Source organism: Acidobacteriota bacterium, assembly GCA_018268895.1.
GTDB lineage: Bacteria > Acidobacteriota > Terriglobia > Terriglobales > Acidobacteriaceae > Edaphobacter.
Genome location: JAFDVP010000012.1, coordinates 173,015 through 230,685 on the forward strand (window position 1 = coordinate 173,015; position 57,671 = coordinate 230,685).

41 protein-coding genes and 1 tRNA gene (2 of these 42 running past the window's edge) are annotated in these 57,671 nt (G+C 59.9%); 14 read left to right on the plus strand and 28 right to left on the minus strand.

Annotated elements, in window-relative coordinates:
- Together JSS95_14320 and JSS95_14325 are read left to right on the plus strand one after the other, a co-directional pair.
- Positions 1-398, plus strand: partial view of an adenine phosphoribosyltransferase gene (locus JSS95_14320; protein ID MBS1800986.1) — the 3' portion only. It extends 148 nt beyond the left edge of the window; 398 of the gene's 546 nt are visible here — the last part of the coding sequence; its start codon lies off the left edge, out of view; the stop codon is at positions 396-398.
- A 135-nt stretch (positions 399-533) separates the two neighbouring features.
- Positions 534-1,574 (plus strand): NAD(P)-dependent alcohol dehydrogenase, encoded by a 1,041-nt coding sequence (locus JSS95_14325; GenBank protein ID MBS1800987.1) that lies wholly within the window; start codon positions 534-536, stop codon positions 1,572-1,574.
- Between the two features lie 251 nt (positions 1,575-1,825).
- On the opposite strand, the gene JSS95_14330 is transcribed toward JSS95_14325, so the two are convergent.
- From JSS95_14330 to JSS95_14365, 8 genes are all read right to left on the minus strand, one after another.
- Positions 1,826-2,089: a hypothetical protein gene (locus JSS95_14330; protein ID MBS1800988.1), complete on the minus strand. Its 264-nt coding sequence runs from the start codon at positions 2,087-2,089 to the stop codon at positions 1,826-1,828.
- Between the two features lie 15 nt (positions 2,090-2,104).
- Positions 2,105-3,310 carry a lactonase family protein gene (locus JSS95_14335; protein MBS1800989.1) on the minus strand — a complete coding sequence of 402 codons (1,206 nt, stop codon included), beginning with the start codon at positions 3,308-3,310 and terminating at the stop codon, positions 2,105-2,107.
- 6 nt (positions 3,311-3,316) lie between these two features.
- Positions 3,317-3,748, minus strand: coding sequence for a hypothetical protein (locus tag JSS95_14340; GenBank protein MBS1800990.1), 432 nt, complete (start codon positions 3,746-3,748; stop codon positions 3,317-3,319).
- Between the two features lie 108 nt (positions 3,749-3,856).
- Positions 3,857-5,341, minus strand: coding sequence for a PAS domain-containing protein (locus JSS95_14345; protein ID MBS1800991.1), 1,485 nt, complete (start codon positions 5,339-5,341; stop codon positions 3,857-3,859).
- 28 nt (positions 5,342-5,369) lie between these two features.
- Positions 5,370-6,737 carry a phosphoglucosamine mutase gene (gene glmM / locus JSS95_14350; protein ID MBS1800992.1) on the minus strand — a complete coding sequence of 456 codons (1,368 nt, stop codon included), beginning with the start codon at positions 6,735-6,737 and terminating at the stop codon, positions 5,370-5,372.
- The gene (xseA, locus tag JSS95_14355; protein ID MBS1800993.1) at positions 6,734-8,305 is read right to left on the minus strand and encodes an exodeoxyribonuclease VII large subunit; all 1,572 of its coding nucleotides are present in this window, start codon (positions 8,303-8,305) and stop codon (positions 6,734-6,736) included. The genes glmM and xseA overlap by 4 nt, the downstream gene beginning before the upstream one ends.
- Before the next feature lie 125 nt (positions 8,306-8,430).
- Entirely contained in the window at positions 8,431-8,655 is a 225-nt protein-coding gene (locus JSS95_14360; GenBank protein MBS1800994.1) for a DUF2905 domain-containing protein, read from the minus strand.
- Between the two features lie 175 nt (positions 8,656-8,830).
- Entirely contained in the window at positions 8,831-9,568 is a 738-nt protein-coding gene (locus JSS95_14365; protein ID MBS1800995.1) for a tetratricopeptide repeat protein, read from the minus strand.
- 287 nt (positions 9,569-9,855) lie between these two features.
- On the opposite strand from JSS95_14365, the gene JSS95_14370 reads away from it, so the two are divergent.
- Positions 9,856-11,124: a GGDEF domain-containing protein gene (locus JSS95_14370; GenBank protein ID MBS1800996.1), complete on the plus strand. Its 1,269-nt coding sequence runs from the start codon at positions 9,856-9,858 to the stop codon at positions 11,122-11,124.
- Here the strand turns inward: JSS95_14370 and polA are convergent.
- The 6 genes from polA to JSS95_14400 form a co-directional block, all read right to left on the minus strand.
- A complete protein-coding gene (gene polA / locus JSS95_14375; GenBank protein ID MBS1800997.1) occupies positions 11,117-14,116 on the minus strand; it encodes a DNA polymerase I in 3,000 nt (999 codons plus the stop codon). The genes JSS95_14370 and polA overlap by 8 nt on opposite strands.
- A 192-nt stretch (positions 14,117-14,308) precedes the next feature.
- A complete protein-coding gene (gene queA / locus JSS95_14380) occupies positions 14,309-15,415 on the minus strand; it encodes a tRNA preQ1(34) S-adenosylmethionine ribosyltransferase-isomerase QueA (GenBank protein MBS1800998.1) in 1,107 nt (368 codons plus the stop codon).
- 219 nt (positions 15,416-15,634) lie between these two features.
- On the minus strand, positions 15,635-16,201 hold the full coding sequence (locus JSS95_14385; protein ID MBS1800999.1) for a lysophospholipid acyltransferase family protein: 567 nt from the start codon (positions 16,199-16,201) through the stop codon (positions 15,635-15,637).
- A 198-nt stretch (positions 16,202-16,399) separates the two neighbouring features.
- Positions 16,400-17,644: an ABC transporter permease gene (locus tag JSS95_14390; protein ID MBS1801000.1), complete on the minus strand. Its 1,245-nt coding sequence runs from the start codon at positions 17,642-17,644 to the stop codon at positions 16,400-16,402.
- Entirely contained in the window at positions 17,637-18,545 is a 909-nt protein-coding gene (locus tag JSS95_14395) for an ATP-binding cassette domain-containing protein (GenBank protein MBS1801001.1), read from the minus strand. Before JSS95_14395 ends, JSS95_14390 begins: the two co-directional genes overlap by 8 nt.
- 47 nt (positions 18,546-18,592) lie before the next feature.
- On the minus strand, positions 18,593-19,822 hold the full coding sequence (locus JSS95_14400; GenBank protein MBS1801002.1) for an MFS transporter: 1,230 nt from the start codon (positions 19,820-19,822) through the stop codon (positions 18,593-18,595).
- Positions 19,823-20,022: 200 nt separating this feature from the next.
- On the opposite strand from JSS95_14400, the gene recG reads away from it, so the two are divergent.
- Positions 20,023-22,467 (plus strand): ATP-dependent DNA helicase RecG, encoded by a 2,445-nt coding sequence (gene recG / locus JSS95_14405; protein ID MBS1801003.1) that lies wholly within the window; start codon positions 20,023-20,025, stop codon positions 22,465-22,467.
- Positions 22,468-22,515: 48 nt separating this feature from the next.
- Here the strand turns inward: recG and JSS95_14410 are convergent, their stop codons facing one another.
- Together JSS95_14410 and JSS95_14415 are read right to left on the minus strand one after the other, a co-directional pair.
- Positions 22,516-22,944, minus strand: coding sequence for a response regulator (locus tag JSS95_14410; GenBank protein ID MBS1801004.1), 429 nt, complete (start codon positions 22,942-22,944; stop codon positions 22,516-22,518).
- Between the two features lie 646 nt (positions 22,945-23,590).
- Positions 23,591-24,538, minus strand: a complete 948-nt coding sequence (locus JSS95_14415; GenBank protein MBS1801005.1) for a PhzF family phenazine biosynthesis protein — start codon at positions 24,536-24,538, stop codon at positions 23,591-23,593.
- A 285-nt stretch (positions 24,539-24,823) separates the two neighbouring features.
- On the opposite strand from JSS95_14415, the gene JSS95_14420 reads away from it, so the two are divergent.
- Both JSS95_14420 and JSS95_14425 read left to right on the plus strand, forming a co-directional pair.
- A complete protein-coding gene (locus tag JSS95_14420; GenBank protein MBS1801006.1) occupies positions 24,824-25,480 on the plus strand; it encodes a peroxiredoxin in 657 nt (218 codons plus the stop codon).
- 45 nt (positions 25,481-25,525) lie between these two features.
- Positions 25,526-25,601 (plus strand) — tRNA-Cys (locus JSS95_14425).
- A 75-nt stretch (positions 25,602-25,676) separates the two neighbouring features.
- Here the strand turns inward: JSS95_14425 and JSS95_14430 are convergent.
- The 3 genes from JSS95_14430 to JSS95_14440 are packed head-to-tail and all read right to left on the minus strand — an operon-like array spanning position 25,677 to position 31,410.
- Positions 25,677-28,847, minus strand: a complete 3,171-nt coding sequence (locus JSS95_14430; protein ID MBS1801007.1) for an efflux RND transporter permease subunit — start codon at positions 28,845-28,847, stop codon at positions 25,677-25,679.
- A gap of 29 nt (positions 28,848-28,876) precedes the next feature.
- Complete coding sequence (locus JSS95_14435) at positions 28,877-30,097, minus strand: efflux RND transporter periplasmic adaptor subunit (GenBank protein MBS1801008.1); 1,221 nt, start codon at positions 30,095-30,097, stop codon at positions 28,877-28,879.
- Positions 30,098-30,111: 14 nt separating this feature from the next.
- Positions 30,112-31,410: a TolC family protein gene (locus JSS95_14440; protein MBS1801009.1), complete on the minus strand. Its 1,299-nt coding sequence runs from the start codon at positions 31,408-31,410 to the stop codon at positions 30,112-30,114.
- A gap of 146 nt (positions 31,411-31,556) precedes the next feature.
- Here JSS95_14440 and JSS95_14445 point away from each other — a divergent pair, with 146 nt between their 5' ends.
- Complete coding sequence (locus JSS95_14445) at positions 31,557-32,252, plus strand: response regulator transcription factor (protein MBS1801010.1); 696 nt, start codon at positions 31,557-31,559, stop codon at positions 32,250-32,252.
- A 1-nt stretch (position 32,253) separates the two neighbouring features.
- On the plus strand, positions 32,254-33,702 hold the full coding sequence (locus JSS95_14450; protein MBS1801011.1) for a HAMP domain-containing protein: 1,449 nt from the start codon (positions 32,254-32,256) through the stop codon (positions 33,700-33,702).
- A gap of 8 nt (positions 33,703-33,710) precedes the next feature.
- Here JSS95_14450 and JSS95_14455 read toward each other — a convergent pair whose 3' ends face one another.
- The 7 genes from JSS95_14455 to JSS95_14485 form a co-directional block, all read right to left on the minus strand.
- Entirely contained in the window at positions 33,711-35,126 is a 1,416-nt protein-coding gene (locus tag JSS95_14455; GenBank protein MBS1801012.1) for a carbohydrate kinase, read from the minus strand.
- Positions 35,127-35,149: 23 nt separating this feature from the next.
- Positions 35,150-37,348 carry a bifunctional rhamnulose-1-phosphate aldolase/short-chain dehydrogenase gene (locus tag JSS95_14460; GenBank protein ID MBS1801013.1) on the minus strand — a complete coding sequence of 733 codons (2,199 nt, stop codon included), beginning with the start codon at positions 37,346-37,348 and terminating at the stop codon, positions 35,150-35,152.
- Positions 37,349-37,466: 118 nt separating this feature from the next.
- Positions 37,467-38,555: a substrate-binding domain-containing protein gene (locus tag JSS95_14465; protein ID MBS1801014.1), complete on the minus strand. Its 1,089-nt coding sequence runs from the start codon at positions 38,553-38,555 to the stop codon at positions 37,467-37,469.
- 29 nt (positions 38,556-38,584) lie between these two features.
- Complete coding sequence (locus tag JSS95_14470) at positions 38,585-39,775, minus strand: sugar isomerase (protein MBS1801015.1); 1,191 nt, start codon at positions 39,773-39,775, stop codon at positions 38,585-38,587.
- Positions 39,776-39,851: 76 nt separating this feature from the next.
- Positions 39,852-40,496 (minus strand): LUD domain-containing protein, encoded by a 645-nt coding sequence (locus JSS95_14475; GenBank protein ID MBS1801016.1) that lies wholly within the window; start codon positions 40,494-40,496, stop codon positions 39,852-39,854.
- A complete protein-coding gene (locus tag JSS95_14480; GenBank protein MBS1801017.1) occupies positions 40,493-41,962 on the minus strand; it encodes an iron-sulfur cluster-binding protein in 1,470 nt (489 codons plus the stop codon). Before JSS95_14480 ends, JSS95_14475 begins: the two co-directional genes overlap by 4 nt.
- On the minus strand, positions 41,959-42,744 hold the full coding sequence (locus tag JSS95_14485; GenBank protein MBS1801018.1) for a (Fe-S)-binding protein: 786 nt from the start codon (positions 42,742-42,744) through the stop codon (positions 41,959-41,961). Before JSS95_14485 ends, JSS95_14480 begins: the two co-directional genes overlap by 4 nt.
- 94 nt (positions 42,745-42,838) lie before the next feature.
- On the opposite strand from JSS95_14485, the gene JSS95_14490 reads away from it, so the two are divergent.
- From JSS95_14490 to JSS95_14500, 3 genes are all read left to right on the plus strand, one after another.
- Positions 42,839-44,023, plus strand: a complete 1,185-nt coding sequence (locus JSS95_14490) for an L-rhamnose/proton symporter RhaT (protein ID MBS1801019.1) — start codon at positions 42,839-42,841, stop codon at positions 44,021-44,023.
- 79 nt (positions 44,024-44,102) lie between these two features.
- Positions 44,103-46,214, plus strand: a complete 2,112-nt coding sequence (locus JSS95_14495; protein MBS1801020.1) for a S9 family peptidase — start codon at positions 44,103-44,105, stop codon at positions 46,212-46,214.
- On the plus strand, positions 46,211-47,746 hold the full coding sequence (locus JSS95_14500) for an amidohydrolase family protein (GenBank protein ID MBS1801021.1): 1,536 nt from the start codon (positions 46,211-46,213) through the stop codon (positions 47,744-47,746). The genes JSS95_14495 and JSS95_14500 overlap by 4 nt, the downstream gene beginning before the upstream one ends.
- A gap of 7 nt (positions 47,747-47,753) precedes the next feature.
- Here the strand turns inward: JSS95_14500 and JSS95_14505 are convergent, their stop codons facing one another.
- The gene (locus tag JSS95_14505; GenBank protein ID MBS1801022.1) at positions 47,754-49,382 is read right to left on the minus strand and encodes an amidase; all 1,629 of its coding nucleotides are present in this window, start codon (positions 49,380-49,382) and stop codon (positions 47,754-47,756) included.
- Positions 49,383-49,889: 507 nt separating this feature from the next.
- On the opposite strand from JSS95_14505, the gene JSS95_14510 reads away from it, so the two are divergent.
- The 3 genes from JSS95_14510 to JSS95_14520 all read left to right on the plus strand — a co-directional run bounded on the left by JSS95_14510 (position 49,890) and on the right by JSS95_14520 (position 54,011).
- Positions 49,890-50,885: a LacI family DNA-binding transcriptional regulator gene (locus tag JSS95_14510; GenBank protein ID MBS1801023.1), complete on the plus strand. Its 996-nt coding sequence runs from the start codon at positions 49,890-49,892 to the stop codon at positions 50,883-50,885.
- A 121-nt stretch (positions 50,886-51,006) separates the two neighbouring features.
- Positions 51,007-52,647 carry a glycosyl hydrolase family 39 gene (locus JSS95_14515; GenBank protein ID MBS1801024.1) on the plus strand — a complete coding sequence of 547 codons (1,641 nt, stop codon included), beginning with the start codon at positions 51,007-51,009 and terminating at the stop codon, positions 52,645-52,647.
- Positions 52,648-52,691: 44 nt separating this feature from the next.
- Positions 52,692-54,011, plus strand: coding sequence for a hypothetical protein (locus JSS95_14520; protein MBS1801025.1), 1,320 nt, complete (start codon positions 52,692-52,694; stop codon positions 54,009-54,011).
- Positions 54,012-54,026: 15 nt separating this feature from the next.
- On the opposite strand, the gene JSS95_14525 is transcribed toward JSS95_14520, so the two are convergent.
- Positions 54,027-57,671 carry the 3' portion of a glycosyl transferase gene (locus tag JSS95_14525; protein MBS1801026.1) on the minus strand. 741 nt of this gene lie beyond the right edge of the window, so the window shows 3,645 of its 4,386 coding nt (coding positions 742-4,386); its start codon lies off the right edge, out of view — the gene reads right to left on this strand; the stop codon is at positions 54,027-54,029.

A 57,671-nucleotide genomic window follows, 5' to 3' on the forward strand; every position in this document is an offset into this window, starting at 1 on the left:
CCGCCTACTACATCGGCAAGGAGATCGACCTGGTGCTCGGCATCGAGGCGCGCGGCTTTATCTTCGGACCCGCGCTGGCCTATCGCCTCAATGCGGGCTTCGTTCCTGTTCGTAAGCCGAAGAAGCTTCCCGCCAAGACGGCGAAGGTCAGCTACGACCTCGAGTATGGCACGGACTCGCTTGAGATCCATCTCGACGCGATCAAGCCGGGCCAGCGCGTGGTGATCGTCGACGACCTGCTGGCGACCGGCGGCACGATGCAGGCCACGGTGCAGCTTGTGCGCCAGATGGGCGGCGAGATCGCGGGCATCGGCTTCGCCATCGAGCTGGACTTCCTCAAGGGACGCCAGAAGTTCCCCGAGTACGACGTGCTGAGCCTGCTGCACTACGACGAATAACGAGCGAAAGACGCGATCCGCAAGACTGAAGCGAGAGATGATCTCTCGCTTCACTTTTTTTGCGCGTGCGGGTTCTGTGTCTTTCGGGCGCAGGACGCATCCAATCAGTATCCCTACAGGAGATGGAGAACTTCGATGATTGCTACCAAAGGTTATGCTGCGCAGTCGGCGACCACGCCGGTTGCTCCCTTCAACTATGAGCACCGCGAGCCGGGCGAGAACGACGTTCTGATCGACATTCAGTTTTGCGGCATCTGCCACTCCGACATTCACCAGGCGCGCAACGAGTGGGGCAACGCGCTCTATCCGATGGTGCCGGGGCACGAGGTCGTCGGCACGGTTTCGCGCGTGGGCGCGAAGGTGAAGAAGTTCAAGGTTGGCGATATCGCCGCGATCGGCTGCATGGTCGACTCGTGTCGCAAGTGCAACTCGTGCAAGGACGGCGAAGAGCAGTACTGCGAGCGCGGACAGACCGTTTATACCTACAACTCAAAGGGCAAGGACGGCAAGTTAACCTGGGGTGGCTACGGCAACCACATCGTGTGCGACGAGGCGTTTGTGCTGTCGGTGCCGAAGAACCTCGACCCAGCCGCGTCCGCGCCGCTGCTGTGCGCGGGCATCACGACCTACTCGCCGCTGAAGCACTGGAACGCTGGCCCGGGGAAAAAAGTCGGCATCGTCGGACTGGGCGGGCTTGGCCACATGGGGCTGAAGTTCTCGCATGCCTTCGGTGCGCACACGGTCCTGTTCACGACATCCGCCTCGAAGATTGACGACGCCAAGAAGCTAGGCGCTGATGAGGTGATTCTTACGAAGGAGAAGGATTGGGCCGCCAAGCATGCAGGAAGCTTCGACTTCATCCTCGACTGCGTCTCCGCCGACCACGACCTGAACACCTACCTCTCGCTGCTGAAGCGCAACGGCACGCTCTGCCTGGTGGGCGCTCCGGAGAAGCCTGCGGCGGTTAGCGCCTTCTCGGTGCTCGGACGGAAGCAGCTCTCAGGTTCGATGATCGGGGGCATCCGCGAGACACAGGAGATGCTGGACTTCTGCGGCAAACACAACATCGTCTCGGACATCGAGATGACCAGCTACGACAAGGTGAACGAGGCCTGGGAGCGCGTCATCAAGGGCGATGTGAAGTACAGGTTCGTGCTGGACACGAAGACGCTTTAAGTGCGGATGCAGGCGATCAGGGGTGAGCGATCACCCCTCGCGCCGTCATGAGCGAGTTCCCCTGGCGTCGTCATTCTGAGCGAAGCGAAGAATCTCAGTAGTCCGCCATTTCGAACGACGACAGCGGTTTCATATTCGTGGAGCGCTTTTCCAAGCGAGGATTCGTGCAGCCACGAGCAAAATACAGGGATTCTTCGCTGCGTTCAGAATGACGGCAGAAAATGAAGCTGCTGAGGGAACGCTTGCGGACCTCATGCGGCCTCGGAGATGCGTAGCTGCTCTCCGGGGCCGAGGTAGCTTTTGCGCTGGAACCAGTCCTGCATGGCATCCTGGAGCCGGTTGAGTGGCACGCGGTTGCCTGCTTCGAGCATGCCGTCGGCGATGGGAAGCGTGTCGTCGAAGATGGCGTCGTTGGTGAAGTTGCGCATGCTGAAGCTGTCGAGCCACTTGATGGGGCACGCGTGCGCGACGCCCTGGGCGTCGATGCGTTCGATTTGCAGCTTGCGGGCGAACATGGCGTGATCCGAGCTTCAGGCGAAGAGCAGGTACATGGGCGAGTCGACCGCGACGGTTTGCGTTGGGCCGGTAAGTTTGCCAGTGCCCTGGTCGCGGCGAAAGACGGTTACGGAAGCCGAGTCCTGATTGCCGCAGAGCACCCACTGGAAGGTGGGGTCGAAGGTAAAGTGTCGAGGAGTCCTGCCTCCCGAGGAGATGCGCTGCACCTCCTTGAGCGCGCCGTCGTCGCCGATGGCAAAGACAACGAGCGTGTCTTCGCCGCGGTTGCTGGCGTAGAGGAAGTTACCGTCGGGCGAGATCATCACCTCGGAGGCGGTGTTCTTCGCGGCCAGAAAACCGGGAGCGAGCGTGCTGACCGTTGTGCTGGCGTTGACGAGCAGTCCCTTCGGGCTTGAGCCTCCGTGAGTCGTCGTCCAGAGGAAGCGGTCGAGCGTGGAGTCGAGCTCATTGATCAGATAGATCCAGCGGCCGTTGGGGTGAAAGGCGATATGGCGCGGGCCTGAGCCGGCGCGCGTACTGGTGAGCAGAGGAGTCGACGGTGTGAGTTTTGCCGTGGAGGGATCGATGCTGTAGACCGAGAGAGCGTCGTTGCCGAGGTCGTTGACGATGAGGAATCGGTCGTCGGGCGAGATGAAGACCGAGTGCGGGTGGGGCTGATCCTGCCGAACCGGGACCGGGCCTTTGTGACCGAATTTTGGCTCGCGGTAGTTGAAGGTATCGACGGGGTTTGAGAGCGTCCCGTCGGGCTTGATGCTGTAGGAGGCGATGGTCGCCCCCCAGTAGTTTGCGACAAAGGCGGCCTTGCCGGTCGAGTCAACCGAGATGTAACAGGGCCCGGCTCCGGCGGAGGAGACCTTCGCCTTCTGCGTGAGCGCGCCGGTTCTGCCGTCGAGCTGGAAGGCAGTCACGGTTGCGTCGGGACTTTTGACGGCGTTGACGGCATAGAGCATACGGCGGCCTTCTCGCATCGGCGTCACCGCGAGGAAGGATGGCCGCGGCGTCTCGGCTGCGAGAGTAGGTGTGCTGAGCTTGCCGGTGGCTGGGTCGAAGCTCCCCTGATAGATGCCTTTGCCGGCTCCGCTCGACGTGTCGGCACCGATATAAAGGCGGACGGGAGCGGGCGGCGCCGGCTTCTTCTTCCGGAACGGTGAGACGAGATCCTGGGCCGAAGCCGCGTATGCGGGCAGAAGAAGAAGAAGAAACCGGCGGCGAGTCGTCATGACTGATTAGATCGACTCGCCCGGTAGATGGATTCCCATTTCGTCTTCAGGTCGGATGTTTTCGTTGATGACGGGCAGGCTGGGCAGGTTCATCGTGCTACCAGCCTCCCGCACGACGGCGTCGGCGTGGGCAAGAACCTCGTCGACGGTCATGGTGTACATCTCGCGGCCGTTGTCGTAGCCGGACTCGACGGCATGTTTGAGGTAGCGCCCCGCGATCTGCGCAGCGAGATAGTCGGTGATGACCTTGCCGGTGCGGTGCTTCATCTCCACCCATGCCAGGTTCGGCAGGGCGATCCAGACGGTGCGCCCGTTGACGGTGAAGCGGATGTCGGTGGCGTCGGCGTGGCGTGTGGCGATGGCAACGACGGTCCCCTTCCAGGAGCAGCGGAGCTGCTCGCCGGTCCAGCGGTCGGTCACTAGGAAGTCTTCGTACATACGTAAATTTTAGCGCAGAGGGGGATGGCATTACCTCTCTCCCTGCTTTCGCACAACAATCTTCGCTATCAACCCTTGGCGGCACGAGCAAAATGCGCCGAGGGGAGTTCAGGGCGCAGCCGGGGAAACCTCCGATGGCGGCGGGGCTTCCGTTTGCTGAAAGAGGCTGGCCGCCACGGGGAACTCGAGCCGAAAGCGCGTGCTGATGTTCTGGTCGAGGTTACCGCTCTCGACGGAGATGCTTCCACCGTTCTTCTCGACAAGTTCTTTGGTCACCCAGAGCCCGATGCCGGTACCGACGTCAGCCTTGGTGCTGAAGAAGGCGTCGAAGATGCGGGTCTGATCGGCGGTTTCGATGCCCGTGCCGTTGTCTTCGACGAGAACAACGGCGCGATTTTCGCGATAGCCGGTATGCAGGCGCAGCAGGGGTTTGTCGCCGCGGAAGGCATCGATGGCGTTGGCGATGAGGTTGATGAGGACCTGCCGCAGCTCGTGCGGCGCGATCTCGATCTCGACGCCCGGGGTGTAAAAACGCTCGACGGCGATGTTCAGCAGGTCGCAGCGGCGCTGATAGATGCTGAGCACGGCATCGAGCACCTCGGCCACCTTGACAGGGGCGCGAACGCTGGCCGAACGCGCGAAGGTAAGGGTGAGGCGCGTGATATTGGCCAGACGCGCAATCTCCTCTTCGGCGAGGGTGACATAGGAGCGCGTGGCGTCGCTGAGAGTCTCATCGGAGTCGATGAGATAGAGGAGGTTGGTGACGGACTCCAGCGGATTGTTGACCTCATGGGCGACGGTAGAGGCGAGGCGGCCCATGGCTGCGAGCTTTTCCGAGCGGATGAGCGCGGTCTCGACAACCTTGCGGCGGGTAACGTCGAAGGTTGCTCCACGCCAGAGATGGTGCGAGCCGGGAACCTTGCTGCCGCGCGCTTCAAGCCAATGAATGTCGCCGTTGGGCCACAGGACGCGATATTCGGCGCGCAGAGGCTGCCCGGTGTTGACGGCGGTTTCGATGGATTCGCGGAAGCGCTCGCGGTCTTCGGGAAGGATAAAGTCCAGAGGCAGGGCTTTGTTGTCGAGATCGACGAAGGGCCGGCCGAAGACGCGGGTGGAACCGGGGTCCCAGAAGGTCTCCATGGTATCGGCATTGAAGAGCCATGTGCCGAGATCGCTGCCCTGCTGTGCGAGGGTGAGGGCCTCAGTGCGTTCCTGAAGCGATTCGAGCGTGGCGCGCAGTTTGTTCTCGGCGGAGCGCTGTTTCCAACTGAGGAAGGTGAGAAAGAAGGCGCCCGCAAGAAGAGTTGCCGTGCGCTCGATCTGTCCGATGCTGAAGTTGAACTGCTGGCGCAGAGGATTGAACGGCAGGCTGTAGGCAGCAACCGAGGTCAGGATGGAGACCAGCGCCGGACCCGGGCCGGCGAGCGCGCCGAGGCCAGCGATGACGCTGAAGTTCAGGGCGAAGGGGATGCTGTGCAACTCAGGCGTGCGCACGGTGATCCATGCCGAGAGAAGAGGAAACACCACGGCGCAGGCGTACCAGACCATCTGGTACTTCGCTGAGCGCTCTGCGGTGGCATTCTTGCGGGCCAACCCTTTCTCTCCTTTTCGATAAGGGTAATTAGACGCCAAGCTCTGCGCGAATGGCGTTGGCGATGGTGTCGGCGTGGCGGCGCATCAGGGGTTCGGACTCGGCTTCGATCATGACACGGGCGAGCGCTTCTGTGCCGGAGTAGCGGATGACGACGCGGCCGGAGTCGGCCAGCTCCCTTTCTGCAGCAGCGATGGCAGATGCCACTGTGGGAATGGTGTCGAGAGGCTTCTTCTCGCGCACCTTGACGTTGACGATGACCTGGGGAAAGACCTTGAGGTCGGCGACGAGTTCGGAGAGCGGCTTGCCGCTGCGATGAACGACGTCGAGCAGCAGCAGTGCGGTGAGGAGGCCATCGCCGGTGGTGGAGCGGCCTGAGAAGATGATGTGGCCGGACTGCTCCCCGCCAAGCGCGGCGTTCGTCGCGAGCATTTGTTCGAGCACATATTTGTCGCCGACGGCGGCACGGAGCATCTGAATGCCCGAGCGCTTGAGTGCGGCCTCGAGCCCCATGTTCGACATGGTGGTGGCGACGACGGTGGAGTTGGTGAGCAGGCCGCGAGACTGAAGATCGCGCGCGGCAAGCAGGAGTACGGCGTCTCCGTTGACGACGTTGCCGTACTCGTCGGCGAAGAGCGCGCGGTCGGCGTCGCCGTCGAAGGTGATTCCCATGGCAGCGTTGTGGTGACGGACGGCGGCGGCGACGATCTCGGCGTGAAGCGCGCCGCAGTGTTCGTTGATATTGCGGCCGTCGGGCGAGGCGTGGGTGATGATGACCTCGCCGCCGCCGATCTGCGCGAACAGTTCAGGTGCGACGGCGGAGGCAGCACCGTTGGCGCAGTCGATGACGATACGGCGATTGTCGAGAGAGAGGTTGGGAACAGCGGCGATAAGGAAGCGGATGTAGTCCGCGCGGTCGGAGTCGTTGACCTTTGGAGGGTTGTGCGAAACCCAGGTCTCAGAATCGAGACCTGGGGCACCCGGCGTTTCCAAGTGCTTGAAGATTTCGGCTTCGATGGCGAGCTCGGTGGCGTCGGGAAGCTTGTAGCCATCGGGGCCGAAGACTTTGATGCCATTGTCCTGCCAGGGATTGTGCGAGGCGGAGATGACGATACCTGCGGAAAAGCTGTGGGTGTGGGTGAGGTGTGCGATGGCCGGCGTCGTGATGACGCCGGCGCTCTCGACGGCTGCACCTCCGTCGGCCAGCCCGGCGGTGAGAGTGGCTGCGATCGAGGGACCGGACTCGCGCGTGTCCATACCGACGAGGACGCGCGGCGAGGGCGACTGGGAGGCGAGCGAGCGCGCGAGGGCGCGGCCGATGGCGTAGACCGTGGGAGGATCGAGCGGGTACTGGCCTGCGACGGAGCGGATGCCGTCGGTTCCGAAGAGCTTCTTCATTTGCTGCTTTTCTCCGTTGCAACTTGCGTTGCGTCTTCTTTGATGCGTGTGACCTGTGCTGAGAGCGATCCGGTAGCGAGTCGCGCGCGGATGGTCTGTCCGGGTGCGGTATCGTTGGCGGAGCGAAGGAGTGTGCCGTCGGCATTCCCGCCCTCTATATAGACGAGAGCGTAGCCTCGTGCAAGGACACTGAGAGGTGAAAGGGCCGCGAGACGTGTCGTGGCGGACTGCACGCGGATGTGGTGGGTAGCGAGGACGCCGGCGGCGGAGTGATGGAGACGCTCGGTGTTGCGTTCGAGGCAGCGACGGGTGGATGCGAGCTTGAGAGAGATGTCCTGTTGGCGGAGACACTCGGTGAGAGCGCGGAGGCGCTCGGAGTTGGCGCGCAGGCGGCGGGTAGCGGCGCGGTCGAGGCGGAGCGTGAGTTCGTCGATGCGCTGCGCGCGGCGGTCTATGCCTGCGGAGACGCTGGCGAGAACGGCTGGAGCAGAGAGGCGGGCGTAACGCTGGCGGGCCTCAAGAAGATGCAGACGGATGGCGCGGCGGACGCGAAGGTCGAGCAGGGCGACGCGCTCTTCGATGCGGTGCTGGGCAGAGGTGATGATCTCGGCTGCGGCGGAGGGGGTGGGTGCTCTGTGGTCGGCTACAAAGTCGGAGATGGTGAAGTCGGTCTCGTGCCCGATGGCGGAGACGATGGGGATCTTTGATGCGGCGATGATGCGGGCGAGAGCTTCGTCGTTGAAGGAGGCGAGGTCTTCAAGCGAACCTCCGCCGCGGGCGATAAGAATGAGGTCGGCGTGCTGCGGGTGCGCGTTGAACCAGCGGATGGCGCGAGCGACGGATCCAGGACTTGTCGGTCCCTGCATGACTGCGGGGTGGACGAGCAGATTGAGGGGAGCGTGGCGGCGACGAACGACCGTGGCGATGTCGCGGATGACTGCCCCGGTGGGCGAAGTGATAACGCCGACGCAGCGCGGGAAGGCGGGCAGTGGGCGTTTGCGTGCGGCGTCGAAAAGGCCCTCGGCGAGCAGACGCGCCTTGAGCTGCTCGAAGGCGAGCTGGATGGAGCCTGCGCCGCGAGGCTCAAGAGTCTCGGCGATGAGCTGGAGCTGGCCCCGGGATTCATAGACGGAGACGCGGCCCCGTGCGAGGACAGCGAGGCCGTCAGCCGGGCGGAAGCGGAGGAGCTGGGCCTGGCGGCGGAAGAGGACGACGGGGAGCTGCGCGGAGGCGTCCTTGAGGGTGAAGTAGATGTGGCCGGAGGGGGCGGGGCGGCAGTTGGAGATCTCGCCCTCGACCCAGATGTCGGTGTGGGTGGTCTCGACCTGCTGGCGGATGCTGCCGACGAGCGAGGCGACGGTCCAGATGCGGCGCTCAGCTTTTTGGGGGGCTGGCGAAGATGAGGGCTTCTGAGGAGGCGCGGGCGGATCGTTCGCTGTGTCGTTCGCTGTAAAGAGGAGACCACTCTGAAACCCGGAGGGTTCCGGTTGCGGCTTTATGGAGCGGGATCTTCCCCGGGCGGCCCTGAGGCTGGCCAGCGTTGGCGGGTTGTGCTCCGGGGAGGACATACAGAGGTTGAGTCTAGCAGGGTGGGGAGTCTGGCGGCCCTGTCAGGATATTGCGCGGCACAGAGGAAAAGCAGATTCCTCGCTTCGCTCGGAATGACAAGGAAAATTTCGAAGAACGATGTGGATTAGCGGCGGAAGTGGTTGATAAGCCAGAGGAGGAGGCTGAGGACAACGCTAAGCAGGATGGAGGTGGCCAGGGGAAAGGAGAAGCTCCAGCCGCGGCCTCGCCAGTTGAAGTCTCCAGGCAGGCGGCCGAGGGGAATGTTGAGGCGATGGAGCCCCACGAGGACGATGCCGATAACCACGAGCAGAAGGCCAAGCGAGATGAGGATACGGCCGAGGTCGGACATGTGGCTCTTCCTTTTGCTGGTTGTTGCGGAGGTTCCGTAGCGCCACAGGAAGAATGCAGGTCCTTCGGCTCGCTACGCTCGCTCAGGATGACAATTCATCCGAAATCCACTTAAAACAAAACACCTGCGGGACTGGCCCGCAGGTGTTGGCTGATTTCCGTTCCGCACGCGCTTGTTACTGCGCGAGTGCGGCGCCACCGGCGGGGGTGGGGCTTAGCTTCTGTGCGGCGATCATGCCTGCGGGGCCCTTGGCATCCTTGTCCTTGAGGGTGGCGTAGACCTTCTTGGCCTCTTCAGGCTTGCCCTCGGCCTCGTAGAGATCGGCCAACTGAAGCTGGGCGGTTCCGGCGGGAACCGAGGTGCTGGGGTGCGCGGTAAGGTCGTTATAGACCTCGATGGCCTGGGCGTCGCGGCCGGTCTGGCGGTAGAGCTGGGCGAGCCCGAGCTTGGCAAGCGATGCGAGGTCGCTGTTCCAGCCGGAGGCGACCTGCTTGAGTGTGCTCTCGGCGGAGGCGTTCTGGCCCGATTCGACGAAGGTCAGCCCGGCGAAGTAGCGGGAGAGGCGACCCGAGGAGGTCATGCCGTACTGGTCGGCGACCTGGACAAACTGCTTGCTGGCCTCCTTGGCGCGATCTGCGGCGGAGGGGAACGTTTTGACGCCGGGAGGGACCTGCTGACCGGGTGAGACGACCGGGGTCTGGTAGGTCTGCATGGCGTTGCCAAAGGCAATATCGGCCTGCTCGCTGCGATGCTTGTAGGTAATGCCGCCTACGATGGCGATGAGGAGGGCAATCGCCGCGACAGATCCCCAGATGATGAGGGAACGGCGGTTCTGGTCGGCCCATTCGAGGCCATGCTGGGCGGTGTCGATGAACTGATCGTGCTTGAGGGCTTGACGGGTTTGCTGGTCCACGGGTCGGATCGTCCTTCTTTTAGGGCTTCGTGCTCAAGGCACGAACGTTACGCGTGCAGATCGCACAGACTCTTTAAGTCTATCAGCGGATGGGCGCTGGGCGAGCAGATAAGGGATTTTTCCAGAGGTTGCGGGACAACTGGTCCCGGAAAAATACAGTTCGCGGATCATTTAACGGGCTTGATGTCGCAAAAAAGTGCAAAATACTTAAGTAATTCTTTTGGACACGGAACCTCTGATTTCTTCAACAGAACTACCGATATCAACTTGAAGAGCACGAATCGGCCATGTTGACGAGACTGCCTGCAAATATCGATGCCGTAAACCGCCAGATCCATCGATTCTCGGGTCTGCGCTTTCAATGGCCGGTATTTCCCTCTGCCCTGGAGAGCCGGTTCGAGCGGGACACGGCGGGTCGCCGGTCCAGGCGGCTGTGGCTTGAGGGCCTGATCGCCATCGCACTGTTCGACCTCTTCCTGATCGCCGACTACTTCAGCTCGCCACAGGACTTTCGCCGCGCCTTTGTCCTTCGCCTTCTGATCATCACGCCAATCTGCCTGATCGTGAACGCGAGCATGTTGCAGAAGCCGGACACGGCAGTACGGGAGACGAGCATTGCGTTTGCGTCGTGCCTTGCCGGAGCGACGCAGCTTTACCTGGAAGCGAACAAGAGCGCGACAGCTTCTGCCTATGTGCAGATGGCTGTCCTGGCGGTCCTGCTGTTCACCAATATCGTCATGCGGCTGCGGTTTCCGTATGCCCTGGCTTCGTCGGCAGCAATGCTTGCTGCGGACTGGGTGTTCCTGAGAGTGGACCGCATGCTGACGGGCCGCGAAGAGGTGCTGGGGATAGCACTGGCGATCGCAACGACGGCGATTACGCTGGTAGCCAACTACAGCGCTGGCCGGGAAGAGCGGCTGAACTATCTTCTGAACCTGCGCGATGAGTTGATGGTGGAGGACCTGAACCGGCTGAATGCGCAACTACTGCGGAGATCGGAGAGCGATGCGCTGACGGGACTGGCGAACCGGCACTCGTTCGACACGCAGTATGCCGAGCTATGGAAGCGGGCGCTGACGTCGGGAACCGGCCTGTCGGTGATTGTTGTGGATGTCGACAACTTCAAGATGCTGAATGACCGCTATGGCCATCTGTATGGCGACGAGGTGCTGCGGAGAATTGGGTCATTGCTGCAACAGGCGCTGCGCGCCAAGGACGATTTTGCCGCCCGGTTCGGAGGCGAGGAGTTTGTGATCCTGTTGCCGGGCACACACCAGCCGGCAGCGGCGCAGGTGGCCGAGCGTATATGCAAGATGGTGGAGCTTGCTGGCTTTCCGGCGCTGGATTCTTCTCACAAGCCTTATGATTCCAACACCGTGGCAACGGTAAGCTGCGGCGTCGCAACCGCGTATCCCACGTTGCGCGACCGCGCCGAAGACCTGCTCGAGGCCGCGGACAAGGCGATGTATCAGGCGAAGGCGAATGGACGCAACTGCGTCGCATGCGCGCGGTATGGAGCCGCTATCGCTGACAGGGCCAGAGTAGCTGCTATTTGATATCTCGCCAGTTCTGACCGACGCCTACCTCGGCGACGATGGGGACGGAGAACTCGGCGACGTTTTCCATCTCATGCTTGACGAGGGCTTCGACCTCCGCGGCTTCCTCGGGAACGACATCGAAGAGAAGCTCGTCGTGGACCTGGAGGGTCATGCGGGAGCGCAGTCCGCGCTTCGCAATCTCCTCGTCGATGCGGATCATGGCGATCTTGATGAGATCGGCGGCCGTGCCCTGGAGCGGCGTGTTGACAGCAGTGCGTTCGGCGAAGCCGCGCATGTTGGGATTGCGCGACTGGATGTCGGGAATGGGGCGGACGCGACCGAAGGATGTGCTGACGGCCTGATTGCGGCGCACGGTGGCGAGGGTCTCCTCGATGAAGCGTTGTACTCCCTTATAGCGATCGAAGTAGGTTTCGATGTACTGCTTTGCGGTCTTCTGATCGATGCCGAGCTGCGCGGCGAGGCCGAAGGGCGAGATGCCGTAGACGATGCCGAAGTTGACGGCCTTGGCGCGGTTGCGCGTCTCCTTGTCCATGGTGGCAGCGTCGACGCCGAAGACCTCGGCGGCGGTCAGCGTGTGGATGTCCTTGCCGGTGCGGTAGGCGTCGACCAGCAGCGGGTCCTGGGAGAAGTGGGCCATCAGGCGCAGCTCAATCTGCGAGTAGTCGGCCGACATGAGGACATTGCCGGGCGCTGCGATGAAGGCGGCACGAATCTCGCGGCCCACGGCGGTGCGGATGGGGATGTTCTGCAGGTTGGGGTTGATGGAGGAGAGCCGGCCGGTGGCGGCGCCGACCTGGTTGAAGGTCGTATGGATGCGGCCCTCTGCATCAGCCAGCGAGGGCAACGTGTCGAGGTAGGTGCCCTTGAGCTTCTGCAACTGACGGTACTCGATGACGAGTGCGGCGATGGGGTGCGACTCCGCGAGCTCTTCGAGCACGTCCTGCGCGGTGGAGACGACTTTGCCTTTGCCGTACTTCATGGGCTTGGGGAGGAGCATCTTGTTGAAGAGGACGTCGCCGAGCTGCTTGGGGGAGTTGATGTTGAAGCGGTGGCCGGAGTCGGTGTAGATCTTTTCAGAGAGGTTGTCGATCTCGACGGCGAGGCGGGTGGACATCTCGCGGAGGAACGCAGGGTCGATGCGGACGCCGGTCTGCTCCATACGAAGGAGGACGGAGACGAGGGGGAGATCGATGGTGTTGTAGACGTGCTGGAGCGGAGAGATTGGCGGCGCTCCACCCGGTTTCTTACTGTTCTCTGTTCCCTGTTCCCTGTTCCCTGCCTGATCAGCGAAGAGCATATCTGTGGTGACGGCTCCGCCTAGTGCAGGATCGTCGGCGGGGATGTTGTGGTCGGTGGGGGCGTAGTCGGCGATCTGCTTGCCCAGAGTTGCGGAGAGGCGCACGATGGCAGCGGCAGCCTCAGGGAGTCGCTTCGGGTCGGCGGGGTTGTCCTTTGTGCTGTGGTAGACGAGGGTGCGGCTGGTCGAGCGCGCGGCGATGTCGGGCAGCGTGTGCGAGCCGTGCGTCGGGTTGATGAGGTAGCTCAGCAGCATGACGTCGTTGCGTACTCCTTCGAGCTTCAGGTTGTGCGCCTGAAGAACGCGGAGGATGGCTTTGAGGTCGTGGACGTCTTTGGGGAGGGTGGGGTCGGCCAGGGCATCTTTGATGCCTGGCGTGTCGAGTGAGACTTCGATGGCGAAGTGGTTGTTTGCGGCGAGACCTAGTTGGTTTTGAGATTTTTCATCCCACCCTTCACTGCGTGAAGGATGGGGCACCCGATCATTTGTGACTGCACTAAAGAGAGATAAGTTCTCGGAGGCGGGTGGCTCGGGCTCCTCTTCGCTTAGTTCGGCGGCGGTTTCTTCGGCAATGGCCTGGGCGTCTTCGGAGATTGCGATGGCGAGGCCGTTTGGCTTGCCGGTTGCCGAGTTGATGGCGCGCGCCTCTTCGAGGAGCTGCTTGATCTGCTCGGCTGACGGCTTTGTTTCGTAGGTGATGACGGTAGTGTCGGCGGCGGGCGCGAGCTCCTTGAGCAGCGTCGTGAACTCGAGTTCGCTGAAGAGGGCGCGGCAGGCGTCGGCGTCGGCGGGCTGCGTGCGCATGGCGTCGAGCGAGTACTCGATGGGGACCTGGGTGTGGATGGTGACGAGCTCCTTTGAGAGCAGGATGTTGTCGCGGTTGTTGGCCAGCGACTCGCGGTAGGTCTTGCGCTTGATGGCGTCGGGCGTGGCCGTGGCCGCGTCGATGGCGGCCTCGACGGTGCCGAACTGCTGGATGAGCTCGACCGAGCCTTTGTCGCCGATGCCCGGGGCACCGGGGATGTTGTCGACGGAGTCGCCGCGGAGGGCCATGACGTCGATCACTCGTTCAGGCGGAACGCCGAGCGTTGCCTCGACGCCAGCGGGGTCGAGGATGAGGTTGTCTTTCGTCGGGTTGAGGATGGAGACGTCGTTGGTGACGAGCTGCATCATGTCCTTGTCGGAGGAGACGACGTAGACGTGGTGTCCCAATGCTGCGAGCTTGTGCGAGAGAGTCCCTATGACATCGTCGGCTTCGAAGCCTTCGTAATAGAGGATGGGGATGCGGAAGGCCTCGAGGGCGCGGCGGATATAAGGCTGCTGCTGGATGAGGTCGGGCGGGGTCTCGGTGCGATTGGCTTTGTAGCCGCCGTATTCGATAGTCTCGAACTGCTGGGTTTTGATGTTGAATTTTTTGACGTCCTTCATCTGCGCGGCCATCTCGTTGCGATGGACGGGGGCACCGACGTCGTAGACGGCAGCGAGGTACTCGGGCTGGAAGTCCTTGCGCAGCTTGTTGATCATGTTGACGAAGACATACGTCGCCGCGGTAGGAATGCCGGTGCGCGTGGACATGGGCCGCTGCCGCGCCATGGCGTGATACGCGCGAAAGATGAAGGCCATCGAGTCGAGAAGATAGATGGGGGGCTTGGTGGACTTGGTCTCGGTGGGCTTGGTGGGCGTCTTTGCCATGGCCTTTTGATGGTAGCGCGTTGAGGGAGGATTGGAATTATGCGCGCATCCTGCAAACCCACATCTGGCGATAAGACCGCCAGATGTGGGGCGCCTGATTTGTGGCTCAAAAGGGAAGATGCAGGTCCTTCGACTACGCGCATTGCGCTCCGCTCAGGATGACAAACCTGGTGGAGCCAGCTTGTATGTCATTTAGAGGATGAGCATACAGTCGCCGTAGGAGAAGAAGCGGTAGCGCTCGCGGACGGCGTGGGCGTAGGCGCCGAGCACCTCTTCCCTTCCCGCGAAGGCCGAGACGAGCATGAGCAGCGTGGATTGCGGCAGGTGAAAGTTGGTGAGCAGGCCCGATACGACGCGGAACCCGTAGCCGGGGCTGATGAAGATGCTCGTCTCGCCGGAGTGTGGTTGGAGCCGGATGCCCGCGTGTGGCTCGAAGCCATCCTTTTCGGCGACGGTAGCGCAGTGCTCGAGTGTGCGCGTTGTGGTGGTTCCGGCGGCGATGATGCGGCGCTTTTCACGGAGTGCGGCGTTGATGGCGTCGGCGGTGGCGGCGGGCAGCGTGTAGTGCTCTGCGTGGAGATGGATGTCTTCGACGTTCTCGGCACGCACGGGCTGGAAGGTTCCGAGGCCGACGTGGAGGGTGATGGTTTCGATCTGGATGCCGCGATGGCGGAGTTGATCCAATACTTCGGGCGTGAAGTGGAGGCCCGCGGTGGGAGCGGCGGCGGAGCCTGGCTCGTGCGAGAACACGGTCTGGTAGCGGTCGCGATCTTCGACGGTATCGCCGCGGTGGATATAGGGCGGCAGCGGCATGTGGCCAATCCGGTCGAGAATGGCGCGGAAGTTCTCCGTGGGTTTGAAGCGGAGGGTGCGTTCGCCAAAGCCGGCAGCGGCGATGACCTCGGCTTCGAGTAGCGGCGTATAGTCGTCCGGCGCGCTGAAGTGGAGGTGTTCGCCGGGCTGGACCTTGCGGCCGGGGCGGACGAGCGCGGTCCACTCGTCGGGGCCGAGCTGCTGGGTGAGAAGAACTTCAATGCGTCCGGTGGGATCGGGCGAGTTGGCCTGGGTGTGCGGGCCGCGTGCGCGCGTTGCATACAGACGGGCGGGGATGACGCGGCTGTCGTTGAGGATGAGCAGGTCGCCGGGTTGGAGACGCTGCGGGAGGTTGCGGAAGAAGTCGTCGCGGTACTCGCCGGCGGTGCGGTCGACGAGAAGCATGCGGCTGGAGCCGCGGACGGGTGGCGGGGATTGCGCGATGAGCTCTTCGGGAAGGTCGAAATGGAAGTCGGCGACGCGCACTGGGTTCTATTTTAATGCGCCTTTCCGCTATCCGGTTGGCCTCGGTTTTCGATTGGCCGGGCGAACGATTACATCCCCACCCTTCGCTTTGCGAAGGATGGGGTACCCGAGTGTTTGTGGAGGTACGGAAGAGATGCGGGGATTCCTCGATTTCGCGGCACGCCGCTTCGCTCGGAATGACACTTTTATTCTTTTTCGGAATGACAGATCGAAGGACGGTTATCGGTTGGATTCGGCGAGAGCTGTGGCGCGGTCGAGCGCAGATTGCACGGCTTGTTGCTCGGCCGGCGCGGGAACGGTCCATGCGACAGTGACGCGGGAGAAGGGCTTGGGGATCATGAAGCGGTCCCAGGAGCGCAGGGTCCAGGCGCGGTGCGCGTGCAGGTACACCGCGCCGACGGGCGCGTTGACGAGCTGCGCGAGCTGCGTGACGCCGGGCTTGGCCCACTGCGCGGGGCCGCGTGGGCCGTCGGCGGTGATGGCAATGTAATTGTTTTCGAGGAAAGCGCGCTGGAGATTGCGCAGGCCGACGGCCCCGTCGCGCGAGCTCGAGCCGCGCACGGCGACGAAGCCCAGACGCTCGACGGTGCGGGCGATCAGCTCGCCGTCGAAGCTGCGGCTGATGAGGATGTGGAGGTTCGCGTTGCGGAAGCGCCAGGCGCAGGCGAGCAGGCAGCGGTGCCAGATGGCGTAGATCAGCGGCGGAGGCGTGTGATACTGCGGCGTCATGCCCGGCTCCGAGATGTCTTCGTAGCGCAGCGTCACGCCAAGCAGGCAGATGACCATGTACGCCAGCGGCGGGACGATGGCGAGGATCAGGCGCTGCTTGAAAGTAAAGCGCTGGGCTAAGGGCTCGGGCACGTGATTGAGTTTACCTTTGTCCCTGCGATCTCTCTACCAACCATGAAGCGCAGTTCGCGCGTTGCGCGAATGGCCACCTTAGCGCGATGAGACCGCGCGAAGATGGGGCCCGGTTTTACGGCGCTAGCTGTACTTGATCCAGCGAAGGATCTCGGGCAGGTTGGGGCGCTTGCCGTACATCAGGATTCCCACGCGGTAGACGCGAGCGGTGAACCACATGACCGCCCAGATGGTGAGCAGCATCAGCACAATCGAGCCGGCGATGTCGTACCACGCGACGTTCGAGATGGAGATGCGCAGGTACATCAGCAGCGGCGTGCAGGTGGGGATCAGCGACATGACGCGCGAGAAGGTGGAGCTGGGGTTGGAGATGACCGGGCCAATCACGAACATGCAGACGGCGAGCGGCATGGCGATGACGAGGTTGAACTGCTGTAGCTCCTGTTCGGAGTTGACCATGGCCCCGATGGCTGCGGCGATTCCCGAGTAGAGCAGGAACCCGAGGATAAAGTATCCGATGAACGCGGCAATCTGCGCGACGGAGAAGTGAACCTGGAGCGAACCTCCCCCGACTGCGGAGACAATTGCCTGCGATGAAAGCAGTACGGCGGCTGCGACCCAGATGCCGATCTGCGTGAGTCCGACGGCGCCGACGCCGAAGAGTTTGCCCATCATCATCTCCTGCGGCTTGACGGTTGCGAGCATGACCTCGAAGACCCGCGAAGTCTTCTCCTCGATGATGGAGCGGGCGACGTTCATGCCGTGCAGCATGACTGCCATATACATGAGGAAGAAGAGAATATAGGCGCCGAAGAAAGCGGTCATCGTGTCGGACTTGGAGATTTCGCCGTTCTTGATGGTGTCTGTTTCGACCTCGACGGGGTCCATCATGGTCTTGATATCGACTGCATCAAGTCCTCGATGCTTTAAGCCCTCGCGCATGATGACGCGGCGCATGGCGCTGGAGATGGTGTCTTTGGTGGAGATGTCGGCGTGGTTAACGGAGGTGTAGGTGATCTTCGGTGTCGCGGTTGATGTATCGATCCAGAGAAAGCCATCGATCTGTTTGTCGACGGTCTGATCGACGACAGTCTTGCGCGTCTCAGAAGATGGCGGCGAGATGACGTCGACCTTCATGGCGGAGTCTTTGCCATGCTCCAGCTCATTCTGGAGGTCGAGAGCAAGATCGGTGTCCTGGGCGATGACGGCGATGTGCGACGCCGACTTGGCGTTTCTGGTTTTGAGTACGGAGAAGAAAATGCCTCCCGCCATGAGTGTCGGGATAAGGAGCGTCGTGATGACAAAGGCCTTGGTGCGGACGCGCTCGAGGTACTCGCGCTTCGCGATGAGAAAAGTGTTGCTAGGCATCGACTTTGCCTCCTGCTCCTACTTCTTCGATGAAGATTTCTTCAAGGGTAGGCTCCATCACTTCGAAGCGCGTGACGCGCGCTCCAGCAATTGCCTGGGCGAGAACCTGCTGCGCGGCGGCTTCATCACGGAGCTTTATTTCGGCGGAGCTGTTGTAGAGCTTGTACTCCTCGATGCCGGGGTTGCGCAGGAAGGCGGAGTCGCCTTCGAAGGTGATCTGCACGCGGTTGCGCGGATAGCGCGACTTAATCTCGCGCATGCCACCGGAGAGAACGATCTTTCCGCGCGAGATAAGGCAGATGGCATCGCAGAGTTTTTCGACCTGGTCCATACGGTGCGTGGAGAAGAGGATCGTGCGACCCTGTTTGCGGAGGTCGAGGAGCGTATCCATCAACAGAGTGGCGTTGACGGGGTCGAGGCCGCTGAAGGGCTCGTCCATGATGACGAGGTCAGGATCGTGCAGGAGCGTGGCGATGAACTGGATCTTCTGCTGCATGCCCTTGGAGAGCTCTTCGGTCTTTTTGGGGATGGCTTCAGTGATCTCAAGTCGTTCGCACCAAGCATGGGCCCGCTTGCTTGCAGTGGAAATGTCAAGTCCTCGAAGCTGCCCGAGAAAGGTGAGTTGGTCGATGACCTTCATCTTCTTATAGAGGCCGCGTTCTTCGGGAAGATAGCCAACTCGCTGAAGGAGCTTGCGATCGAAGGACTGGCCGAAGAGCTCAACGGTTCCGGAGTCGGGCGCCGTGATGCCGATCATCATACGGATGGAAGAGGTCTTGCCGGAGCCGTTGGGGCCGAGGAGACCAAACATGCTGCCGGGTTCGATGGTGAAGCTCAGGTCGTCGACGGCGATCTTGGTGTCGTAGGCTTTGCGGACATGCTGAAGTTGAACGATTGCCATTTGTTCTCGCGAGTGTTCAGGCCAGTTTATCAGGGAGCACGGATGATCTAGAGAATGGCAATCTCTTCGGCAATGCGTGAGTCGCGATGCTTGTGATCGAGCCGTGCGGAGACAAGCGCGAGCGAGAGAGCGAGCGTGGCAATGACCGCTCCGGCGATGGGGAGGTGGCGGTAGCCGGCGCCGGCGGTGAGCAGCATACCGCCGACGGTTGCACCGACGGCATTGCCGAGATTGAAGGCTCCCTGGTTGAGCGTGGACGCGAGATTCGGCGCGGCGGAGGCCTGGTCGACGATGCGGGACTGGAGGGGGGAGCCGGCGGCGAAGTGGATCGCTCCCCAGATAAGGACCATGGATACGGCGGGAATAGGGTAAGGTTCGGCGAAGTAGAGAGCGATGAGGGCAGCGATAAGAGCTGAGAGCGCGGTGATGAGGAAGGTCTTCGGCCGCCAGTCTGTCAGCGCGCCGCCTGCGAGATTGCCGATGGTGATGCCCACGCCAAAGACAAGCAGTGTGAGCGTGACGGTATGCGGCGAGACCCTGGTGACATGAAGCAGCATCGGCGCGATATAGGTGAAAACGCAGAAAAGCGACGACGAGGCGACGGTGCTGATTGCCAGCACAAGAAGGACCTGAGGTTTGCGCAGGACACTGAACTCGTGGAGGATGCTGTTTGAGGAAGCGGCCTGAGGCGGAAGGAAGAGAACAAGGGCCCCGGCGGCGATAAAGCCGATGGGGAGGATGGCCCAGAAGGAGGCTCTCCAACCGAAGGCCTGGCCCAGGGCTGTACCGGCAGGGACTCCGAGGACGTTGGCGAGGGTGAGGCCCGAGAACATCAGCGCAATCGCCTGTGCGCGCTGACTGCGGGGGACGATGTTGGAGGCAACGACACTGCCGATCCCGAAGAAAGCTCCGTGGCAGAGCGCCGTAAGAACGCGAGCTGCGAAGAGCAGATTATAGGTTGGTGCAAGCGCGCAGGAGAGATTGCCGAGAATGAAAACTCCGATCAGCAGGAGCATGGTGCGCTTGCGTTCGAGCTTTGCGGTGGCGATAGCGAGGAGGGGCGATCCGAGGGTGACGCTGAGGGCGTATCCGGTGACGAGAGCGCCTGCTTTGGGAATGCTGACGTTGAAGTCACGGGCAAGGCTGGGGAGAAGGCCCATGATGATGTATTCGGAGGTGCCTATGCCGAAGGCCGCGATGGCGAGCGCCACCAGAGGGGGGCTGGTGAGGAGGCTTCGCAGACTGGCAGATTCGATCTTTTGCGCGGACGACGCCATATATCGATTGCACCACAAGTTTCGCTGCGGCTGGAATGCGTTGATTGCCGTGGGATGAGGAGAGGCAACAGCAACGGCAAAATGCAGGGATTCTTCGCTTCGCTCAAAATGACGGCATGGTGAGGCAAGGGTGGGGAGAATCTGCTGCTTGAAGCGCGGGTTCTTGTAGCATCGGGTTTGTGCTGGAACTTTCGACCCCAATCAAATTTGTGAAGCGCGTTGGTGAACGTGTGGCCGAGGCGCTGGCCAAGCGCGGAGTCGAGACAGTGGAAGACCTGCTGTACCATCTCCCCTTTCGCTATGAAGATCGGCTGAATCCGTTGCCTATTCGTGCGTTGAAGGCCGGCACGATGGCCTCGATCATCGGCGAGGTGCGCGGGTCGGCGCTGCTGCGGACGCGGTCGATGCCGATCTTCGAGATGACGGTGGGCCAGGGGCTGGACACGGTGAAGTGCATGTGGTTCCACGGCGCTTATCTCAAGGACAAGTTTCATGCCGGGCAGATGGTGGCCCTGTACGGCAAGCTGGAGGCTTCGCGATCGACAGCGGGCAAGTTCAAGATGATCCAGCCTCAGTTTGAGATTCTGCCGGCGGCTAACTCTCCTGAGGCGGAGTTTGTCTCGCTGGAGGTGGGACGCATCGTGCCGGTGTATGAGTTCCTAGGTGGAACGACGGCATGGGGCGCGAAGCTGACGTCGAGATGGCTGAGAAGAGTGGTGTGGTGGTTGCTGGAGGAGTTGGAGAGTGTTTCCATCCTTCGCGATGCGAAGGATGGGGCACCCGGGGCGCTGGGGCCGGGCGCGAGATTGCAAAAAGCAGATTCCTCCGCTGCGCTGCGGAATGACAACAAGTTTGTGCGCGAGAACAAGAGGAAAGCAGATTCGGTTCCAGAGACTTTGCCTGCGGCGTTGCGCAAGCGGTTGGGTTTGCCGGATAGGCTGGGGGCCCTGCGGGCGGTGCATTTTCCCGAAGCGGGCACGCCGATGGTTGAGTTGATGTCGGCGGCTACGCCTGCCCACCGGCGATTGATCTTTGAGGAGCTGTTTTACCTGGAGCTTGGACTTGAGCTGAAGCGGCGGCGGCTGCGCGAACGTGAAGGAACTGCCTTTGTCACGGATGACGGTGTGCGGCGTGCGTTGAAGCAGATACTTCCCTTTCACCCGACCACGGCACAGAAGCGCGTGCTGGGCGAGATTGCCGCGGATATGCGCCGTGCACAGCCAATGCGAAGGTTGCTGCAGGGCGATGTGGGATCGGGAAAGACGATTGTCGCGATGCAGGCGGCACTGGTGGCGATCGAGAACGGCTATCAGGTGGCGCTGATGGCCCCGACCGAGATTCTGGCGACGCAGCATTATCTCTCCGCGCGCAAGCTGCTGGACGACGCGACCTCCCCGCGCACCGGGAAGCCGTATCGTGTAACGCTGCTGACGGGCTCGCTCGATGACGCGGCCAAGCGCGAGGCGCGCGGCAGGATCTTTCGCGGAGAGGCGCAGCTCGCCATCGGAACGCACGCGCTGATCGAAGAGAAGGTGGACTTCGACAACCTGGGGCTGGTGATCGTCGACGAGCAGCACCGGTTTGGCGTGCAACAGCGGTTCCGGTTGATGAAGAAGCCCGGACCTGATGGGCGTCTGGCCGAGCCTGACGTGCTGGTGATGACGGCGACGCCCATTCCGCGGACGCTGGCGCTGACACTGTATGGGGATCTTGAAACAAGCGTGATTGACGAATTGCCTCCAGGGAGGACTCCCGTGGTAACGCGGAGGACGACGGAGGAACGCGCAGGGGATGTTTGGGATTTTGTAAGAAAGCAGGTTGCTGCGGGACGGCAGGCTTACATTGTGTACCCGGTGATTGAGGGCGCGAAGGACGATCAGCCGGAGCTGGACTTTGCGCGGGATGAGGCAGAATCCGGTGGTGAAGGAAATGCAGACCCTTCGACTGCGCTGCGCTCCGCTCAGGATGACAAAGTTAGAAAGAAGCCAAAAAGCAAGACTGCGAAGGTAGAGAAGCTATTCGCTCCCAAGCAGGCCTTGCGGGCTGCCAGCGATATGTATGAGGAGTTGCGCACGGGTGCGCTGGGTGGGCTCCGGATTGGGCTGTTGCATGGACGGCTGAGCGCCGACGACAAAGAAGTTGTGATGCGGCGGTTTCAACGTGGCGAGATTGATGTCTTGATTGCGACGACAGTGATTGAAGTGGGCGTGGATGTTCCGAACGCGACGGTGATGGTGATTGAACACGCTGAGCGGTTTGGGCTGGCACAGATGCACCAGCTTCGCGGACGTGTTGGCCGTGGCGCAGCGAAGAGCTACTGCGTGCTGATGACAGGCGGCCGCGTAAGCGAGCAGGCAGAGGCGCGGTTGAATGCAATGGTCGCAACGCAGAATGGGTTTGAGTTGGCGGAGTTGGACCTCGAGCAGCGGGGGCCTGGCGAGTTTTTTGGAACGCGCCAGGCTGGGATGCCGGAGTTCCGTGTCGCCAATCTGCTGCGCGACCGCGCCATGCTTGAGCTGGCGAAGACCGAGGCAGCGCACTTTGCCGAAAAGCCCGACGCCGCCATGACGCGCGAAGAGATCGACGCCGTGTGGGCGCGGTTGAAGCAGCAGTGGCAGCGCCGGTATGGGCTGGTCGAGGCCTGAGGCCTGTCCTTCCTCGCATCATCAGGCAATTGTCTATTCAACTTCCAGCTAAGCGATCGCTGGCTCGAGTACAACGCTAGGCGTTGGATAGACCTTGCGCGGACCGCGCTTGCGCGCCACGAGGACGCGGATGCGCTCGATCATCTCCGCCGGCGAGCAGGCGCCCTTGGGCAGAAAGGCATCTGCGGCAGAGGCGCGGTCGAAACTGGTGACGGTGTTGGAGACGACCATGGTTGGGAGGCCGGGCTGGAGGTGCTTGGCGCGGCGCACAAGCTCGTTACCGTCCATCTGTGGCATCAAGAGGTCGCAGAGTAGAAGATCGAGCGAGCCGGGCGCGGACTGTTGGATGATTTCGAGAGCATGGCTGGATGAGGCCGATGGAATGACGCGATAACCGCGGGTTTCGAGGAGGAAGGTGCGGACAGAGAGCACCTGTTCGTTGTTATCTACGCAGAGAATCGTCTTCTTGGGCCGCAATGCTTTCTCTCTTCTCCTGCCGGTGGATCGCGGGAAGGCGATTCCGGCCGATGGGCGGGTGAGGTCGGCTGGTTGGCCGCACCTGACCCGAATTTCAGGCACACCCCCGCGAGTCCGGCCGAAGCAGTGCTTCGAACACAGATCGGCTCGTCCGCTCCTCGCGAAGCGGCAAGAGAGACAAAGCTCTCCTGACCGCTCCTTGAGGAACAGTTCCGACCGCCCGGCCAAAGCCAGACAGCGGGGTGAGAGATGCCGTGGCCCGTGCAGGTTGCCACGCGAGATCCTCGTCATACGCAGTGAATCGGTCTGCCGTGGAGGCGGCGAGCGCGGGTCGCGCAAGGGCGACGGTCTCGCCTGCGTTTGCAGGCAGCGATTGTGCGAATGGAGGAGCCGCGACTGCCAGGCAGCCGTGCATCTCTCAACTCAGTTTGTCAGTAATACAGGCGAAAGAACTCATCAACGACGCGCCTCACATTGCGTGCGGCATGTCGTTAACGCTTGCCAAGAGTATGAAGAGTCGAGCGGCTTTGCAACGGCGAAGTAAGGGCGAAAAGAGGGAAGATTAGAAGTTGCACATCCACCGCCCTCGGGTGTAGCCGCGAATTCATTGACGATTCACACGAGCGGTCTGTTGAAATCGCGTGCATCACGGCAGGAAAAAGCGTCCCATTGCAACAGGAATGGTGCGGCCTCCGACGAACACATCGGAGACCTTGCCGCCGGAGAGTGTGGCTGAGACATGGAGGCGGCTGGGACGAAGCATCTCGACTCCCTGCTCAATGACGATTTGTTTGCCGCTCGCGACTGCACCATGTTTCACCAGCCACGCGATTGCGGGACCAGCAGCCGAACCGGTTGCGGGATCTTCTCCCTTGTAGAACTGCATACGCGCATGCCACAGTGCTCCACTGCCTTCTTCTGCGCGTGTGAGGAAGTAGAAAAATTTTGCGTTGTGGCGCGTGAGGTATTCACTCACCTCTGGCGTCTGGGGCACACGAAGGCGCGCCGCGGCGGCCAGCGATTTCAATGGGACGATGCAGAAGGGGTTGCCTGTGGTAACTGTCTGCACGGGCAGCTGCGGATCGATGTCGTCGAGGGAAAGCTGAAGCATACGGGCGAGAACCGCTGAATCGTGCGCGGGGCCGAAGACGGGATCGTTCTGGCGCATGGTTGCGAAGATGCCCTGCTCCCCGGGCTTTGAGGGAGTAAAGCGCACCGGGATCCGCCCGACGTTCAGATCGAGGACGATCTCCTCGGCGGCACGAAGCCAGGGGTGGTTCCAGTAGAGCCAGCTTGCAGTGCCGAGGGTTGGATGGCCGGCGAAGGGAAGCTCTTCGCCGGTGGTGAAGATCCGGACACGGACGCCGTGTTGATGCTCGACTTCGGCGGCACAAGGGAGGATGAAGGTCGTCTCGGAGAGATTGGTCTCGCGCGCGAGGGCCTGCATCTCGGCATCGGAAAGGCCTCTGGCGTCGGTGAAGATCGCCAGGGGATTGCCTTCGAGAGGGCGTTCGGCGAAGACATCGACCTGTGCGTAGTCGAACGCAACGTGCGCTGTAGTGGGCGGGGCAGGCTTCGCTGGCAGAGTTGACATGAAAGACTCCCGGGACTATGGTTTTGGTTAGACCGCAATCGAGCCAACCTGCTTGATGCTAGTTCAGCTAGCTGCGGTACAAATTTTTAGAAGCGATGACGACGATTTCCAACACGCTTTCTCTCCGCTGCTGCTGTTGCGGCTGCCTGGCTGGGGTGCGTGGATGAGCGAATCGAAGTAGCGGCTTCGAAGCAGCGAGACCCACCCAAGCCACTGGCCGGTGGGTTTTTTATTGAGAAACATAACCTTGAACGTGGGGACCAGGTCCCCGGAAGGCGCAGGCATATGTCACTCCGCATTAACGATGTAGCTCCGGACTTTACCGCTGAAACGACGCAGGGCACCATCAACTTCCACGAGTGGATTGGCGATAACTGGGCTGTCCTGTTCTCGCACCCGAAGGACTTCACGCCTGTCTGCACCACAGAGCTTGGCGCAGTGGGTTCGCTGGAGAAGCAGTTTGCCGCACGCGGCGCCAAGGTGATTGGCCTGAGCGTCGATCCGGTCGACAATCACGCAAAGTGGGCCAAGGACATTGAAGAGGTCACAGGTTCCGCAGTGAACTTTCCGGTGATCGGCGACACGGAGCTGAAGGTCGCAAAGCTGTACGACATGCTCCCCGGCGATGCCGGCGATAGCTGCGAAGGACGTACGCCTGCCGACAATGCAACGGTCCGCATGGTGTTTGTGGTTGGCCCGGACAAGCGCATCAAGCTGACACTGGCCTATCCGATGTCGACTGGCCGTAACTTCGACGAGATCGTTCGCGTGCTCGATTCGATGCAGTTGACGGCGAAGCACAAGGTCTCGACGCCGGCGAACTGGAAGCAGGGCGACGATGTCATCATCGGCGGCGGCGTTTCCAACGAAGAGGCTGCAAAGATCTTCCCGGGCTTCAAGACCGTGAAGCCGTACCTTCGCACGACGGCCCAGCCAAAGTAAGATAGGTACACCTCACTCCGCCGGCCGGGTACGCGGCGGAGCAAGGCACCGATGGCGAAGTGGCTAACGCGCTGGTCTGCAAAATCAGTATTCGTGGGTTCGATTCCCACTCGGTGCTCCATATTTCTAAGCAGAAGCGAGTCCTAATGGGACTCGCTTTGTTGCGTTAAGGCGGTTTCCCCTCACAGATAGGCGATCAGGCGCTCCGCGGAAGTTCCTTGCTTCCGTATGCAAGATAGAAGCCTGCGGGGACGAGGAAGATTGTCAGGATAACGGAGACGGTAAGGCCTCCGATGAGCGCCTGAGCCAGCGGCGCGTAGGATTCGCTGCCTTCCCCAAGTTTGAGCGCCATCGGAAGCAGACCGATGAGCGTGGCGAGCGAGGTCATAAGAATTGGCCTGAGACGGACACGGCAGGAGAGGATGATCGCCTCCTGAACGCTCTTACCCTGTTTGATGAGGTGATGGGCGAACTCAACAATCAGAATGCTGTTGGAGAGGGAGATACCGGCGAGCATGACGACACCCATGAGCGACATGACGTTGAGCGTGGTTCCCCAGACGAGCAGGGCGAGGATGACTCCCGTGATGCCGGGCGGCAGTGCGAGAAGGATGATGAACGGATCGAGGAAGGAGCGGAACTGTGCCACGAGGATGAGGTAGAGCAAGACCACCGACAGGATCAGCCCGATGGCGAAGCTGCGGAAGGAGGCGTTCATGGAGACGACGCTGCCCGCAAGCGTAACTGAGATGCCCTGCGGCGGGTCCGAGGCATCGACGATGGCTTGAATCTTCTTCGTGATGACGCCGAGGTCTTCACTCTGCGGACGGACGTAAATGTCGAGATTGCGGCGAATCTGCGTGTGGTCCATCTCGGTAGGAGCGTTGAATTGCTGGATGTCGGCCACCATGTCCAGCCGTGTTGGCTGTGAGATGTTAGCCCCGTGCAGCGGAATGGCCTTCAGGTCGTCGAGTGACTTGATCTGCCCCTCCTTGAACATGACAGTAAGGAAGTAGTTGTTACCGCTATTGGGATCGATCCAGATGGAGGGAGCGATCATCTGGTTCGATGTAAGTGCGGTGATGATGTTGGAGACGACTTCCTTTTCGGTAAGGCCGAGCTGGCTTGCGCGTGTGCGGTCGATGGAGATTCGCAGCGACGGGTAGTCGATGTCCTGAGGAATGTAGACGTCTGCTGCGCCGGGTATGCCGCGAATCTGCGAGGCGATCTTCTGTGCAAGTTTGAAATCGGCGGCTATGTCGTTGCCGGTTATGCGCACGTCGATGGGCGCTGGCGCTCCCATATTCAACACGCCATCGACGAGGCTGCCCGACGAGTAGAAGGTCTGGACCTCGGGCACCTCTTTTGCAATCGCGGTCTTCACTTCATCGATGTAATCGAAGCTGCTCCTGGTGTGGTCGTGGGAGAGAGCGACCTGGGTAAACCCGGTGTGCATGGCAGCATTCGGCGAGAAGAGCGCCGAAAAGCCGGGGTCTATACCGATATTTGTTACCAGAATGCCGAGGTCATGCTTGGAGACGATGCGGCGAACGATGTTCTCAATGCGAGATGCCTCTTCTTCTGTAGCCTCGAGCTTCGTGCCTGATGGAGCTTTGAAGCTGATGACGAATTGCCCGGCATCGGTGCGTGGGAAGAAGGAGAGACCGAGAAACGGAAACAGAAGGAGCGAGAGGAGAAAGACAATGCCGAAACCGCCAAGCGTCTGCCAAGGCTTGAGGAGCACACGGGCAACGAGGCGATCGTAACGGTGCAACAGTGCGTCGAAGCCCGCGGCAAACTTTGCGTTGAAGCGCGCCCAAAGCCCATGGTGCGTGCTCTTCGGGTCGGCTGTAATGGCCATCTCTTCTTCGGACGACTCATGCACGACGTCGCTGTGCCCGCTCTTGACGAAACGGGCGCAGAAGAGCGGGACGACAGTGAGCGCAACGAAGTAGGAGGCAAAGAGTGAGATGACAACAGCCAGCGCGAGCGATGAAAAGAGAAACTTGCTGACTCCGTAGAGCATAGTGACAGGGAAGAAGACGACGACAGTCGTGAGCGTACCGGCAAGCACGGGCAGCGCAACCTCTTTGCCTCCTTTTTCTGCTGCCTCTTCCGGCGACTCCCCTTCTTCAAGGTGACGAAAGATATTTTCGAGGACGACGACGGAGTTATCGATCAGACGCGACAACGCAAGCGCGAGCCCGCCGAGGACCATGCTGTTCAACGAGCTTCCGCTAAGCTTCAGTACGAAGAAGGTTGTCAGCAGAGAGAGTGGGATAGAGAAGAAGACCGCAACCGTCGCGCGAAGACTGCCGAGAAAGATAAGGATCATCAGGCAGGTGAGGAAGAGTCCGACTCCGCCTTCGTGCACAAGAGTTTCAATCGCTGTTTTGACGAAACGGGACTGGTCGAACTCAACAGTTGTTTTGAGTGAGGCTGGCACATCGACGAGCTTCTTGAGCGTATCGTTGACGCCGTTGACGATTGCGATGGTATTGGAGTCGCCGCCCTGTTTGAAGATGGGCAGGTACACACCGCGCTGTCCATTCACACGAACAATGTTGTACTGGAGGCCGAATGAGTCCTGGGGAACCGCCACGTCGCCCACTCTTACCGGCGACTGGCCGACCATCTTGAGCGGCACCTGTGCGATGTCCGACGCTCCCTTGAGCATCGAATTGGTGTAGATGTTGTAGTCGTAGCGTCCGATCTGCACGTCGCCGGCTGGCAGGATGACATTGGCGTCATTGACGGAGCGGACAACGTCCATCGGGCTAAGCTGGTTGGCTTCGAGCTTGTAGGGATCGGCGTAGAGCATGATCTGCCGCCACCGCCCGCCGAAGGGCTGCGTTACCGATGCTCCTGGAACGCTTGCAAGTTGATTGCGGACGAAGTTCTGGCCGACGTCCTTGAGCTTGCTCTCATTCAGTCCCGAACCGCTCAGCGTGACGAGCGCGACCGGAATGCTGGAGGCATCCTGCTTGAGAACGATGGGCGGGTAGGTCCCCGGAGGCATGTCGCGCAGGTCGCTGCTGGCGAGCGATGAGATCGTAGCTGCATCCGCATCGGGATCTGTTCCGGCGCGGAAGTAAACCTTGATGAGTGACACGCCGGGAAGTGAGCGGGACTCCATGTGGTCGATGCCGCTGGCGAGCGTGAACTGTCGCTCAAGGTGATAGGTGATATTCGCTTCAATCTGCTGCGGCGGCATCCCCGAATAGAAGGTCGCGACGGCAACGACGGGCAGGTTGATCGGCGGGAACATATCGACCGGCATGTCCGCAACGCTGACCGAACCCAAGATGGTGATGACGAGGCACAGCACCACCATGAGGTAAGGATTTCGGATGGAGAATCCCGACATGTCGCTTGTGTTCCTTTCGCTCTCTGGCCTTAGCGGTTGCTGCCTGCTTCGTATGCAGCAGGTTGTGCATCGACCTTCTGCCCATCGAAGAGACCCGTGTGGCGTCCAACGATGACCTGCTCTCCCTGCTTGAGGCCAGAGAGGATCTCGATTTTGGAAGGTGTCTGGAGTCCCACGGTGACGGTGACCAGGTGCACAATGCCGTCGCGCACCACATAGGCCTGCTGCACGCTAGTGCCGAGTCCATCGACTGCATCGAGCGGGACGCTCAGAACATTGGGCCGCGCCGCAAGATGGAGATGGACCTCCGCGTACATGCCGGGCACTAGCGAGCCGTCAGGGTTGGGCACATCGACCTCGGTATCCATGGTCCGCGTCGACATCTGCACGGAATCGGCATAGCGCGTCACCTTGCCCTGAATTCTGCGGCCGAGGCTGACCACGCTAACGTCAACCAGTTGCCCATTGTGGACCGCCGCGACATCTGTAACAGGCACAGGCAGAATCAGCCGAAGCAGATCGTTCTGCGCGAGCCTTACCACCGGCATCGCCTGCGACTGCGATGAGATGCCAGCCTGAATCATCGAGCCGGTGTTGGCATATCGCTTCGTCACCACTCCATTGAAAGGAGCGCGGATGGTGGCGTACTGCATCATGGCGACGGCACGCGAATGCTCGGATTCCGCCTGAAGCTTGTTCTGCTGGGCCGCCCTGAGCGCAGAGTTTGCACTGGCGAGCTGCGCCTTCGCCTCCATCTCATGCGCCTGGGCAACATCGACCTCCTGCCGCGGCACCAGACCGCGATCGCGTGTCGCCACATCCTGGATGCGCTTGAAAGAGAGTGAAGCGATATTCGACGCCGCCTGCGCGCGCTGCACAGCAGCCTCGGCCGTGACGATGTTGGCTTCCGCAGCCGCCGCTCCGGCTTTTGCTTTGGCCACGTCGTCCTGAACCTCGGGGACCTCCAACACCGCCAGCACAGCATTCTGGTGAACATGATCTCCAATATCGACGCCGATGGACTTCACATAGCCTGCAATTTTCGCCATGACATCCACCTCCTGATAGGGGCGGAACTCAGCCGTCAGGACGCGATCGTTTTCAAGCGTTGCAGGCGACACTGTCGCGACAGGCACGACGGGCACGGCAACGGCTGCGGGTTTATGTGCATTGCAGGCAGTCAATGTTCCGGCAGCGAAGACAGTGGCAACAGCCAGCCACACTGTCCCGGAATCTTTTAGATTTGCCATCTGCGAATAACCTTTCAATTAAGATTCCCTGTTGCGAAGTCGAGCTGCGCGAGACGCGTGAGATAGGTGTACGTTGCGTCGGCTGCGGTAATCTCCGCAGAGGTCTCGTTCAATTGCGCTTCGTTCAGCTCGACGATGCTGCCAAGGCCTGCATCGTAACGGTCTTGGGCAAGACGCAGCGCCTCCTTGCTCTGCGCAACAAGACGCGCAGTGACATCGATGCTGCGAAACGCCTCATCGGCCCTGTACCACGCGCTTCGAACTTCGTCGCCCACCTGAAGACGCCGATCCTGCACATCGTGCGCGCGCGCGGTTGCTTCAAATTCAGCTTCAGATCGCCGCGCCGCAAAGAGTCCCCCGTTGAAGACCGGGATGCTGAGGTTGAAGCCTGCGGCGGCGTAGTCGTCATGCAAAGTGCGGTCGTGGTAGGGTAGTTGACCCGCGGCGGCTTGAAGATTCAATGTGGGATAGCTCAGACGCTTTTCCGATTGCGCAAACTGCTGTGCTGCGTGCTGCTGGGCTTGAAGAACCGCGAGGTCGGCACGCTTTGCCTGCGCCTGCTGCATAAGGTCTTCGGGAGCGGGCGGCAGTGGCTCAACCGAGGCGACATCAATCAGCTTAGCGACAACAGACTGTTGCTGCCCCATTGCGATGGCAAGCTGCGATCGCTCCTGCGCGACAGTGCTTTGCGCCCTTACAACAGCAAGTTCGGCCTCACTCTCAAGCACCCTGGCAAAATTGACGTCGAGCGTCGACCTGAGCTCGCTTTGCGCCAACGCAGATAGTTGCCTGGAGACCAGGCGCCGGTTTGCAAGGGCCGCCTGCGCAGCACGAAGAACGGCCTCCGCACCTAGAACACGGTAGTAGGCCATCCTTACATTGAGCCGAACCTGCGCGCGGGTGAGTGTAGCGGCATCGGCCTGCGCTTCGGCTGTAAATCTCGCAGCACTGACCAGCGCACCGGTGCGTCCGAAGTCTGTGACGAGCTGCGTGAGGTTGCCGCCGTAAGCAAACCGGCCGGACAAGGCAGATGTGGTCAGATTCCCCGCCGACACTGCCGAACTGGTATCGGCCACCTGCGCGCCTGTGGCATTGAAGTTGACCATAGGCAGATACCCCGATCGCGCTTGACGGACTCGCTCGGAGATTGCGCGCGCGCGCGCCTGGGCCGCCAGCATGCGAGGCAGCTTTACAAGTGCCTGAGCTTCGGCCTGGGGCAGGTCCAGAGATTGTAATTCCGGAGATGCGGCTGACTGTCCCAGGGCGGATATTGTGAGGAAGCAAAACAGAGTCAGAACGGCCACAGAATTCATCGGGAGAGACCTTTGCCAATCACACCAGTGCATTCAGTCAACCAGCTTGCTTTCTTACATTGGCTTACAAGTCGCTGACATTAACCTGGCTCCTACTTGTTCCGGATGACCGAGGTAGGAAATGATAGGAAAGGAGCGTCACCCTTATGCCATCAGTTCGCGCCAAGATTTTGATCATCGAAGATGACAAAAAGATGTCGGACGCACTGGTCTCTGGCCTGAGGGAATCGAACTATGACGTATCGACAGCGGCCTCCGGTGAGGAAGGTTTTTATCTCGTCCATAAACTGAATCCCGATCTGTTGCTGCTGGACCTGACGTTGCCGCAAAGAAATGGCCTGGAGATACTTCAGCAGCTTCGTGCGGAAGGCATCGACGTTCGCGTACTGGTCTTGACCTCGCACAACACTGTGGATGACCGGGTATCGGGCCTGCGGATGGGAGCCGACGACTATCTTGGCAAGCCATTCTCCTTTCCTGAATTGCTCGCGCGCATCGATGCTCTGCTGCGGCGCTTTCTTCCTCCGACGGAACCGGAGTCGTTTCAGATTCAAGACCTCAGGCTGGATACTCGCGCACGAGTAGCTATGCGGGCTGGTCAGAAACTGGAACTAACTTCCAGGGAGTTCGATCTTCTGCTGTATCTCGCGCAGTACCGCGGACGCACGGTCTCGCGCGAGATGCTGGCCAGGGATGTGTGGCGAGAGACCTCACGATTTACGCCGATCGATAACGTCATCGACGTTCAGGTCGCACGGCTGAGGAGAAAAATAGACGATCCGTTTGGAGTGAAACTCCTGCAAACTGTGCGAGGATTGGGCTTCAGCCTGAGGGAGCCTTGATTTGAGACTGGGAGCACGATGGACACTGCGCACGCGGCTTACGCTCTGGTATGTCGCGGTTCTGGCGCTGTTGCTGCTGGTCTACGCAACGCTGGTCTTCGTCTTTCAATACGCCGTTCTCACGCGGCAGATCTTTCACGATGAAGTGCAGGACATCATCACGGTAGAAGGCCTTCTCTACTTCGACCAGCGGGGAACTCTTCAACTTCGTCAGGACTATTACTCGCGGCCGCAGTCTCATCTGCTTGTCGATCGCTACATGGAAGTGCGCGATCTCTCGGGAGATGTGCTATACCGCAGCCCAACGCTCAACGGGATGCCTCTCGGCGGGCCGAATAGAAAGGGCGAAGGCGATGGGACGTTCAACGAGCGAATTATCCGCCTCGACGACGGATCGCACGTCTTTACGATCAGCCACATCCATGGCATGGGAGGGAGAGACCTGCTGATTCGCCTGGGGTACAGCCTGGGCCCGTTGCGCACGCGCATGGAGCAGTTCTTCCTCCTGTTGCTTTTTGCTGTCCCTGTCACTCTTGGCATTGCCTGGCTCGCGGGCCAGGCGATTGCCCGGAGAGCGCTGCGGCCGCTGGAGAAGATGACGGAACGCGCCACCGGGATTACTGCGCGCAATCTGCATGATCGCCTGGTGATTGAGAACCCGAACGACGAGCTTGGTCAGATGGCTCAAGTGTTCAACCATCTCTTGCAGCGGCTGGAGGAGTCGTTTCGGCAATTGCAACGCTTTACGGCAGATGCAGCTCATGAGCTGCGTACGCCGCTGGCATCGCTTCGCACGATTGGCGAGGTTGCACTGAGCAAAGGCAATGACCCGGAAGTGTACAAAGAGGCGCTGGGAGACATTCTGGAAGAGACCTCGCGGCTGAATGAGACGATCGACGGTCTAATTCTGCTTTCAAGAGCCGAGGCGACCGCTCCGCGCGGATCGCAGGAGATCTTCAGTGCGAATGACTTGATCGACGAAGTTTTAAACTTTCTGAGCGTCGTGATGGACGAGCGCAACGTAAAGGCAGTACAGGAAAATACAACGAATGGCGTAACCATGCTGCAAGGCGACCGAGGTCTCCTTCGGATTGCCTTCGTCAATCTGATCCATAACGCGGTGAAGTTCTCTCCTGCCAACTCGACGATTCGAATCAGCTATTCACCGATCAGCGGCGACGACCCGGAAATGCAGATCGCCATTCAGGATGAAGGCCCTGGAATTGCACCCGGCGAGCACGAACGTATTTTCGAACGATTTTTTACCAGCAGCGCACACGCTACTGCCATGAACAGCGGTGCAGGGCTTGGGCTTTCCATTGCGAAGTTGGTCATCGAGCGCGCGGGAGGAACGATCTACTTCGACAGAAATAGGCCCGTAGGGGCTCGATGCGTTGTGACCCTGCACGCAGCTGACGATCCAGCAAAATCTCGCGCCGCTCAGATTTGAGCGGATTTCTAGGAGACCGGTTCGCGTTGAAGCAATGCTGCCTGCCGCGCGATGTGTTCCGCCGATGTATCGCCATCAAGCGCCGCCAACTGAACTCCAAAGTTGCCGATGGTGGAGCTCTCTACGGAGCCACGTATTACGGGTAGTCCGGTTGCCTTTTCGGTGAGCGAGTTGAGGAGGTTGTTCTGACTGCCTCCGCCGACGATGTAGATCGCATCGAACCGCTTGCCGGTCATGGTCGAGATAGACCGCAGGACCGAAGCGTAGCGGGCCGCCAGCGATTCAAATATCAAACGCGTCATTGCCGGAGGATCGTTGCCTGGGGCGAGCCCTCGCGCTGCACGTTGCGCATTGATGCGGGCAGGCATGTCTCCAGGGGCTGCAAGCACGGGGTCGTCAACATCGATCAATTCGGCGGTAGGCGGCGCAGGCTGCGCTTGTGCCTGGCTCACCAGCAGAGCCACGTCTGTGAGGTCCCATGCCCGCATCGATTGCTGGAGCAGCCACATGCCGCTGATGCCTTTGTGAAAGAGAATGCGGCCGCCCGCCGCGCCGAGATTGGTGAAGTTGGCCTCGGCAGCTTCAGGGCTATTGCAGGGAGCTTCAAGCACGGTGCCGATCAGCGACCAGGTGCCGGAGCTGATATACGCCCAATTCATCCCGGCGGCAGGAATACCAGCGACTGCGCTTGCCGTATCGTGACAGCACGGTGCGATCAAACGCACGCCTCGAAGACGCTCTATCCCTCCGCTGTACTCGCCGACGATGGTGCCTGCTTCGACAAGAGCGGGCGCATCCTCCGCACGAATACCCGCAGCAGTAGTAATCTCCCTGCACCAGTTTCCATCCAGCCCCACCATGCCGCTATGCGTTGCCATCGTGCGCTCCGCGACAGGCTTTCCTCCCCAACGATAGAGCATGTACTCCGGCAGATTGAGCCAGCGGCCGTGTATACCGGCGAGCTGATCGGCGTGCTGCTGATAAAGCGTATTGATCGGCTGCAGCTGAACGCCGGTCAGTTCACGCAGGCGAGAGGGAGCGATGATGCGATAGAGCGCAGCCTCCGCATTTGCATTGCGCGGATCGCGATAACAAAAGGGGTCTTCAATAGCCACTCCGTTTGAATCGAGCCGGACGTAGTCGACGGCCCATCCATCCACGGCGATGGAACGCACACCTTCTTCGGCGATCTCCGCGCAGCGCGCAAGCCCGGCTTCGACTCCATCGACGATGCGTTGAAGGTTCCAGCGGAGACCATCGCTTCGCTGCTCCGCACGATGTGCAAAGCGATGGACCAGTTCAATGTGCTGCCTGCCGTCACGCCATCGGAGAAGTGAGACGCGGCAGCTTTCTGCGCCAAGATCGACGGCGATCAAAGCGCGATGGCCCGGCTTGCTCGCCGAACCATCGGATGTGCTGCGCAGGCCTGTCGCTGCGTCGGAGCCGCTCACCGGAGATAGGCCTCCACAAGACCGCCATCTACGGGGATAAGATGGCCGGTGGTTACGGGTGTCTTTGGACCGGCAAGAAAGAGGATCGCCTCAGCGCAGTCCCTTGGATCAATCGGCACATGGGTGAGCGTGCGCTTTGCATAGAAGGCAGCGAGTTTGTTTCTGAGCGCGTCATCGCTCTCCGCGTCGTCGAAGGCGATGTCGTACTTCGCGAGCGATGCCTTCACGCGGTCGCGTGGAAACATCGTCGAGCCTTTGACGACAGTTGCCGGAGAGATGCCATTGACCCTCACAGGGGAGAGCGTGACCGCCAACTCGCGCACAAGATGGCTCAATGCAGCCTTCGATACGTCGTAAGCCTCGCTCCCTTTCTTTGCGACAACAGCGTTGGCCGAGCTGGTGAGCACGATCGAGCCGCCGATGCCCTGCGCCTTGAAGACCTTGTCCGCTTCATCGGCGAGCAGATAGTTGGCCGTAACGTTGATCTCGAGCGTCGTTCCCCACTGCGCGTCGCTGATAACCCCAGTTGGGGATGAGGGGAAGATCGCTGCTGTGTTGATGACGAGATCGACGCCACCGAAGGCGCTGACAGTCGCCTGCAACGCAGCCTGAATCGTCTCTCGCTTTGTAATGTCGATTGAGGTGGAAATAACCGCTTCTTTGCCAACAATCTTCTTGCATTCTTCAGCGACAGACTCTGCGCCTTTGACGTCGCGATCAGCAACGACGATGTGAGCACCGCGTTCGGCCGCCAGAAGCGCAGTCTCGCGGCCGATGCCGCTGCCTCCACCGACCACAAGAACGATGCGCCGGCTCAGCTCTTTCTCCGGTGGCTGACGGCGGATCTTCGCCTCTTCGAGCGCCCAATACTCGATACGGAAGGCCTCGCTCGGCGGGAGAGCGACGTAGTTCTCAAAGACGGTGAACTCCTCAGGACCGGCAGCGGGGCCAGCCTGCGGAACGGAGGTGCATGGAGTCTCGCTGGAGAGAGAGCCAGCGCCCTGCATGACGTGAATAGCATTGGTGTAGAACTCGCCGGTGAGACGCGCTTCGGTCTTGTTCTTGCCAAAGGAGAACATGCCGACGCCGGGCAGTAGCACCACCGTAGGGCTGGCGTCGCGCTGCGCAGGCGAGTCCTTGAGCGCGTGTTTCTCGTAATACTCCGCATATTCGGCGCGGTAGGTTTCAAGCGCTTTGTCGATGAGCGCCGGAATCTCTTTGGGGTCTCCCTTGGGGTCCCACTCGATGTACATCGGGCGAATCTTGGTGCGAATGAAGTGGTCGGGGCAGCTCGTTCCCAGATGCGCGAGCTTCTTTGCCTGCGCACTGTTGACGAACTCCAGCACATCGGGAGAGGAGACGAAGTTTCCAATCCAGCGCTGTTTGCGGCTGACAGCCCCGCGAAGATGAGCAAAGACGTGCTCAGCAACTGCGCTGGAGTCCTTGCGTGTCTCGTATAAGGCGCCTCCGAAGGCCTTCTTGCCGCGCTTCTGATCGTGCTTCTCAATGAACTGCCCGATCTGGTCGATGATCGTGATGGTGTTCAGGTAGCTCTCGCGCTGCGTGTTGCCCCATGTAAACAGACCGTGGCCACCGAGAATGATTCCATCGCAGCCCGGGTTGTCCTCAACGGCACGCTTGAGCATCATGGCCAGCTCAAAGCCAGGTCGCTGCCAGGGAAGCCAGACGAGCTTGTGCCCGAACTCCTTGTTGAACTCCTCCATGCGCTCCTTGCCATTTGCCGAAGCGGCGAGCGCAATCGCCCAGTCCGGATGCAGGTGATCGACGTGCGGGAATGGCAGAAACCCGTGCAACGGCGTATCGATGGATGCTGCAACCGGATTGTTGCCGAAGGTACAGAGCGGGTACATCGCCACCATCTCGTCTTCGCGGGTAACGCCAGGATAGACCTTCTCCATCGCGCGCAGGCGGTCGAGGTACAACGTTGCAAAGCCTTCGCGCTTGATGGAACCGAGATCGCCCCCCGATCCCTTTACCCAGAGAACTTCTTTCGAGGAGCGGTCGAGCGGGTCCTGCAGCTCAAACTTAGAGCTGGTATTGCCTCCGCCGAAGTTTGTGATGCGGAGGTCGGAACCGAGAAGGTTCGAGCGATAACGCAACAGCTCGGGAGCATCCAGCGTCTTCGCAACAGACTCGTCCCAACGGTCCTCTAAAAACTTAAGCGATGCAGCCATGGAAAAGTACCTGCTTCTTTCGTCGTGAAGTTCGACACGGAGAAGGTTGCCATTCTTCGCGCGCTATCCATCATGTCATATCAGATACCATTACAGCAACAATTTCTCTATTGCACAATCAAGCGGTCTGCTCATCGGCATTGGTCACAACGCGATGTTCGGCGAAGTTGTATGGCGGCACTGTTGTGCCATTCAAAAGCGCCAACCCTATGTGCACCAGATGCGTGCCGTAGCTGCCTACCTCATGGGAGATGGTCCCGATCATGGGAGAGCTTTTTTTACGAATCTCGGCGACCGCTTCAGGGATCGCATCCTGCCCGACAATAACAACCTGTTTCTCGCGTTTTGCCTCTTTCACCGCATCCAGCGCGCCGAGGGCGCTGGTGTCGTTGGCGGCAGCGATCAGAATGCCCCTTTCTTTAGGATGCCTCGCGAGAAAATCTCCGACCAGCTTTCTACTCTTCTCCCGCATGCCGCGACCATCCATCCTTACAAAAGATTCGATGGGGACATCGGGCAGCTTTGCCTTGATTGCCTCAAAGGCTCCGGTGATTCGGCTCTGCACAAGCTGTCCGGCCTCGGGAAGATCGAGCCCGAGCACCCAGGAGGCCTTGCCCTCCCACTGCTGTTCGGCATGTCTGGCGAGCAGGTCGCCGGCCTCGTAACCGACACGGTAGTTGTCGACACCGAAGTAGGTTGCATGAGGGTGTGGAATGTCGATTGCGATTAAGGGAATTCCTGCCGCAGCGACCTTATCGGCGATAACGGGCGCGGCCTCCTGCTCCACCTGGAACTCGATAACGAGGTCCACTTTGCTGCGAACGAACTCCTCGGCATTTTGAATCGCGGTGGCTGCATCGTAGCGGTTGTCGAGCACAAGCAGGTCGATGCCGGCATTGGCTGTCGCTGCATTCAGACTCTCCGTTACGGCAACGGAGAAGGGCATCTCCGCGCTCTGCGCCGCAAAGCCGAAGCGTATCTTCTTCGGCCGGGAGACGATGCGGTAGAGGCCATCGGAGCTGCGCGACAGATAGCCGCGATGCACAAAGGTCTTCAGTACGCGGTAGACCGTGGTCTTCGACACCCTCGACCGGCGATGAACCGCCTCAAGCGACATCGGCTCGTTCTCGGCCTGAAGCAGCTCGAGGATGTCCAGCGCCTTGGAAAGCACGGGGATGAGATAGAGACGTTTCGCTGCTTTACTCAACAGAACTCCTTTAGCTTACACAGAGCCTACTAAGCATAGCTTGCAACGCTGCCGGCATTCTTCGCGGCCCGCGACTTCACGGTCTCCTCAACGTAGCCGCTGTCACGCAGCTCTGCGAGCGGATCGGCAGCAAGTCCCTTGGACTGTCTCCACTCCCGCGCGAGGGGACGGACATCCGTCCAGAAGCAGCCGCGGAAGTGCTCCTCCGCAGCGACCAGGTCGCACTTGTCCTGCAGTTCCGAAAGCAGACCCTGATCCACCAGCGCAGCGCGAGCGTAGATCTCCTGGGCCGTCATCACGGTTTGTACAGCGGCCTCCATCTTGCCCTTCAGGTTATGGCTCTGGTCGATCATGAAGGCAACGTCCGCCGCGCTTTTGGCGTCGCTGAGAAGCTCATGGAAGATACGGAACACCTGGTAAGGATCGATGGATCCGATGGTGAGGTCGTCATCGGCATACTTGCGATCGTTGAAGTGGAAGCCACCAAGAGCGCCGAGATGGAGTAGCCAGACGACGATCTGCTCGATGTTCTGGCCCACGTAGTGGTGGCCGGTATCGACCAGCACCTTGGCCTGTGGGCCTGCCCTGTGCGCCAGCGCCAGCGCCATGCCCCAGTCGGCAATGTCTGTATGGTAGAACGCGGGCTCGAAGGGCTTGTACTCCACCAGCATGCGCTGGTTGGGAGCGAGCGCGGCATGGGTCTTCTCCAGGGCTTCGCCGGTCCATTCGATACGGCGGCGGATGCTCTGGGTTCCAGGGTAGTTGGAGCCGTCGGCGTCCCAGATAGAGATGTCGCGTGAGCCAAGGGCCTTTGCCAGCTCTACCGATTCGAGCAGATGCTGGATCGCACACTCGCGAATCTCCGGGTCGGGGTTCGCCATGGCGCCGAACTTGTACCCCTGATCCTGAAAGAGATTCGGGTTGATGGAGCCGCATTTAATACCGTACTTCGCCTCCAGCCGCTTGATCTCGGGCACGTCGGCCTTGCCCTTTGGCAGATCCCATAGAACATGCAGCGCTACGGTTGGCGCAATGCCAGTCAACCGGTTCACTTCGCCGGCGTCGGCAAACTTCTCTTCGACCGACGTCGCAGCACCAGGCTGGATGAACTTCCCAAAGCGCGTTCCGGTATTGGCGAACCCCCAGGACGGGATCTCGATACGGAAGTTGTCCAATGCAGCGAACACCCGCCCCTGCTGTGCTGCCGAAATGTCTGACATGGCTGTGACTCCAGATGTGAAACTACATCTCTATTGAAAACCATAGGCTAGGCTTCCAGGCCGGACCATGTCAAAGCTATTCTTCGCCTACGAGTACGATGTCGACGAACCGGGGGCCATGAACCCCCTTGATTCGGGTCATCTCGATATCGGCCGTCGCCGAAGGCCCGCTGAAGAACGTCGTCGGAATGTTCTTCGTAGACTCCAGAAGTCGCATGGCCTCAACCACGGTCTCCACGACGCGGCCTGCGGGAAGGATGCAGAGATGGTAGTCCGGCACTAGCGTGACGGCACGCCTGCCCTGCCCGGGCGCGGTCTGAAGAACGATCGTTCCCGTCTCTGCGATCCCCAGCGTGGCCGTCGTCATGACGGAGGCGAAGCCATCCAGTTCGGCGGAAGAGAATCCGCGATCGACAACAAATTCCGCCCCCTGCTGCCATTCCGAGGGCAGACCATCGGGCACCAGAACGCGATGAACACCGCGTCCGCTCAAAATGCCGGCTACAACCTCGCCTACTCCGGATGCACCCGCATGGTAGACGTTGGCGTCGTAGTCGTGCAGCCGGTCTTCAAACAGATGCAGTATCTCTTTGCGGGCGAGGCTGGCGGACGACTGATAGCCGCGTTCAATCCCTGCATAAGCAGACGCGGCCTGCTCAGGTGAAGATGCTCCTTTTGCGGAGCGTATGCGCTTCAGAATCTCTTCGCGCGTCGTCGTCATGCCTTGCCTCTCTTCTCCCACCAGTCGCGGAAGGTCTCTTCTGGCATCGCCTGCAGGTCCCGCGTGTCGGTCCATCCGCCCAACAGGCCGGGAAGCCAACCGATCCATCCTGTGTTGCCGGTCTGCTTTTGCCCCACGATGGAAAATTTCTGTTTCTCCGATTTCACAAGCGGCGACTCCGCGATGCGCCCCAGTCTTTGCGCCGCCCTGAAGCGCCGCTCCGAACGAAAGGCTGCCGCGACTGCCTTCATCGCCAGGCTCTCCGGCGTGTACCAACCGTTCTGCTCGACGACCTTGTTGCGGAGGTGGATCAGCACCTCGGGGATGTTGATCTTCACCGGGCATACCTCGTAACAGGCGCCGCACAGCGACGACGCATACGGCAGTGTCTGCGAGTGCTCCATGTGCATCAACTGCGGCGTAAGTATCGCGCCAATGGGGCCAGCATAAACGCTTCCGTAAGCGTGGCCTCCGGTCTGGCGATAGACCGGGCATGCGTTCTGGCAGGCTGCGCAGCGAATGCACTGAAGCGTCTCTCGCCCCTCGGAGTCCGCCAACACGTTTGTGCGTCCGTTGTCGAGCAATACGACGTGCATGGCTCGCGGCCCATCGCCCGGATGAACGCCGCTCCACAGCGAGTTGTACGGGTTCATTCGCTCGCCGGTCGCCGATCGCGGTAGAAGCTGAATGAGAGGCTCGAGATCCTGCCAGCGCGGAATGACCTTCTCGATACCGACGACTGAGATCAGCGTGTCAGGCAGGGTGAGGCACATGCGGCCGTTGCCTTCACTCTCAACGATGCAGATGCCTCCCGTCTCTGCAATCAGGAAGTTCGCACCGCTCACCGCTGTCTTCACGCGCAGAAACTTCTCGCGGAGAAACCGCCGCGCAGCGTCGGCGAGATCGGCTGGCTTGTCGCCGAGATCAGGAAGATTCATCGTCCGGCGAAAGATCTCTCGAATCTGAGCACGGTTTTTATGTAACGCGGGAACGACGATGTGCGATGGCTGGTCTTCTCCAAGCTGAATGATCAGCTCGGCGAGATCTGTCTCGTAGGCGTGAATTCCCGCCGCCTCAAGCGCATTGTTCAACTGCACCTCTTCGGTCGTCATCGATTTGATCTTGATGACCTCCGAAGAGCCGGATTCTTTCACCAGGCCGACGACAATCCTCTGCGCCTCGGCAGCGTCACGCGCCCAGTGTACGGTCCCTCCCGCGCGCGTGAAGTTCCGCTCAAACTCATCGAGGTAGACGTCGAGGTGCTGAAGAGCGTGCGCGCGAATCTGTCGGGCGCTCTCGCGGAGCAACTGCCAGTCCTGCTTCTCTTCCACCAGTTTGCGGCGCTTGTTCTGAATCACGTCGGTGGCGTGACGCACATTTTTGCGAAGCTGCGCATCGCCCAGAAGCGCTTTTGCCGCAGCCTGAAAAGGCGGAGCAGTCCGAGGGTCGAGAGGAATGCGGCTCATACGTTGACCTCCGTCTCGCCCGCCTCTTCCGCGGCCTCACTGGCTTCTGTGTGTGCGAGTATCTCAGCAATGTGCCGCGTCGTGACGCCCGTTCGCTGACGATGCAAGGCCCCCTGAATATGCATGAGGCAGGAGTTGTCGCAGGCCGTACACTCCTCCGCGCCTGTGTTCAGGACCGCGCGCGTCTTGTCTGAAAGCATCGCGCTCGATACGTCGGCGTTTTTTACAGCGAACGTCCCTCCGAAGCCGCAACACTGCTCAAGATTTGATATCTCGACCAGTTCAAGACCGCGCACTGCTTTAAGCAGCTTCTGAGGCCCGTCTCCAAGACCAAGCGAACGAAGCCCATGACAACTGGCGTGATAGGTCACGCGATGTGGATAGTAGGCCCCAATATCAGTCAGTCCAAGTTTCTTTGTCAGGAACTCGGAGAACTCCCAGACGCGCGGAAGCAACACGGCGGTGCGCTGCGGCAGAGTGGCATCGCCGCCTTCAGCAACGATCCTCTCTGCCATCATGGGATAGTGTTCGCGCATCATGGCAACGCAGGATGACGACGGCACGACCACGGCCTCAGCGTGCTCAAACTGAGCGACGAAGCGCGGAAGCAGCGGAAGCGCCTCCACCTGATAGCCAGTGTTCCAGTGCATCTGGCCGCAACAGGTCTGTCCGGCCGGAAACTCCACCGTATGCCCGAGACGTTCGAGGACCTCGACAACGGCCTTCCCCGTTGAAGGAAAGAGCGTGTCGTTATAGCAGGTAATAAATAGCGCAACCTTCAAGCCGCGACTCCCATATTCCAATAGAGATTATATTTCCCAAAAGCAATTTGCATTCGGTACGATTGCAGCAATCGTCTGTGGAGACAATAAGAGCATGGGACCAAACCCGCTGATAGGCGTCATCTTTCATTGGATTGGCGGCTTTGCTTCCGCTACGAATTTTATTCCGTTTCGCGGAATCAAGCGGTGGTCCTTTGAAATCTACTGGATCATCCAGGGATTTGCCGCCTGGATCGTTGCACCGCTTGTCCTGTGCAGTATCTTCGTGCCAGACACCTTTGGCATTCTCCGCGCCGCGCCCGCCAGTTCCATCCATGCCGCGATCTTCTGGGGCATCTTGTGGGGTGTTGGAGGACTGACCTTTGGCCTATCCGTCCGCTACCTGGGCATCGCGCTGGGATACGCCATCGCGCTCGGCTTCTGCACGGCCTTCGGAACGCTGATTCCGCCCGTCATTCACGGTCAGCTTGGAACGATTGCTCACGAGCGTTCAGGCCAGGTGGTTATTGGTGGAGTCTGCCTGTGCCTCGTTGCCATCGCCGTCAACGGCTTGGCGGGATGGTGGAAGGAGCACGAAGTAACGGCCGAGGAAAAGGCCGAGGCCGGAGAAAGAGATTTTTCCTTTGCTCGCGGGCTTACCGTCGCCGTCTTCGCTGGCATCATGAGCAGCTTCTTCGCCGTCGGACTCGACGCTGGAAAGCCAATAGCCGACATCGCCAAAACCCGCCTGCTCGCAGCCGGAAGACTCGACCTATGGCAGAACCTTCCTGTCCTGATCGTCGTGCTCTGGGGAGGATTTCTTACCAATCTGCTGTGGTCCATCTTCCTGATCGCAAAGAACAAGTCCGCAAAAGAGTTTGCCGGGGAACCAGGCAGCAATCCGTTGCGCTCGGCACACATCAGCGGCGAGACAATCGCCGGGATCGACCCTACCGACCCGGGGCTGCTCCGCTTGTCCAACAAAACTCTGGTTGCGAACTACCTCCTCGCCGCGCTCGCCGGGGTGGTCTGGTACTTCCAGTTCTTCTTCTACTCCATGGGACAGACGAAGATGGGGCAGTTCGAGTTCTCGTCGTGGACGCTGCACATGGCGTCGATCATCCTCTTCGCGACCCTCTGGGGAATCGTGCTGAAGGAGTGGCGCGGCACCAGCGCGAAGACAAGGGCCATGGTGACCCTGGGCATCATTCTTCTGATTGGCGCAACCGTGGTGGTAGGGGCTGGAAACTACCTGAAGACGAAAGAACCTGCACAGACATCAATGGCGCTCACCCGATAGCCTTTTAGGATCAACTCCTGCTGAGGCCGTCTTTGAGACATACTGTTTAGCGAAGAATAATCTCACTTCGAGGAGCGGTATGACGCGCAGGCTTACTCTCTGCATGGCGGCACTCACGTTTCTGGCATCTCAGTCCGGGCTGGGACAGAGCTTCACAATCGAGCAGGCCCTCAGCGCGCCCTTTGCCTCCAACCTGACTTCAGGCCCCAAACCCGGCACGCTTGCCTGGATGGAGGACGAGCAGGGGCATCGCAATCTCTGGACCGGGACGCGCAACGCCGCCGGACGATATGAGGTGAAGCGGCTCACAGCCTACGACTCCGACGATGGCCAGGAGATGTACGACATCGCGTGGACGCCGGACGGCTCGCACATCGTCTATGTACGCGGCGGAGATTCGGAGTTCCTCGGCAGACCGGACCCCAATCCCGAACACCTCGCCGGAGGAGTCTCACAAAACATTTTGATCGTCGCCGCGACCGGCGGAGAGCCGCACAAATTGGGCGAAGGCTACTCGCCTGCGGTGTCGCCGAAGGGCGACCAGGTCGCATACCTGTCGCACGGACAGGTATGGTCGGCCGGACTTGCATCTGACGCGCCCAAGGCCCAACTGATGTTTCACGCTCGCGGCGAGATTACATCGCTCGCATGGTCTCCCGACGGGCACGCGCTGGCCTTTGTCAGCGACCGTGGCGACCACGGCTTTATTGGCGTATACGACGTGGCTTCAAAGGGGCTGCAATATCTCGAACCAAGCACTGCGGACGACACCGACCCCGCGTGGTCGCCCGACAGCAGGCAGATCGCATTTATTCGCGTCCCCGGACGGCCCGAGGGCTCGCCCTTCAACCGCAGAACGGCGCCGCCGTGGTCGATCCATGTCGCCGATGCCTCCACGGGACAGGGCAAGGCCGTCTGGACTGCCGCTGAAGGCAGAGGCAGTGCATTTCATGAGAGCGCCGGCGGCGCCCAGTTGCTATGGAGCGCCGATGGCTTTCTGATCTTTCCGTGGGAGGCTGAGGGCTGGCTGCATCTCTACTCCGTTGCAGCGACAGGTGGCAAAGCGCAACTGTTGACGCCGGGCGAATTTGAAGTCGAAGATATGCGCCTCACACGCAACGGCCGCGAAGTTCTTTACGCCTCGAATCAGGGCGACATTGACCGGCGGCATCTATGGCGCACGCCGGCATCGGGCAGCGGACTGCCCAAAGCGTTGACCAGCGGCGCAGGCATTGAAGTCTCTCCCATCGATGACGGCTCAGCCACTGTGATGCTTCGCTCTGACGCCCACACGCCGCTGCGTCCCGCCGTGCTTGCCGCAAGCGGAAAGATTAACGATCTTGCCCCCGAACTGGTTCCTGCCGACTACCCTGGAGCAAGGTTTGTCGCTCCTGAGCAGGTGTTGTTTCGAGCAGCAGACGGTCTTGAGATTCACGGCCAGCTCTTTCTACCTGCGAATGCACGCGACGGCAAACGACATCCCGCGGCTGTCTTCTTTCATGGCGGATCGCGGCGGCAGATGCTGCTCGGCTTCCACACCATGGGCTACTACTCGAACGCCTATGCCATGAACCAGTACCTCGCGAGCCAGGGCTACATCGTTCTGTCGGTCAACTACCGGAGCGGTATCGGGTATGGACTCGACTTCCGCGAGGCCGAACACTACGGCCGCGACGGCGCCAGCGAGTACAACGACATTCTCGGCGCTGGAAAATATCTGCGCAGCCGCACCGACGTTGATCCGGCTTGCATCGGCGTATGGGGAGGAAGCTACGGCGGCTTTATGACCGCTCTTGCCCTTGCGCGATCGTCGGACATCTTCGCTGCCGGAGTCGACATGCACGGCGTCCATCAGTGGCTGCGTCCTTCGAGTTGGAAGCCCTCGCACGCCCCCGAGGCCGATGCGCGAACATTGAAGACCGCATGGGAGTCTTCGCCCATGGCGTATATGTCGACGTGGCGATCGCCCGTGTTGCTGATTCAGGGTGACGACGACCGCAATGTGCCTTTTTCGCAGACAGTATCGCTCTCACGCGAACTGACGAAACATGGCGTCGAGTACGAACAGCTCGTCTTCCCCGACGAGATTCACGGCTTCCTGCTGCATCGTTCATGGGTGGCAGCCTATGCCGCTGAGGCCGATTTCTTCCGCCGCCATCTCCTGACACTCTCTAAGGAGCAACAACATTGATCCGTCTTCGTATCTTCGCCGCCGCACTGCTGCTTCTGCCTTTGCCTTACGCCACCGCGCAGGAACTTGACCTGCTGATTCGTGGAGGCTCCGTCGTCGACGGCACAGGTTCGCCCGCGAGGGCCGCCGACATAGGAATAGCCGGCGACCGCATCGTTCTCGTCGGCAACGGCGCAGGCCGCCACGCGAAGCGTGTCATCGACGCAACCGGACTTGTCGTAACCCCTGGCTTCATCGACCCGCACACGCACACAGCAGGCGATCTCAGCGACCCCAAACGCAGCCGCAACGACGCCTACCTGATGCAGGGTGTCACCACCGTCGTCACAGGAAACGACGGCGAGAGCCCGCGCGAAATCGGCGCCACACTCGACCGATGGAAGCGCCAGGGCATTGGCACCAACGCAGCGCTCTTCATCGGCCAGGGAACGGTACGTGGCCAGGTAATGAAGATGTCCGACGGCAAGCCCACCGCCGGGCAGATAGTGCCGATGAAGCATCTCGTCGATACTGCGATGCAACAGGGAGCGATCGGCATCTCAACCGGCCTCTACTATGCGCCGGGCAGTTACTCGACCACCGAAGAGGTCATCGAACTGGCGAAGGTAGCAGCGGCACACGGCGGCATCTACGACACCCACATGCGCGACGAGAGCTCGTACAACATCGGCCTTCAAGGGGCAGTGCGCGAGACGATCCGCATCGGGCAAGAGGCGCATCTGCCCGTCATGATCTCGCACATCAAAGCCCTGGGAGTCGATGTCTGGGGACAGAGCACAGATGTCATTCGCATCATCAACAACGCCCGCCAGCAAGGCGTGGACATCACGGCAAGCCAGTATCCCTACACCGCCTCGGGTACAAGCGTTACAGCGTCGTTGGTGCCGCGATGGGCCGAGGCCGATGGCGCGCTCCAGAAGAACATCATCGACCCTGCCGTTCACGCCCGCCTGGTAAGCGAGATGACGCGAAACCTTGAGCGGCGTGGCGGCGCGGACTCCTTGCTGATGACCGACTCAAAAGACAAGAGCATCCTCGGCAAGACGCTGGCGCAGATTGCGAAGGACCGAAGCGAGTCGCCTATCGACGCCGCCATCGAGATCGTCAAAGCTGGCGGATCGGGGGTTGCCTCCTTCAACATGAAGGAGAGCGACATCGATGCATTCATGCAACAACCCTGGGTGATGACGTGCTCCGACGGCTCCGAAGGACATCCGCGCAAATACGGCACGTTCCCGCGCAAATTCCACGAGTACGTCTACACACGGCATGTCATCACGCTTGAGGCCGCAGTGCGTTCGAGCACATCGCTGCCTGCGCAGACGCTGCGTCTCAAAGATCGCGGTCTGCTAAAGAACGGATATTTCGCCGATGTGCTGGCCTTCGACCCCAAAACCTTCGTAGACAAGTCGACCTACGAGTCGCCTCGTGTACTTGCCACCGGCGTGCGCTACTTGACCGTCAATGGGGAACTCGCAGTCGACCAGGGTGCATTGACATCGAAGCTCGCGGGACGGCCGCTGACCCACTGATAAGCTATCAGTTTGACGAGGCAACCAGCGCTGGCAGGCGTCGATTATGCGTCGCCTGCTGATAGGCGTAGGCATATCCAATCAGATCGCCATCGCGCCACCGCCTGCCTGAGATCTCAAGCCCAAACGGGAGCCCGTTCGCGTAGAACCCACCCGGAACCGACACCGCCGGAACGCCAATGCGATTCACCCACCCTGTCTCGCTGTAGGGGCCGGCCTTCGATGCTCCCGGCAGCGTCTCGTCATACGTGGGAATCTGCAACGCCGGATAGACGAAGCCGTCGAGCCGCCACTTCTTCAGCGTCTCCTCATAGATAGCGAGCGCCTCACGCTGGGGCCCGTAGTAGTTCTTCTCGCTCTCCGTATCGGTCTCGATCGCTCGTTGCGTCATTGCATTGCCTGCGTCCTGCCCCGGACGTATTCCGCCAACCATGAATGCGGGAAACGCTTTGCCTGTCGCGGCCTCATACTCTGCTACCGAGTGATACGAAGACGGGCCAAAGTTGTGCAGAAACAGATCGACCCCTTCGCGACGGTAGGGGCGCGTGACCATGCGGCGCGCAGTGATGAAGAAGCTCTCCGGCAGCACCTCCTTGTCGATGATGACTGTCGCTCCCGCAGCGCGCATCTGCTCGATCGCCTTCATCAGCGCGGCGCGCGTCTCCGGCACCACGCCACCTGCCAGCGGAGGAGCGTCTGGCCCATTGCCGTAAACCAACGGCGATCCTTCAAGGATGAACCACGGCACCGCAAAGCGCTTGCCTTTCAGCGCATTGGCCTTGAGATATCTTGTGTACGGCCCGGTTTCAGCCTTCACCGCCGATCCCTTCGTCCAGGCATCGAGCGGATCCTCGGCCTGCATCACTTCAAGAGCAATTGCCGCGCTTGTTACGTCACGCGCCAGCGGCCCGGTGTTGTCGCGCAGCCAGTCGAGCGGATGAATGCCGGCGATGCTTGTCAGTCCCCGCGTCGGCAGTATTCCCACCAGGCTGTTGTTCGCCGCAGGCTGTCGAATGGAATTCGCCGTATCGGTACCCGTGCCCAGCACTGCAAAGTTTGCGGCCACGGCAGTAGCCGTCCCGCCGGACGATCCTCCCGGAGAGAAGCGCACGTCATACGCATCGCCGGTGCGTCCACCGGCGGTGCTGATGTTTGTGTCGCTGGCGGCGAAGTCGGGCATGTTCGTCTGCCCCAGCAGGACTGCTCCCGCCGCGCGCAGACGTTCGACCACCAGAGCATCGCGCGGCGAAATAAGCTCCTTCCCCTCAAGGGTGTATCCCGCCCATCCTGCGCTTGTCAGCCAGCCCTTTACGCTGGTATTGGCCTTAATCACAATCGGAACGCCCCACAGCAGGCCATGCTTTGCTGAAGCGGATTCAGCATCTTCCTCTGCTGCACGAGCCAAAGCGCCCTTGGCATCGATATAGAGCATCGCGCGATAGGTGCCGTCATAACGCGCCATCCGGTCGAGATACCACTGTGTCACCTGAGTGACCGTATAGCGATGCTGCGCATACAGCTTGTGCAGCCCAGGGACTGTAATCTCCATCAGGTCCCGGTCGATAGCAGGAACAGGCTTCTGCGGTACGGACGCCTGCGGCAACGCGGCTGCCGTAACGAGAAAGAGCAAACCCATTGCTCCACAACGACGAAGAAGGACACTTCCTGTCAGCCGGAAAGACCTCATGAGATCACCCTCAAAAAACCCAGGGATGGAAGCATCCTGGTTCGACGACTTTGAGCCTATCAGGCCAAACGAGACCAACCCTAATGAAACTACCGGCAGCAACGCCGCACAATAAAAGATGAAGAGAACGCAGACAGCAATGCATAGAAGCACGACCTCTCAAGATGTCTCTCTCCTTCCATGGCACATCCGGACTCTCTCAGTTGTTATTATACTAAGACAAACGTTTGTCTATTGTTAGTACCATTTCGATAGCGACGACATTTATCTCCAATTCTCTGGGGGACAGGCCCACGAGAGAACACAACGTATTATCCTCCCGCCACCTAATTTTCTATCTCATCGGTTCGTCATCTTGTTACTCTTAAAATTAAAGAACGCTTTTGATCTATCAGTAATTTCTCGATGAAGAAGCCTTTCAAGCCGCCAGCGCGTCCACGTCATGTCAGCCTCAAAATGCTGGGGGAACACCTCGGCCTCAGCCCCTCGACCGTATCGTTTGTTTTGAACAATACTCCGGGGCGGTCCATTCCTGAGGCCACCCGCGATCGAGTTCGGGCGGCAGCAAAGAAATTCAACTATCAGCCCAGCATGATCGCCCGTTCCTTGCAGGGCAAGCGCATGCAGACCGTCGGCATCCTGCTGCCTGAACTGGGAGAGGGTTATCACTCCCAGGTACTCTCAGGCGTCGGCGATCTGCTGATGCGCGAAGACTACTTTTATTTCACCGTTCACCATCGCCATCGCAGCGACCTGATCGCTGCCTATCCCGATCTTTTCCGATTGCGGGGCGTAGACGGCATTATCGCCATCGATACCCGCCTCGAAGCGCCACCAGCGTTGCCAACAGTTACGGTTGCCGGGCATACGACCTTGCCGGGCATCTCTAACGTCCTGCTGGATGAAACTCTCGGAGCGCAGCTATCGCTCAAGCACCTTCGTGATCTCGGCCATTGCAAGATAGCCTTTATGCACGGCCAGCCATTCAGCTCCGACTCCGATACTCGATGGTCTGCGACTCTCAGAACGGCGAAGAAGCTCGGCATCGAGGTCCACGAGGAGTTGATGATCTATCTCTCCAAAGATTCGCATTCGCCGGAGATCAGCTATCCCGGAATCCGGCGGCTGATCGAAAGCGGCCAGCCTTTTACCGCTGTACTTTGCTTCAACGACGTCTCTGCAATGGGAACCATCCGCGCGCTGCACGAAGCAGGCCTTCGCGTCCCGCACGATGTCTCCGTCGTCGGCTTCGACGATATTCAGTCAGCCGCATACCAGGTCCCCAGTCTTACGACCATCCGTCAGCCTCTGCAGAAAATGGGGAGCATGGCGGCGCAGATGCTCCTGCAGAAGCTAGCGGGAGAACACCTCCCGAGCCTTGTAAAGATAGAACCCGAGCTGGTGGTACGGGAATCGACTGCGGCTCCTCCTCCGCGGAAGACCGCGAAGTAACCGTTTCGTTCTATCAAATGGAGCTCAACCTCCTCGTCAGCGGCTACATTCATGGCCAAAATACGCATCCAACTCTCAATACATCTCAGACGCGAAATTGCCCTGGAGACGACACCCCGTCATGATCAGCCCGCCAAAGAAACAAAGAATCCCATCGTTGGTTCATGTGACAACGGCCGCCATCTTCGCACTCGCAGGCACAGTTGGCGCGCAGACACATCCCGGCCACCAGGCTGCCGGTGAAACGCTGAAGATCGATGCCCGCGCTCAAGGAACCCCCTTTCCACATTACTGGGAGACCGTCTTCGGGTCAGGCCGCGCCATCCTTTCTTTGCGCGACAGCTACCGGACCGACCTTCGCGCGGTAAGACAAATCACGGCCATCCAGTCCGTACGCTTTCACGGCATCTTCATGGACGATGTTGGACTCTACGACCCCGGCCGAAAGCCCATTCAGTTTGCGCAGATGAAGAACGCGAATGCTGCCTCAGCAGAAAATACTGGCATCTACAACTTCTCGTATATCGACCAGATCTACGACGGCCTGCTGGACAACGGCGTTCGGCCGTTTGTCGAGCTTAGCTTCATGCCGAAGAAGCTGGCATCCGACCCGAACGCCCTTCACCCCTTCTGGTACAAACAAAACGTCTCACCTCCCAAAGACTACGCCGACTGGGATGCAATGATTGCGGCCTTCGCTCAACATCTGATCGATCGCTATGGCCTCGATGAGGTCTCACATTGGAATTTTGAAGTATGGAACGAGCCCAACATCGACTTCTGGGCCGGAAAACCTGCCAAGGCAACTTACTTCGAACTCTACGACCACACCGCGCTCACACTCAAAAAGGTGAACCGTCGACTTCGTGTGGGTGGCCCGGCAACGGCACAGGCCGCCTGGACCGGCGATTTTCTTCGTCACTGCAAAGAGAAAAATATTCCCGTCGACTTCGCTTCAAGCCACGTCTATGCCAATGACACAGCCAAGGATGTCTTTCATACTGACGAAACGATCCCTCGCGATCGCATGGTCTGCCGTGCTGTTCGCAAAGTTCACGATGAGATTGCCGCTTCCCCGCTGCCATCGACTCCTCTCATCTTCAGCGAGTACAACGCCAGCTACGCCAACGAGCCCAACGTTACAGACTCCATTTACATGGGCCCCTGGCTGGCTGCGACAATCAGCCAATGCGACGGTCTGACGGAATCGATGAGCTACTGGACCTTCTCCGATGTCTTTGAGGAACAGGGCATCGTAAGATCGCCCTTCTATGGGGGATTCGGACTCCTTGCAGAAGATCACATCCCCAAGCCTGCCTATAATGCGTTCTTCATGCTCCACCAACTGGGAGATCGCCGTCTGCCTCTCGCCTCCGAATCCGCACTGGCAACGCGCCGATCTGATGGGGCAGTTGTAGTCGCTCTCTGGAACTATGCTCCACCAGACGGAACAGGTGCTTCATACACTCCGCCGCCCGCCAGCCGGGGTCTCTCGAAGACCTTTGCGCTTCAGGTAGCAGGCATTTCAGCCAACGCAGGCGCCACCATCCTTCGTCTCGATGAGGATCACGGAAACGTGATCAAGGCTTATGACGCGATGGGCCGCCCTCCTTTTCCTTCACGAAAACAGATCGCCGATCTGCGCAAAGCGGGCGAGCCTGCTCCACCTGAGCAGATGATGCTCAAAGATTCCCGCGTAACCGTTCAGGTTCCACCTCAGGGACTCGTTCTTATCACTTTCTTCAACCCGAAGGCGCGATAAACTCCATTGCTGGCTCGTCTCCAACTCTCTATGGCGGCTTCTATATGAAAGCCCGTCCAGCACATCAGATAACACGGCGCAACGCCACCCGTTTGCTTGCCGGGACGTTGCTCTCCGGCATTGGCGCACCTTCCCTCACAAGCCGCATCGCGTTGGCTGAACCGCAGCCGGCCGCACTCAATGCTGCTGACACTGCATTTCTTGAAGAGATGGAACGTCAGGCCTGCCTCTACTTTTACGAGCAGGCCGACCCCTCCACCGGTCAGGTGCTCGACCGCGCGAACAATCGCACCGGCAACGGTCAGATGGACTCCCGGTTCGTCTCAAGCATTGCAGCCACAGGCTTTGGCCTCACGGCACTCTGCATTGCCGACAGCAGACGCTATCTTCCTGCCGACCGCATTCGCCGACGAGTACTTGCCACGCTTCAGTTTCATCTCAGGCCCATGCCTACCGAACATGGCTTCTACTACCATTTCAACGACGTAAAAACCGGCCTGCCTCTGCTCAACATAGAGGTCTCGCCCATCGACACCGCCATTCTTCTGTGCGGCATTCTCACCTGCAGAGCACACTTCAAAGACCCGAAGATCGCCGATCTCGCTACGCAGATCTATAACCGCATTGACTGGCCATGGATGCTGAACGGTGGAAAGACGTTTGCACTGGGTTGGCTTCCAGCCACGGGATTTCTTACACAGCGCTGGGACCACTATGCCGAAATGATGATGCTGTATCTGCTGGCCATCGGCTCCCCCACTCACCCCATTGACCCATCATCCTGGAGCAGCTTTTCGCGTCCGCGTGTGCGCTTTAGCAGCTTCAACTTCATCAGCGGACATGATCCTCTCTTTATTCATCTCTACTCTCACGCATGGTTCGACTTCTATCGCAAGCGCGATGCCTTCGCCGACTACTTCAACAACTCCGTCACGGCTGTTCGCGCACACAAGGCGTTCTGCCTCAGTCTCAATCGGGGATACACCGAAGACTACTGGGGTCTCACGGCGTCCGATTGGATGCACGGCTATACCGCGTGGGGAGGACCGCCGCTGATGGGCCCCATCGACGGTTCTGTCGTTCCGTGCGCCACCGCAGGCTCGCTTCCCTTTCTCACACGAGACTGCCTGCGCGTTCTGCGCTCACTCAAAGACAAGTATGGAGAATATGCATGGGGCCGGTATGGGCCTTGCGATGCCCTCCATCCAAGCCTCTCCTGGTACGACGCAGATGTTCTAGGCATTGACCTTGGCATCAGCCTGCTGATGGCAGAGAACCTGCGCACGGGCTTCGTCTGGAAGACCTTCATGCAGAATCCTGAAGCGGCGAATGCGATGAAACTCGCCGGCTTCCGCAGCTACTGAATATCTGACTGAAACCTATGCAACCTTCACTTGCGCAGATTCATCGGTAGCACTCTGCACAACCGCTGGCTCCTTGAGAGCCTCAGAAGACAGCTTGCTCAGCGGTTTCTCATGCAGCAGCAATTCTGACGCTCGAACAATAGCATTCGCATGGAACCATCTTTGGAAGCAGCTCCCTCTCAGCAGATTTGCCAGTGCGAGCAAGCTCATTCCCTGATGATGCGCCATCCACGATCGCACGATGCGCGGCTCGCTGCCCTCCGTATAGTCGGCTGCTTCATACAATCCATAGTCTCCACTCCAGCCCATTGCTACCATGCTGCGCAGATTTTCAATCGCCGCATTGCGCAACAAGGGCAACGCCAAAAATGTCGAATAAGGTGAAATGACGGGCCCATCTTCAGCGCCATATTTCAACGCCAGTTTTGGGATGCCCCATGCGTGATATCCATAGCGTCCAACCGCATCCGTCTTCGCGAAGCCCGACTCCGATATCCCCCACGGGATGCGCCTTACATGATCGCGCTGTATCCGCACAGCCGATTCAAGCGCCCTTGTAATCAGCGTATTCGGATACATCCGCATCCACAACGCGGGCATCATGTACTCGAACATCGTGCCTGTCCACGAGACCAGGCACTCGCGACCTTTCACCAGCACATGCGACCGGTCCAGACGGAACCAGGACTCCTGATTGATATCGCCTTTCGCCACTGCAAGAAAAGACGCCATGCGTGCCTCGGATGCCAGCAGGTCGTAACACGCGTCATACAACTCGCCAGTCACACCGTCATAGCCAATGGAAAGCAGTTTGCGCGATTTCACCAGCAGAAAACCATACTGCATCTCGTCGGCACAGAGGTATGCACGCGCTGCAATATCCTTGATATCCGCCACCAGCTTCGCAAGTCGTTCCCTGGCCTCGGGAAGCAGCGAACCAAGCTCTGCCGCTAACTTCGCATGATTGAGGTCGACGATCTGCTCTTCGCTTAGCCCGGCAAGTCTTCGGTCCAGATCGTCAACAAACCTGACAGCCTCAACTAAGGCTGGGACTTTATGGAGTCCTACCATCGCACTGTGCACTAGTAACATGCTGAAACGCGGCAATAACCATGGGATATACGCCTCGACAAACTCACGGAATCGCTCGCGAATGCGCTGGCGTTCATCGTCAACCCAGCTTCCCTCGCGCACTGTCTTCGTTTCCGCGATTTGACGGTTCAGGGCTTCTTCACTCACAAGCGGCAGCTTCAATAGCTCCAGCGCACCTGCATGCAGAGAATAAAACGACGCAGCAAGATTCCCGCTATCCACTGCCGACACGGTCTTCGGCGAGATCGCCTCCAGCCTCTCGATGTCATACCAGTTGTAGATATGGCCGCGCTGCTTCTCCAAACGATCATAAGTGTCCAGAGTCCCCAGGGTCGCAGCGGCAAATTCATCAGCATGGATAAAGCCAAAATCGCACGCCGCCTGACGAGCATTCAGAAGCATTCCAAGGTTCGTGGGTGACAACTTCCTCACCTCCAGCCTGTCTTTCTCCTCCACGTTGTCGGGAATCAACCAGTGATTTTTTGGCCCGCCAAACTCAGCAAAGTAACGCCATATAAGCAACGCCTGACGTTCAAGAAACTCCCGCTCCGAAGTCTTCAAAGGCCCTTCCTCAGAACGGGGAAGCGAATTGAGCCAGGAGATAACGGCCGGCGCCAGCGCCCACAATATCAGTACAGGAAAAGCCGCAAACAACGCCTGCGGCCGTGCGAGGCTCAAACCCATGGCGATGGTCAAAGCAATCACAGGCGACAGCTTCAGATAAGTATCCAGCGACCCGCGAGTTCCGCCCGCTTCCGACTGCGCCGCCGTCTCCCAGTCCAATAGATTCCGTCCCGACAGATACGTGCGATTGAGCGAGCGAATGATCGCATCCAGCGAAAGCATCATGTGATGCGGCAAGAAGATCAGGTTCAGCAACGTAATGCCGAGCGATGAGAACAGCGTCGCGAAGGCGTCGCGAACCGAGGCCAGACTTCTGCTTACAAGCGCGCGGACCATGTTGAAACCCATCTGAATGATTCCCGGCAGCAGCACAAGAATCAGTACCGTCACCGTCCAGTAGAGCGCGCCGCCTGGAAGAAAAAACCATCCGAAGACGAACAACAGGAAAGTGACAGGTTCAATCAGGCTTCTGCGAAGATTGTCGAGAATCTTCCATCGCGAGATGGTGCTAATCGGGTTTGGCGCAATGCGGCCAAACTCATCGGGCACTGCGCTGAACAGCCACCGCAATATCTGCCAGTCGCCCCGCAGCCAGCGATGCTTGCGCCGCGTGTGCGCAGAATAGTGCGACGGATAATCGTCAATCACTTCAATGTCCGAGACAAGCCCCGCACGGGCATAAGCACCCTCGATCAGATCGTGAGACAGCAGCGCGTTTCGCGGAAACCTGTGATTCAGGACGTGATGGAACGCGTTGAGGTCATAAATGCCCTTGCCAGTAAATATGCCTTCGCCAAACAGGTCCTGATATGCATCGGACACCGCGCGCGCATAGACATCGAACCCTGTCTCGCCTGAGTACAGCGCGGCCAGTCTCGAACGCGATGCGGACGACACGCTCACCCCGACACGAGGTTGCAAAATGCCGTAACCTGCTGTCACAATACGCAGCCGGGGATGAATAATAGCGCGGTTCAGTGGATGCGCCATCGTTCCCACCATCCGCGCCGCTGCGCCCCAGGGAAGCTGCGTGTCTGAGTCCAGGGTGATGATGTAACAGATCCGCGCCAGAACGCCGAGCGGACCAACCTTCCTCGGGAAACTGTCCCACTCGCCAAGCAGCAGCTTATTCAGGTCCAGCAGTTTACCTCGCTTCCGTTCCCATCCCATCCACACGCCTTGCCTTGCGTTGAAGGCACGGTGTCTGTGCAGCAGCAGAAACGAACCTCCCTTATGCTTTGCATACTTCACATTCAGCGCGTCAATAGCGCGAGCGGCGAAGTCCACAAGCGGGCCTTCGTCGGGATCGAGAGGACGTGCCGTCGCATCCGGCAGGTCCGTCAGGAGAGCGAAGTGCAGGTTGGGATCCTGATTGCAAAGAAAGCGCGACTCCAATTCATCCAGCAGGTCCTGCACCTGCCGCTCATTCAGCAACAGCGTCGGCACTACCACAAGAGTTGCCGAGTCCTGTGGAATACCCTTTGAGAAGTCCAGCTTCGGAAGCGACTCGGTCTTCATCAACGCTGAAACCGTCCCGTTAACCAGGTCGACTGCGCCCTGTGTCGCAGGCAGCAGAGCAAGCAGCAAGGCTGCCATCACCGGCCAGAACTCATGGTGCGGAACCAAGGGGAGGATCATCGCGGTAATCAGCAGCAGCGCAAGAACGAACGTCCCAAGGATGTAGAACTCTTCGTTGTAACTGCGGACAATGTCCCTCAGCCTTTCAACCATCGGTGGACGAAAACCGATACGGGCCTTCAGTTCGCGCACGCCATCGGCAACGAGGTAGTAGCCAACATGCGACTTCCTCCGCGCCATGCGCGCATCGCCATGGTCAATGCGCGAAGCCGCCTGGGCCAGCTCCAGTGCAATCTGCGCCGTCTGCAGCTCGCTCGTATCCGCATGACGCGCCAGCTCGGAAATGCGCGAACGATAGAATCCGCG

Coding starts and splice junctions, on each gene's coding strand:
- JSS95_14475 (MBS1801016.1), bottom strand. CDS start 40,496: ATGACGACGACGCGCGAAGAGATTCTGAAGCGCATACGCTCCGCAAAA.
- JSS95_14370 (MBS1800996.1), top strand. CDS start 9,856: ATGTTGACGAGACTGCCTGCAAATATCGATGCCGTAAACCGCCAGATC.
- JSS95_14430 (MBS1801007.1), bottom strand. CDS start 28,847: ATGTCGGGATTCTCCATCCGAAATCCTTACCTCATGGTGGTGCTGTGC.
- JSS95_14335 (MBS1800989.1), bottom strand. CDS start 3,310: ATGACGACTCGCCGCCGGTTTCTTCTTCTTCTTCTGCCCGCATACGCG.
- JSS95_14360 (MBS1800994.1), bottom strand. CDS start 8,655: ATGTCCGACCTCGGCCGTATCCTCATCTCGCTTGGCCTTCTGCTCGTG.
- JSS95_14480 (MBS1801017.1), bottom strand. CDS start 41,962: ATGAGCCGCATTCCTCTCGACCCTCGGACTGCTCCGCCTTTTCAGGCT.
- JSS95_14510 (MBS1801023.1), top strand. CDS start 49,890: ATGCTGGGGGAACACCTCGGCCTCAGCCCCTCGACCGTATCGTTTGTT.
- JSS95_14400 (MBS1801002.1), bottom strand. CDS start 19,822: ATGGCGTCGTCCGCGCAAAAGATCGAATCTGCCAGTCTGCGAAGCCTC.
- JSS95_14415 (MBS1801005.1), bottom strand. CDS start 24,538: ATGTCAACTCTGCCAGCGAAGCCTGCCCCGCCCACTACAGCGCACGTT.
- JSS95_14395 (MBS1801001.1), bottom strand. CDS start 18,545: ATGGCAATCGTTCAACTTCAGCATGTCCGCAAAGCCTACGACACCAAG.
- JSS95_14340 (MBS1800990.1), bottom strand. CDS start 3,748: ATGTACGAAGACTTCCTAGTGACCGACCGCTGGACCGGCGAGCAGCTC.
- xseA (MBS1800993.1), bottom strand. CDS start 8,305: ATGTCCTCCCCGGAGCACAACCCGCCAACGCTGGCCAGCCTCAGGGCC.
- polA (MBS1800997.1), bottom strand. CDS start 14,116: ATGGCAAAGACGCCCACCAAGCCCACCGAGACCAAGTCCACCAAGCCC.
- JSS95_14490 (MBS1801019.1), top strand. CDS start 42,839: ATGGGACCAAACCCGCTGATAGGCGTCATCTTTCATTGGATTGGCGGC.
- JSS95_14390 (MBS1801000.1), bottom strand. CDS start 17,644: ATGCCTAGCAACACTTTTCTCATCGCGAAGCGCGAGTACCTCGAGCGC.
- JSS95_14420 (MBS1801006.1), top strand. CDS start 24,824: ATGTCACTCCGCATTAACGATGTAGCTCCGGACTTTACCGCTGAAACG.
- JSS95_14470 (MBS1801015.1), bottom strand. CDS start 39,775: ATGTCAGACATTTCGGCAGCACAGCAGGGGCGGGTGTTCGCTGCATTG.
- JSS95_14495 (MBS1801020.1), top strand. CDS start 44,103: ATGACGCGCAGGCTTACTCTCTGCATGGCGGCACTCACGTTTCTGGCA.
- JSS95_14325 (MBS1800987.1), top strand. CDS start 534: ATGATTGCTACCAAAGGTTATGCTGCGCAGTCGGCGACCACGCCGGTT.
- JSS95_14435 (MBS1801008.1), bottom strand. CDS start 30,097: ATGGCAAATCTAAAAGATTCCGGGACAGTGTGGCTGGCTGTTGCCACT.
- JSS95_14440 (MBS1801009.1), bottom strand. CDS start 31,410: ATGAATTCTGTGGCCGTTCTGACTCTGTTTTGCTTCCTCACAATATCC.
- JSS95_14520 (MBS1801025.1), top strand. CDS start 52,692: ATGAAAGCCCGTCCAGCACATCAGATAACACGGCGCAACGCCACCCGT.
- JSS95_14460 (MBS1801013.1), bottom strand. CDS start 37,348: ATGGCTGCATCGCTTAAGTTTTTAGAGGACCGTTGGGACGAGTCTGTT.
- JSS95_14515 (MBS1801024.1), top strand. CDS start 51,007: ATGATCAGCCCGCCAAAGAAACAAAGAATCCCATCGTTGGTTCATGTG.
- JSS95_14330 (MBS1800988.1), bottom strand. CDS start 2,089: ATGTTCGCCCGCAAGCTGCAAATCGAACGCATCGACGCCCAGGGCGTC.
- glmM (MBS1800992.1), bottom strand. CDS start 6,737: ATGAAGAAGCTCTTCGGAACCGACGGCATCCGCTCCGTCGCAGGCCAG.
- JSS95_14385 (MBS1800999.1), bottom strand. CDS start 16,201: ATGGTCATCTGCCTGCTTGGCGTGACGCTGCGCTACGAAGACATCTCG.
- JSS95_14445 (MBS1801010.1), top strand. CDS start 31,557: ATGCCATCAGTTCGCGCCAAGATTTTGATCATCGAAGATGACAAAAAG.
- JSS95_14505 (MBS1801022.1), bottom strand. CDS start 49,382: ATGGGTTTGCTCTTTCTCGTTACGGCAGCCGCGTTGCCGCAGGCGTCC.